52 protein-coding genes (2 of these 52 only partly in view) are annotated in these 55,534 nt (G+C 66.6%); 30 read left to right on the top strand and 22 right to left on the bottom strand.

The features are described 5' to 3' along the window. From QP609_RS18235 to hemC, 3 genes are all read left to right on the top strand, one after another. Positions 1 to 570, top strand: partial view of a sensor histidine kinase gene (locus QP609_RS18235; protein ID WP_197621152.1) — the 3' portion only. Its footprint begins 474 nt before the window's first position; 570 of the gene's 1,044 nt are visible here — the last part of the coding sequence; the start codon falls outside the window, past its left edge; its stop codon occupies positions 568 to 570. Positions 571 to 580: 10 nt separating this feature from the next. After that, the gene (locus tag QP609_RS18230) at positions 581 to 1,312 is read left to right on the top strand and encodes a LytTR family DNA-binding domain-containing protein (protein WP_014648511.1); all 732 of its coding nucleotides are present in this window, start codon (positions 581 to 583) and stop codon (positions 1,310 to 1,312) included. Between the two features lie 572 nt (positions 1,313 to 1,884). Further along, positions 1,885 to 2,796 (top strand): hydroxymethylbilane synthase, encoded by a 912-nt coding sequence (gene hemC, locus QP609_RS18225; protein ID WP_289213823.1) that lies wholly within the window; start codon positions 1,885 to 1,887, stop codon positions 2,794 to 2,796. Between the two features lie 117 nt (positions 2,797 to 2,913). Here the strand turns inward: hemC and QP609_RS18220 are convergent, their stop codons facing one another. Both QP609_RS18220 and QP609_RS18215 read right to left on the bottom strand, forming a co-directional pair. Beyond that, complete coding sequence (locus QP609_RS18220) at positions 2,914 to 3,690, bottom strand: DUF481 domain-containing protein (protein ID WP_032961276.1); 777 nt, start codon at positions 3,688 to 3,690, stop codon at positions 2,914 to 2,916. A 106-nt stretch (positions 3,691 to 3,796) separates the two neighbouring features. Continuing rightward, on the bottom strand, positions 3,797 to 4,399 hold the full coding sequence (locus QP609_RS18215; RefSeq protein WP_197621298.1) for a hypothetical protein: 603 nt from the start codon (positions 4,397 to 4,399) through the stop codon (positions 3,797 to 3,799). 81 nt (positions 4,400 to 4,480) lie between these two features. On the opposite strand from QP609_RS18215, the gene QP609_RS18210 reads away from it, so the two are divergent. Continuing rightward, entirely contained in the window at positions 4,481 to 5,452 is a 972-nt protein-coding gene (locus tag QP609_RS18210) for a YafY family protein (RefSeq protein ID WP_014648507.1), read from the top strand. A gap of 25 nt (positions 5,453 to 5,477) precedes the next feature. After that, the gene (locus QP609_RS18205) at positions 5,478 to 6,272 is read left to right on the top strand and encodes a MetQ/NlpA family ABC transporter substrate-binding protein (RefSeq protein WP_014648506.1); all 795 of its coding nucleotides are present in this window, start codon (positions 5,478 to 5,480) and stop codon (positions 6,270 to 6,272) included. A 136-nt stretch (positions 6,273 to 6,408) separates the two neighbouring features. Here QP609_RS18205 and glpK read toward each other — a convergent pair whose 3' ends face one another. From glpK to QP609_RS18190, 3 genes are all read right to left on the bottom strand, one after another. Further along, a complete protein-coding gene (glpK, locus tag QP609_RS18200) occupies positions 6,409 to 7,908 on the bottom strand; it encodes a glycerol kinase GlpK (protein WP_169411955.1) in 1,500 nt (499 codons plus the stop codon). A gap of 96 nt (positions 7,909 to 8,004) precedes the next feature. Next, positions 8,005 to 9,519: a glycerol-3-phosphate dehydrogenase gene (glpD, locus tag QP609_RS18195; RefSeq protein WP_197621299.1), complete on the bottom strand. Its 1,515-nt coding sequence runs from the start codon at positions 9,517 to 9,519 to the stop codon at positions 8,005 to 8,007. A 246-nt stretch (positions 9,520 to 9,765) separates the two neighbouring features. Continuing rightward, positions 9,766 to 10,401, bottom strand: coding sequence for an OmpW family outer membrane protein (locus tag QP609_RS18190; protein ID WP_014648503.1), 636 nt, complete (start codon positions 10,399 to 10,401; stop codon positions 9,766 to 9,768). A gap of 186 nt (positions 10,402 to 10,587) precedes the next feature. On the opposite strand from QP609_RS18190, the gene QP609_RS18185 reads away from it, so the two are divergent. From QP609_RS18185 to lpdA, 3 genes are all read left to right on the top strand, one after another. After that, positions 10,588 to 11,103, top strand: a complete 516-nt coding sequence (locus QP609_RS18185; protein WP_197621300.1) for a DNA-deoxyinosine glycosylase — start codon at positions 10,588 to 10,590, stop codon at positions 11,101 to 11,103. 167 nt (positions 11,104 to 11,270) lie between these two features. Further along, entirely contained in the window at positions 11,271 to 12,977 is a 1,707-nt protein-coding gene (aceF, locus tag QP609_RS18180) for a dihydrolipoyllysine-residue acetyltransferase (RefSeq protein ID WP_197621301.1), read from the top strand. 107 nt (positions 12,978 to 13,084) lie between these two features. Then, positions 13,085 to 14,887, top strand: a complete 1,803-nt coding sequence (lpdA, locus tag QP609_RS18175) for a dihydrolipoyl dehydrogenase (RefSeq protein WP_014648500.1) — start codon at positions 13,085 to 13,087, stop codon at positions 14,885 to 14,887. A gap of 638 nt (positions 14,888 to 15,525) precedes the next feature. Here the strand turns inward: lpdA and QP609_RS18170 are convergent. Further along, positions 15,526 to 16,344, bottom strand: a complete 819-nt coding sequence (locus QP609_RS18170) for a hypothetical protein (protein WP_046432636.1) — start codon at positions 16,342 to 16,344, stop codon at positions 15,526 to 15,528. A 458-nt stretch (positions 16,345 to 16,802) separates the two neighbouring features. Here QP609_RS18170 and QP609_RS18165 point away from each other — a divergent pair, with 458 nt between their 5' ends. From QP609_RS18165 to QP609_RS18120, 10 genes are all read left to right on the top strand, one after another. Further along, on the top strand, positions 16,803 to 17,168 hold the full coding sequence (locus tag QP609_RS18165) for a hypothetical protein (RefSeq protein WP_014648497.1): 366 nt from the start codon (positions 16,803 to 16,805) through the stop codon (positions 17,166 to 17,168). A 31-nt stretch (positions 17,169 to 17,199) separates the two neighbouring features. Beyond that, positions 17,200 to 18,000: a F0F1 ATP synthase subunit A gene (gene atpB / locus QP609_RS18160; protein WP_014038569.1), complete on the top strand. Its 801-nt coding sequence runs from the start codon at positions 17,200 to 17,202 to the stop codon at positions 17,998 to 18,000. A 73-nt stretch (positions 18,001 to 18,073) separates the two neighbouring features. Then, positions 18,074 to 18,379: a F0F1 ATP synthase subunit C gene (gene atpE / locus QP609_RS18155; RefSeq protein WP_005411133.1), complete on the top strand. Its 306-nt coding sequence runs from the start codon at positions 18,074 to 18,076 to the stop codon at positions 18,377 to 18,379. A gap of 106 nt (positions 18,380 to 18,485) precedes the next feature. Continuing rightward, positions 18,486 to 18,956 carry a F0F1 ATP synthase subunit B gene (locus QP609_RS18150; protein WP_005419512.1) on the top strand — a complete coding sequence of 157 codons (471 nt, stop codon included), beginning with the start codon at positions 18,486 to 18,488 and terminating at the stop codon, positions 18,954 to 18,956. 2 nt (positions 18,957 to 18,958) lie between these two features. After that, positions 18,959 to 19,486 (top strand): F0F1 ATP synthase subunit delta, encoded by a 528-nt coding sequence (locus QP609_RS18145; protein WP_014648495.1) that lies wholly within the window; start codon positions 18,959 to 18,961, stop codon positions 19,484 to 19,486. A 44-nt stretch (positions 19,487 to 19,530) separates the two neighbouring features. Then, positions 19,531 to 21,078, top strand: coding sequence for a F0F1 ATP synthase subunit alpha (gene atpA / locus QP609_RS18140; protein WP_005419511.1), 1,548 nt, complete (start codon positions 19,531 to 19,533; stop codon positions 21,076 to 21,078). Between the two features lie 97 nt (positions 21,079 to 21,175). Further along, a complete protein-coding gene (gene atpG, locus QP609_RS18135) occupies positions 21,176 to 22,039 on the top strand; it encodes a F0F1 ATP synthase subunit gamma (protein ID WP_014648494.1) in 864 nt (287 codons plus the stop codon). A gap of 37 nt (positions 22,040 to 22,076) precedes the next feature. Continuing rightward, positions 22,077 to 23,483: a F0F1 ATP synthase subunit beta gene (gene atpD, locus QP609_RS18130; protein ID WP_005419510.1), complete on the top strand. Its 1,407-nt coding sequence runs from the start codon at positions 22,077 to 22,079 to the stop codon at positions 23,481 to 23,483. 113 nt (positions 23,484 to 23,596) lie between these two features. After that, complete coding sequence (locus QP609_RS18125; protein WP_005419509.1) at positions 23,597 to 24,019, top strand: F0F1 ATP synthase subunit epsilon; 423 nt, start codon at positions 23,597 to 23,599, stop codon at positions 24,017 to 24,019. 72 nt (positions 24,020 to 24,091) lie between these two features. Next, the gene (locus QP609_RS18120; protein ID WP_197621302.1) at positions 24,092 to 26,305 is read left to right on the top strand and encodes a hypothetical protein; all 2,214 of its coding nucleotides are present in this window, start codon (positions 24,092 to 24,094) and stop codon (positions 26,303 to 26,305) included. A 20-nt stretch (positions 26,306 to 26,325) separates the two neighbouring features. On the opposite strand, the gene QP609_RS18115 is transcribed toward QP609_RS18120, so the two are convergent. Further along, entirely contained in the window at positions 26,326 to 26,709 is a 384-nt protein-coding gene (locus QP609_RS18115) for a GtrA family protein (protein WP_164077338.1), read from the bottom strand. Positions 26,710 to 26,792: 83 nt separating this feature from the next. Between QP609_RS18115 and glmU the strand changes: the two genes are divergently transcribed. After that, the gene (glmU, locus tag QP609_RS18110; RefSeq protein ID WP_014648491.1) at positions 26,793 to 28,160 is read left to right on the top strand and encodes a bifunctional UDP-N-acetylglucosamine diphosphorylase/glucosamine-1-phosphate N-acetyltransferase GlmU; all 1,368 of its coding nucleotides are present in this window, start codon (positions 26,793 to 26,795) and stop codon (positions 28,158 to 28,160) included. After that, positions 28,129 to 28,662, top strand: coding sequence for a GNAT family N-acetyltransferase (locus tag QP609_RS18105; RefSeq protein ID WP_046432626.1), 534 nt, complete (start codon positions 28,129 to 28,131; stop codon positions 28,660 to 28,662). The genes glmU and QP609_RS18105 overlap by 32 nt, the downstream gene beginning before the upstream one ends. 56 nt (positions 28,663 to 28,718) lie before the next feature. Here the strand turns inward: QP609_RS18105 and QP609_RS18100 are convergent, their stop codons facing one another. The 7 genes from QP609_RS18100 to QP609_RS18070 all read right to left on the bottom strand — a co-directional run bounded on the left by QP609_RS18100 (position 28,719) and on the right by QP609_RS18070 (position 36,503). Then, positions 28,719 to 30,071: a HAMP domain-containing sensor histidine kinase gene (locus tag QP609_RS18100; protein ID WP_014648489.1), complete on the bottom strand. Its 1,353-nt coding sequence runs from the start codon at positions 30,069 to 30,071 to the stop codon at positions 28,719 to 28,721. Continuing rightward, positions 30,068 to 31,414: a sigma-54 dependent transcriptional regulator gene (locus QP609_RS18095; protein WP_014648488.1), complete on the bottom strand. Its 1,347-nt coding sequence runs from the start codon at positions 31,412 to 31,414 to the stop codon at positions 30,068 to 30,070. The genes QP609_RS18100 and QP609_RS18095 overlap by 4 nt, the downstream gene beginning before the upstream one ends. Positions 31,415 to 31,535: 121 nt before the next feature. After that, positions 31,536 to 31,907: a PDZ domain-containing protein gene (locus tag QP609_RS18090; protein ID WP_197621305.1), complete on the bottom strand. Its 372-nt coding sequence runs from the start codon at positions 31,905 to 31,907 to the stop codon at positions 31,536 to 31,538. Between the two features lie 16 nt (positions 31,908 to 31,923). Further along, positions 31,924 to 33,138 carry an FtsX-like permease family protein gene (locus QP609_RS18085; RefSeq protein ID WP_014648486.1) on the bottom strand — a complete coding sequence of 405 codons (1,215 nt, stop codon included), beginning with the start codon at positions 33,136 to 33,138 and terminating at the stop codon, positions 31,924 to 31,926. Positions 33,139 to 33,159: 21 nt separating this feature from the next. Continuing rightward, positions 33,160 to 34,461, bottom strand: coding sequence for an ABC transporter permease (locus QP609_RS18080; protein ID WP_014648485.1), 1,302 nt, complete (start codon positions 34,459 to 34,461; stop codon positions 33,160 to 33,162). Between the two features lie 10 nt (positions 34,462 to 34,471). After that, positions 34,472 to 35,197: an ABC transporter ATP-binding protein gene (locus tag QP609_RS18075; protein WP_014648484.1), complete on the bottom strand. Its 726-nt coding sequence runs from the start codon at positions 35,195 to 35,197 to the stop codon at positions 34,472 to 34,474. Positions 35,198 to 35,225: 28 nt separating this feature from the next. Further along, entirely contained in the window at positions 35,226 to 36,503 is a 1,278-nt protein-coding gene (locus tag QP609_RS18070) for an efflux RND transporter periplasmic adaptor subunit (protein ID WP_014648483.1), read from the bottom strand. 203 nt (positions 36,504 to 36,706) lie between these two features. Between QP609_RS18070 and glmS the strand changes: the two genes are divergently transcribed. Next, entirely contained in the window at positions 36,707 to 38,545 is a 1,839-nt protein-coding gene (gene glmS / locus QP609_RS18065) for a glutamine--fructose-6-phosphate transaminase (isomerizing) (RefSeq protein ID WP_014648482.1), read from the top strand. Positions 38,546 to 38,990: 445 nt separating this feature from the next. Beyond that, on the top strand, positions 38,991 to 39,422 hold the full coding sequence (locus QP609_RS18060; protein WP_014648481.1) for a CBS domain-containing protein: 432 nt from the start codon (positions 38,991 to 38,993) through the stop codon (positions 39,420 to 39,422). Between the two features lie 67 nt (positions 39,423 to 39,489). Here QP609_RS18060 and QP609_RS18055 read toward each other — a convergent pair whose 3' ends face one another. Both QP609_RS18055 and gloA read right to left on the bottom strand, forming a co-directional pair. Further along, positions 39,490 to 39,918: a VOC family protein gene (locus QP609_RS18055; RefSeq protein WP_041863842.1), complete on the bottom strand. Its 429-nt coding sequence runs from the start codon at positions 39,916 to 39,918 to the stop codon at positions 39,490 to 39,492. 90 nt (positions 39,919 to 40,008) lie between these two features. Beyond that, on the bottom strand, positions 40,009 to 40,524 hold the full coding sequence (gene gloA, locus QP609_RS18050; RefSeq protein ID WP_014648479.1) for a lactoylglutathione lyase: 516 nt from the start codon (positions 40,522 to 40,524) through the stop codon (positions 40,009 to 40,011). Between the two features lie 125 nt (positions 40,525 to 40,649). Here gloA and QP609_RS18045 point away from each other — a divergent pair, with 125 nt between their 5' ends. Continuing rightward, the gene (locus QP609_RS18045; RefSeq protein ID WP_014038552.1) at positions 40,650 to 41,762 is read left to right on the top strand and encodes a PLP-dependent cysteine synthase family protein; all 1,113 of its coding nucleotides are present in this window, start codon (positions 40,650 to 40,652) and stop codon (positions 41,760 to 41,762) included. A gap of 138 nt (positions 41,763 to 41,900) precedes the next feature. Here QP609_RS18045 and QP609_RS18040 read toward each other — a convergent pair whose 3' ends face one another. Beyond that, entirely contained in the window at positions 41,901 to 42,305 is a 405-nt protein-coding gene (locus QP609_RS18040; RefSeq protein ID WP_014648478.1) for a hypothetical protein, read from the bottom strand. A 170-nt stretch (positions 42,306 to 42,475) separates the two neighbouring features. On the opposite strand from QP609_RS18040, the gene QP609_RS18035 reads away from it, so the two are divergent. Then, positions 42,476 to 44,506, top strand: a complete 2,031-nt coding sequence (locus tag QP609_RS18035) for a M3 family metallopeptidase (protein ID WP_049440000.1) — start codon at positions 42,476 to 42,478, stop codon at positions 44,504 to 44,506. A gap of 71 nt (positions 44,507 to 44,577) precedes the next feature. Here the strand turns inward: QP609_RS18035 and QP609_RS18030 are convergent, their stop codons facing one another. The 3 genes from QP609_RS18030 to QP609_RS18020 all read right to left on the bottom strand — a co-directional run bounded on the left by QP609_RS18030 (position 44,578) and on the right by QP609_RS18020 (position 46,528). Then, the gene (locus QP609_RS18030) at positions 44,578 to 45,381 is read right to left on the bottom strand and encodes an SDR family oxidoreductase (RefSeq protein WP_032961223.1); all 804 of its coding nucleotides are present in this window, start codon (positions 45,379 to 45,381) and stop codon (positions 44,578 to 44,580) included. Then, positions 45,378 to 45,944, bottom strand: a complete 567-nt coding sequence (locus tag QP609_RS18025) for a DUF1415 domain-containing protein (RefSeq protein ID WP_197621303.1) — start codon at positions 45,942 to 45,944, stop codon at positions 45,378 to 45,380. The genes QP609_RS18030 and QP609_RS18025 overlap by 4 nt, the downstream gene beginning before the upstream one ends. A 101-nt stretch (positions 45,945 to 46,045) precedes the next feature. Beyond that, a complete protein-coding gene (locus tag QP609_RS18020; protein ID WP_197621304.1) occupies positions 46,046 to 46,528 on the bottom strand; it encodes a YajQ family cyclic di-GMP-binding protein in 483 nt (160 codons plus the stop codon). A gap of 155 nt (positions 46,529 to 46,683) precedes the next feature. On the opposite strand from QP609_RS18020, the gene QP609_RS18015 reads away from it, so the two are divergent. The 3 genes from QP609_RS18015 (at position 46,684) to QP609_RS18005 (ending at position 49,484) form a co-directional block, all read left to right on the top strand. Continuing rightward, the gene (locus tag QP609_RS18015; protein WP_014648474.1) at positions 46,684 to 47,580 is read left to right on the top strand and encodes a DMT family transporter; all 897 of its coding nucleotides are present in this window, start codon (positions 46,684 to 46,686) and stop codon (positions 47,578 to 47,580) included. Positions 47,581 to 47,790: 210 nt separating this feature from the next. Next, positions 47,791 to 48,798 carry a methionine ABC transporter ATP-binding protein gene (locus tag QP609_RS18010; protein ID WP_014648473.1) on the top strand — a complete coding sequence of 336 codons (1,008 nt, stop codon included), beginning with the start codon at positions 47,791 to 47,793 and terminating at the stop codon, positions 48,796 to 48,798. Continuing rightward, positions 48,795 to 49,484 carry a methionine ABC transporter permease gene (locus QP609_RS18005; RefSeq protein ID WP_014648472.1) on the top strand — a complete coding sequence of 230 codons (690 nt, stop codon included), beginning with the start codon at positions 48,795 to 48,797 and terminating at the stop codon, positions 49,482 to 49,484. The genes QP609_RS18010 and QP609_RS18005 overlap by 4 nt, the downstream gene beginning before the upstream one ends. A 96-nt stretch (positions 49,485 to 49,580) precedes the next feature. Here the strand turns inward: QP609_RS18005 and QP609_RS18000 are convergent, their stop codons facing one another. Continuing rightward, a complete protein-coding gene (locus tag QP609_RS18000; RefSeq protein WP_014648471.1) occupies positions 49,581 to 50,183 on the bottom strand; it encodes a lipocalin family protein in 603 nt (200 codons plus the stop codon). Between the two features lie 128 nt (positions 50,184 to 50,311). On the opposite strand from QP609_RS18000, the gene QP609_RS17995 reads away from it, so the two are divergent. After that, a complete protein-coding gene (locus QP609_RS17995; RefSeq protein WP_032961212.1) occupies positions 50,312 to 50,635 on the top strand; it encodes a hypothetical protein in 324 nt (107 codons plus the stop codon). Positions 50,636 to 50,704: 69 nt separating this feature from the next. Beyond that, positions 50,705 to 52,801 (top strand): prolyl oligopeptidase family serine peptidase, encoded by a 2,097-nt coding sequence (locus tag QP609_RS17990; protein WP_014648469.1) that lies wholly within the window; start codon positions 50,705 to 50,707, stop codon positions 52,799 to 52,801. Between the two features lie 118 nt (positions 52,802 to 52,919). On the opposite strand, the gene QP609_RS17985 is transcribed toward QP609_RS17990, so the two are convergent. Beyond that, positions 52,920 to 54,113 (bottom strand): pyridoxal phosphate-dependent aminotransferase, encoded by a 1,194-nt coding sequence (locus tag QP609_RS17985; RefSeq protein ID WP_197621845.1) that lies wholly within the window; start codon positions 54,111 to 54,113, stop codon positions 52,920 to 52,922. Between the two features lie 143 nt (positions 54,114 to 54,256). On the opposite strand from QP609_RS17985, the gene QP609_RS17980 reads away from it, so the two are divergent. After that, positions 54,257 to 55,534: the 5' portion of a S9 family peptidase gene (locus tag QP609_RS17980; RefSeq protein ID WP_197621844.1), read on the top strand. Its footprint extends 834 nt past the window's final position; the window shows 1,278 of its 2,112 coding nt (coding positions 1-1,278); the start codon lies at positions 54,257 to 54,259; its stop codon lies beyond the right edge, outside the window.

Genomic DNA, 55,534 nt, shown 5'->3' with positions numbered 1-55,534 from the left:
GCGCTGCAGGCGCGCATCCGCCCGCATTTCCTGTTCAACAGCATGAACCTCATCGCCAGCCTGCTGCATCGGGACCCGGCGGTGGCCGAGCGTGCCGTGCTCGACCTGTCCGATCTGTTCCGTGCTGCGCTCGGTGCAGGCGAGGGCGATTCCACCCTGCGCGACGAATGCGAACTGGCCGAGCGCTACCTGTCGATCGAATCGCTGCGCCTGGGCGAACGCCTGCAGGTGCGCTGGCAGCGTGACGAGCCGCTGCCGTGGGACCTGCCATTGCCAAGGCTGGTACTGCAGCCGCTGGTGGAAAACGCCGTGCTGCATGGCATTTCACGCCTGCCCGAGGGCGGCACCATCGAGCTGCAGCTGCTGCGCGAGGGCAACGATCTGCAGATCCGCGTGCGCAATCCCGCGCCTGATCCGCAGGCGCCCGGGCTGGCCCTGGCGCGGGGGGCTGGCCATGCCCAGCACAGCATCGGCCATCGGCTGGCCTGGCGCTTTGGCAGTGCCGCGCGGATGACGGCTGGCTGGAGCGAGGGCTACTATGCCTGCCAGGTGACAGTGCCGATCCAGTGAGGGGACGATCGTGAGGGTAGTCATCGCCGATGACGAACCACTGGCGCGTGAGCGCCTGCGCAGCCTGTTGGCCGCACAGGACGGCGTGGACGTGGTGGCCGAGGCCGGCAACGGCGAGCAGGCCCTGCACGCGTGCGCGGAGCTGCAGCCGGACCTGGTCCTGCTGGACATCGCAATGCCTGGGCTGGACGGCCTGGAAGCAGCCCGCCACCTGGCCAGCTTCGAACCGCGGCCGGCGGTGGTGTTCTGCACTGCCTACGATGCGCATGCGCTGTCGGCCTTCGAAGCGGCAGCCATCGATTACCTGATGAAGCCGGTGCGCGCCGAACGCCTGGCAGCGGCGATTGCACGGGCACGCACGTTCCTGGCCGGTCGCGATGGCCAGCCGCAGGCGCACAGCGGGCAGCAGGCACGCAGCGTACTGTGCGCACGCCTGCGCGGCAGCCTGCGGCTGATTCCGCTGGACGACATCCACTACCTGCAGGCCGAAGAGAAGTACGTGGTGGTGCACCACGCGCGCGGCGAGGACCTGATCGAGGAATCGCTGAAGTCGCTGGAGGAAGAGTTCGCCAGCCGTTTCATCCGTATCCATCGCAACTGCCTGGTGGCGCGGCACGAGCTGGTGGAGCTGCGCCGCGGCTCCGGCGGGCAGGTGCAGGCGGTGCTGCGGCATGGCAGGCAGCCGCTGGAAGTCAGCCGCCGCTGTGTGGCGACGCTGAAGCAGGAACTGCGGCATCTGTGAGTGGTCCCGCGCGGCCTGCGGCCGCGACTGCTTACAGATCAACATCAACATCAAGATCAACAGCAGGTTGGCCGGCTCGTTGTTCTTACGTGCTGGGTCGGGCCGGGGTGGGGTGGCGGGACACGCCGTAGACCCATCCCTGGGGGCTCGATGGCGCCATCCATGGCGCCAACGGTCCCGCCACCCCACCCCGGCCCAACCCTCTCGTTTTTCCCGCGTCGGACGGCAAAGGCATTGTTGTTATCGGGTGGGGGAAGAGGGGTCAGATCCCTTTTCCTGCGGAAAAGGGATCTGACCCCGGAAGCCTTCGGCAGTTGCTTTTGCTTCTGCTCTTTTTTCTTTTCTTTTGATCTTCCGTGGCTGACGCACACGGAAACTGTCAGAGGCCGGGCGGGGTGGGTTCGCGGGGGTGTCCGCGGCATGGATGCCGCGGCCAAGCCTCCACGGACGGATTCACGGCGTCCCCCGCGAACCCACCCCGCCCGGCCAAGCGCGATAGATCCAGCCGATGCACCAGCCACGAGGGGCTCCGCCGTTGGCCGTATCCGCGCCGAAGGCGCGATAATGACCGGATGGAAACCGTCCGCATCGCCACCCGCAAGAGCCCGCTCGCCCTCTGGCAAAGCGAACACGTCGCCAACCGCCTGCGCCAGGCCCATCCCGGGCTGCATGTGGAACTGGTGCCGATGAGCACCCGCGGTGACGAGGTGCTCGACCGCTCGCTGGCCGCCATCGGTGGCAAGGGCCTGTTCCTGAAGGAGCTGGAGCTGGCCATGCTGCGCGGTGAGGCCGACTGCGCCGTGCACTCGCTGAAGGATGTGCCGATGGAACTGGACGAACCCTTCGCGCTGCCGGCGATGCTGACCCGCCACGATCCAGCCGATGGTTTCGTCTCCAACCTGTACGCCTCGCTGGACGCGCTGCCGATCGGTGCGCGGGTCGGCACCTCATCGCTGCGCCGCCAGGCCCAGCTGCGCGCGCTGCGCCCGGATCTGGAATTGCTGGACCTGCGCGGCAACGTCAACACCCGCCTGGCCAAGCTCGACAATGGTGGCTACGACGCCATCGTGCTGGCCGTGGCCGGCCTGGAGCGCCTGGGCCTGGGCGGGCGCATCGTCGCGCGCCTGCAGCCGCCGCAGTGGCTGCCGGCACCGGCGCAGGGCGCGGTGGCGGTGGAGTGCGACGGTGGCAATACGCGCCTGATGGCGCTGTTCGCCACGCTTGATGACGCCGCTACGCGCGCCTGCGTGGAAGCCGAGCGGGCGATGAACCGCGCGCTGCATGGCAGCTGCCACGTGCCGGTGGCGGCCATCGCGCAGTGGCAGGGTGGCGACCTGCACCTGCAGGGCCTGGTCGGCAGTGCCAGCGATGGTCGTGCGGTGCGCGCCGAGGCGGTGGGCCCGGCTCGGGATCCGGAGGCGCTGGGCCAGCGCGTGGCGAAGATGCTGCTGGAAGCCGGTGCCGGCGAACTGCTGAACGTCTGAGCTACCGCCGGTAGTGCCGGCCGCTGGCCGGCAACCGCGTGCCCCAGTTGAATGCAGTTGCCGGCCAGCGGCCGGCACTACCGGAAGAAGAACGGGCGCCCTGGGCGCCCGTTCTGCTTACTTGAACTTGTAGACCACGTTCATCGTGGTCAGCGTATCGGTCTTGCGCTTGTCCTCGGCCACGTCACTGTTGTAGCGCGCCTGCCAGCCGGCCTTCAGTGCCAGGTGCTCGTTCATGCTCACCGAGACACCGAAGTCGTTCTGGCCGAAGGTGTTGTACGAACCGGATTCGACCAGCAGCGTGTTGACCAGGTCGGTGTTGTCAGTCAGCGAATACTTCATGTCGAACAGGCCACGGCCGATCAGGCCGGTGCGGGTGCGGTCGTCCTCGGTGCTGTGGGTGCGGCGCACACCGGGGCCGATCTGCGCGTCGAACGAGAAGCGCTCGGTGTTCCACAGGCGGGTGCCGTAACCCAGACCGAACGAGCTCTGGCGGTCGTAGGTGGCGAAGTCGTCGCGTTCCGTACGCACCGTCGCGGTCAGCTGGCGGTGTTCGCCCAGCTGCAGCGCGCTGCCGGCACTGCCGGTGTAGCGGTTGGCGGTGGTGTTGTTGCGGCGGGTGGTGGTGCCGTCGTCGTTGGTTTCGGTCACCTTGGAGCTGGAGCGCAGGCCGAACAGGTCCATGCTGTGCACCCAGTCACCGTCGGTGTAGCGCAGGCGCAGACGGCCGTTGAAGCTCTCGGTGCTGCTGTTGCCGCGTGCCGAGGCAAACCCGAGCTCGCCGCCGCTGCCGCTCCACGGCGAGGACATCGCCGCCAGCTCGGAGGCATCCTGCGCGTATGCGAGTGGCGCACACAGCAGCAGGGGGATCAGCAGGGACACGCGCAGGGACATCGAGGCTTCTCCGGAACGGTTGACAGCCGGTGATGATACTGGAAGCGTGATGGCGGTCCGAATCGATCCAATGCGCGCTTCAGCGAACGTTGGCGCGGTCGCCTATTCAGGGCAGATCGACGCGCACCTCAGGGTCGTTGAAGCGCGAATAGCGCAGGCGCAGCTGGAAGCTGCGGCCATTGCTGCTGCCGCTGCGTACGATCTGGCGTGGCAGGCCCTGGGCATCCACCCAGTACTCCAGGCGTTCCCCGGGCTGGGTGCCGCGCAGCCGGTAGTGCCGGGTCTGCACCCCGTCCAGCGACTGGCTGCCGAGATCTCCGGCCTTCAGTTCGGCGGGCAGGCCATCGGCGGGCAGCGGGTTGCGCCATTGCTCGAGCAGGCCGGGCGGGGTCGGCACCTGGCGGATCGCGCCGTCGGCCTGCAGGAACATGGTGTCGCCGATGATGGTCTGCGGCCCCGCCGGCGTCTCCACCCGGAAACGATCGGGCGCGACGAAGTCCATGGCGCTGCGCACCGGCTGTGGTGCGCCCAGCACCTCCAGTTCGGCGTGGAAGCTGCGCAGGGCCGCGAAACGCTGGCTGGCGCCCAGCACCGCCTGCGTCGGATCGGCGACGGGTACCGGGGGCTCGGCGCCGGCCGGCGCCGGCGCGCGATCACAGGCGGCCAGCAGCAGGCAGGCCAGCAGGGACAGGGCAGGCAACCGGCGCATCGGGCATTCCATGGGGGTGGGGGCGACCACGATAGCCCAAACGTCCCACACAAGACCCGCGACTCGGACATAATCGGGGGTATGGACCGATACGAACGCATCACCGCCCTGCATCGTCTGCTCAAGTCCGCGCGCTATCCGGTGACGGTGGCGACCCTGCAGGACAAGCTCGGTTGTTCCCGCGCCACCGTCTACCGCGACCTGGCCTTCCTGCGCGATGCGCTGATGGCACCGATCGAGGGCGACGGCGAGGCGGGCTTCCGCTACCAGGCTGACGAGAGCGACCGTTTCGAGCTGCCCGGCCTGTGGCTCAGCTCGGAGGAGCTGCATGCCCTGCTGGCCTCGCAGCACCTGCTGGCGCGGACCGGCGGTGGTGTGCTGTCGTCGGTGCTGGCACCGCTGCAGCAACGCATCGAGAGCCTGCTGGCGGCCCAGGCCGGCGTGTCCAGCTGGCCGGTCGACCGCGTGCGGGTGATTCCGCACCGTGGCCGCAAGTTTGACGAAGGCAGCTTCCGCAGCGTCGCATCGGCCGTGCTGGAGCGCCGCCAGCTGGCGTTCGAGTACCGTGCCCGTTCCACCGACGAGCCGACCAAGCGCACCGTCTCGCCGCAGCGCCTGACCCACTATCGCGACAACTGGTACCTGGATGCCTGGGACCATGACCGCGACGCCCTGCGCAGTTTCGCGGTCGACCGCATCCACAAGGCGCGGGTGGTCGACAGCACCGCGCGCGACGTCGCCGACAGCGAGCTGGACGAGCAGCTCGGCGCCAGCTACGGCATCTTCTCTGGCGCGCCGAAGGGCTGGGCGACCATCCTGTTCAGCGCCAAGGCCGCGCGCTGGGTGGCCGACGAGCACTGGCATTCCAAGCAGCAGGGCCGCTTCCTGGCCGACGGCCGCTATGAGCTGAAGGTGCCGTACAGCGTCTCGCGCGAGCTGCTGATGGATGTGCTGCATTACGGCTCGGATGCCGAGATCGTCGAGCCCATGATGCTGCGCGAGCAGGCCAAGGCGTTGCTTGAGCTGGCCCTGAGCAACTACGAAAACTCCTGACACTCCCCCGAGAATTCAATCCCCCATGAAAAAGACCCTGTTGCTGCCCCTGCTCGCCGCTGCGCTGGCCCTGACCGCCTGCGGCAAGTCCGGCGAGCCCTCGCAGAAGCTGGTGGTGGCCGCCACGGCCGTGCCGCATGCCGAGATCCTCGAGGTGGTCAAGCCGATCCTCAAGCAGGAAGGCGTGGACCTGGACGTGCGGGTGTTCAATGACTACGTGCAGCCCAACGACCAGCTGGTGCAGAAGCAGGTGGATGCGAACTACTTCCAGACCGAGCCCTACCTGGATGCCTACAACCGCGACCGCAAGACCGACCTGGTGAAGGTGATCGGCGTGCACATCGAGCCGTTCGGTGCGTACTCGCGCAAGGTCAAGTCGCTGGCCGAGCTGCGCGAAGGCGCCGACGTGGTGATCCCGAACGACCCGAGCAACAACAGCCGCGCGCTGATCCTGCTGCACAAGGCCGGCGTGATCGAGCTGAAGGACCCGACCAACGCACTGGCGACCCAGCGCGACATCATCGCCAATCCGAAGAACCTGAAGTTCCGCGAGCTCGACTCGGCGATGCTGCCGCGCGTGCTGGACCAGGTCGACCTGGCCCTGATCAATACCAACTACGCACTGGACGCAGGCCTCAACCCGACCCAGGATGCGCTGGCGATCGAGAGCAAGGACTCGCCGTACGTGAATTTCCTGGTCGCGCGCCCGGACAACAAGGACGACGCCCGCGTGCAGAAGCTGGCCAAGGCCCTGACCAGCCCGCAGGTGAAGGCGTTCATCGAGACCAAGTACAAGGGCGCGGTGCTGCCGGCGTTCTGACGCCATCGCCCATTCGCCTGTAGAGCCGAGCCTATGCTCGGCTCTGCTTTTTGCGGTATCCCGCCAGCGGCAGCCGAGCATGGCTCGGCTCTACAGTGTCACTCCACGTGCCGCAGCAGGGCAGCGCATTGCCGTTTCAATCGACGTGGAAGGCGAGGGTGGCGGCCACCGCCTGCTGCCATCCTGCATACAGTTTCTCGCGCCGGGCCACCTCCATCCGTGGCTCGAAGCGCCGGTCCAGGCCCCATTGCGCGGCGATCTGTTCGCGGCTGTTCCAGAACCCCACTGCCAGGCCGGCCAGGTAGGCCGCACCCAGCGCGGTGGTCTCGGTCAGTCGCGGCCGCAGCAGCGGCACACCGAGAATGTCGGCCTGGAAACCGGCCAGGAAGTCGTTGCCGATCGCACCGCCATCAGCGCGCAGCTCGGTCAGCGCGATACCCGCATCGGACTGCATCGCATCGAGTACATCGCGGGTCTGGTAGGCCATCGCTTCCAGCGCGGCGCGCACGAAGTGCGCCTTGCGGGTGCCACGGGTCAGGCCGAACATCGCACCGCGCACATCACTGCGCCAATAGGGCGCGCCGAGGCCGACGAACGCCGGCACCAGGTAGGCGCCGCCACTGTCGGGCACCTGCGCAGCCAGCGCCTGGCTGTCGCTGGCGCGTTCGATCATGCGTAGTCCATCGCGCAGCCACTGCACCACCGAGCCGGCGATGAAGATCGAACCCTCCAGCGCGTACTCCACGCGCCCGTCCAGGCCCCAGGCAATGGTGGTCAGCAGGCCGTTGCGCGACCGCACCGCCTGCGCGCCGGTGTGCATCAACATGAAGCAACCGGTGCCATAGGTGTTCTTGACCATGCCCGGCTGGAAACAAGCCTGGCCGAACAGCGCCGCCTGCTGGTCACCGGCGATGCCGGCGATGGGGATCGGGTGGTCGAAGAAGAACTGCGGCCGGGTGTGTGCGTACACCGCGCTGGAGTCGCGCACCTGCGGCAGCATCGCGCGCGGAATGTCGAGCAGGGCCAGCAGGTCGTCATCCCAGTCCAGCGTGTGGATGTTGAACAGCAGCGTGCGCGCCGCATTGCTGTAGTCAGTCACATGTGCCTGGCCACCGCTGAGGTTCCACACCAGCCAGCTGTCGATGGTGCCGAACAGCAGCTCACCACGTTCGGCGCGCTGCTGCGCACCATCCACGTGGTCGAGGATCCAGCGCACCTTGGTCGCGGAGAAATAGGCGTCGATCAGCAGCCCGGTCCGCTCGCGGATCAGTGCTTCATGCCCGTCGGACTTCAGCCGCTCGCAGATGGCGTGGCTCTGCCGCGATTGCCAGACGATGGCGTTGTGGATCGGCTGGCCGGTGGCACGGTCCCAGACCACGGTGGTTTCGCGCTGGTTGGTGATGCCCAGCGCGGCGATATGGCGTGGGTCGATCTGCCCGCGGCTGAGCAGTTCGGTCAATGTGGCATAGACGCTGGTAAGGATCTCGCGCGGGTCATGCTCGACCCAGCCGGGGTGCGGGAAGATCTGCGCGAACTCGCGCTGCGCGCTGCCGACGATATCGCCGGCGCGGTCGAACAGGATCGCGCGCGAGCTGGTGGTGCCCTGGTCGATGGCCAGCACGTAGCGGGGCGTCATGCAGCGTCTCCAATGGCGATGGGGAAATCCTAATGCATCGATCGCGTCGCGCGCGGCTGCCCTGGTAGCTGCCAACCTGGGTTGGCATACGTGGCATCACGGGGGGCAGAGCCCTTTCCGTGGAAAAGGGATCCGACCCTCCATCCACGCCTGCAGCCGTGCCACCTGCGCAGCATCCAGCCGCAACCCCAGCTTGCTCCGGCGCCACAGGATATCGTCGGTGTCACACGCCCACTCGCGTTCGCGCAGGAAGTCCACTTCGCGTGCATGCAGGCCACCGCCGAAGTCCTCGCCCAGATCGTGCAGGCCCTGTACACCCTGCAGCAGTTCCGCGCTGCGACTGCCATAGGCCCCGGCCCAGCGTCGCGCGATACCTGCGGGCAACCACGGTGCCAGCGCCAGCAGGCGCGAGCACGCCTGTGCGGCGTCGCCCCAGTCGCTGCCCGGCAGCGGGTCTCCGCGCGCCGTCCAGGCCGGTCCCATCTGTGGCAGGGCAGGGCGCAGCAGGTCCAGTGCCTCCTCGGCCAGCACCCGGTAGGTGGTCAGCTTGCCGCCCAGTACATGCAGCGCCGGTGCCGGGTCCACCTGCACCTGCAGGCGGTAGTCGCGGCTCAGCTGCGCTGCGCGCGGATCCGGGTCGGCCAGCAATGGACGGACACCGGCGAACGCCCAGACCACCTCGTCCGGGGCGATGGGGTCACGCAGGTAGCGATTGGCCGCTTCGCACAGGTAGGTCACCTCGGAAGGCAGCACGCTGCAGCGCGCCGGGTCACCGCGATAGTCGGTATCGGTGGTGCCCACCAGCAGGTGGTCGTGGGCGAAAGGCAGCAGGAACACCACCCGTCCGTCGGGCTGCTGCAGCAGGCAGGCGCTGTCATCGGGCCAGGGCCTGCGCAGCACGATGTGGCTGCCCTGCACCAGGCGCAGCGCAGGGGCGCCGCTGCGCGTCTGCATCCGTTCCAGCAGGCCCCCGGCCCACGGGCCCGCCGCATTGACCACGGCGCGGGCATTCACGGGGTGCCGCTGGCCATCGGCGGATTCCAGAACGGCCCGCCACCGGCCCTGCACGGGGTGCAGGTCGATGCAGCGGCTGCGCACCTGCACCTGTGCGCCCCGCTGCGCGGCATCCAGGGCGTTGAGCAGTACCAGCCGCGCGTCATCGACCTGCGCATCGGCGTAGCTGAAGGCCTGCCGCAGCGCCGGGGAGAGCCACTGGCCGAGCGGATCGTGCTGCAGTTCCAGTGCGCGTGACGCGGGGAAGGCGGGGCTGCGCCGGCCCAGATGGTCGTACAGCCACAGCCCCGCGCGCAGCATCCAGCGCGGGCGCAGGTGCGGTTCCCACGGCAGGACGAAGCGCAGCGGATGGACCAGATGGGGCGCCTGCCGGCGCACCACCTCGCGTTCACCCAGCGCCTTGCGCACCAGCCCGAACTCGCCCTGCTCCAGGTAGCGCAGGCCGCCGTGGATCAGCTTGCTGCTGGCGCTGGAGGTGTGCGCGGCCAGATCATGCTGTTCGCACAGCAGCACGCGCAGGCCGCGACCGCTGGCGTCACGGGCGATGCCGGCGCCATTGATGCCGCCACCGATCACCAGCAGGTCGACGTCGTCCATCGTGTCTCCGCGTCCTGTGTCTGTAGAGCCGAGCCGCGCCACCCTTGACCGTGGGCGCCATTGAACGTAACGCATCGCAATGCGCGCGGAGCCCGCCGCTCGACTCGGGATAGGGGGCTTGGCTCGACTCTACAAAAAAGCAGCCGAGCATGGGCTCGGCTCTACACGCGGAACGCGGGTGACGGAAACGACGACGGGCCCCGAAGGGCCCGTCGCGTTGCATCAGTGAAGCAGGTGCTGCCTGGATCAGAAGCGGGCGCCGATGCCGAAGCCGACGGTCCACGGATCCATCTTGGCTTCGCCGATCTTCTCGCCGCCGACCTTGATGTCCGGGCGGGCGCGCATGTAGCGGGCGTCAGCGCGGGCGAACCAGGTGGAGTTGATGTTCATGTCGACGCCGACGGTGCCGATCACGCCCTTGGCATCCTTGAAGCGGATGTCGGTGTCAGCGCCGTTGCCCAGCTTCTCGTTGCTGAAGCTCGACTGGTAGTAGCCCACGCCCACGAACGGGCGGAACACGTTGTCAGCCTGGCCGAAGTGGTACTGGCCGCTCAGCGCGACCGGCTGCTGCTCGACCGAACCCAGGCGGGCGTTGTTCGGGCCCTTGAACTTGTTGTCGAACTTGTCGGCAGCGCCCCACAGCTCAACGGCCCAGTTGTCGTTGATGTAGTAGCTGAAGCTGACGGTCGGCGCCGGGCCACCGTCGGTCTTCTTCACGCCGGTGATCGGATCGTTCTTCGGCTCCAGCAGCGAGATGCCGCCAACAACGGCAAAATGCTTGCCCGAAGCGGTATCGGTGGTGCTGCTGTCCTGGGCGAAAGCGGCCGGCGCGAAGGCGGCGGAGGTCAGCAGGGCGAGACTCAGGATACGGATGGAGCGCATGGGGGTATCTCCTAATGTTTCTTGTTTTGGGCCCCCGGTTGCGGGGCGAGCACACCGTAGTCGCCCCAACATGAATCGAATCCGACGCACGTTAAAAAATAGTTTTCCTTGTTCAGCGACGGGTGCGGAATGCCTTTATTCGTGGCGTTTTCTGCTCTCGCCGACATTCATGCAGTTGGAGAAGATGTGAGCGCAGCAACGTTGTGCATTGGCCTGCCAGCGCAGGTGAACGTCGATTGCAGGGTGCTGCTGCTGGGCTCGATGCCAGGCGTGGCATCCCTGCAGGAGCAGCGCTACTACGCGCATCCTCGCAACCGCTTCTGGCCGCTGATGGCCGATATCTGCGGTTTCGACGCGGATCTGCCCAATGCGCAACGGCTGCAGGCGTTGAAGGCCGCAGGCATCGGCCTGTGGGATGTGATCGGGCGCTGCGAGCGGCGCGGCAGCCTGGATGCGGACATCGTGCGTGGCACGGAAGTGGCCAATGCACTGCCGGAACTGATCGCCACGTTGCCTGAGCTGACGCTGATCGGCTGCAATGGCGGCGCGTCATTGCAGGCATTCCAGCGCTGGGTGTTGCCGCGGCTGGAGGCCCCGCCGAAGGTGGTCGCGCTGCCGTCGACCAGCCCTGCCAATGCGGCGTGGTCGTTGCCGCGCCTGCGCCAGGCCTGGCAGCCGGTGGCCGACGCGCGGGCGACATGAAGCGGACATCGCCTGGACAATACGCTACCGACTGGTCGCGCACCCGACCCATGGGCAACAGCCTGTCCCGGCTGCGTGCGTACTGAAAACACCTGTAACGGTTGGCGCTGGACCCCGCTGGCCGCACAATAGACGTTTCCCTACACCAGATTGCCGGAGTTATCCCCATGGCCGAAATCAAGGAAGCACTTGTCCCCGATATCGGTGACTACAGCGATATCCCGGTAATCGAGGTGCTTGTCGCCGTCGGCGACACGGTCAAGAAGGACCAGGGCCTGGTGACGCTGGAAAGCGACAAGGCGACCATGGAAGTGCCGTCCTCGGTGGCGGGCGTGGTCAAGGAGCTCAAGGTCAAAGTGGGCGACAGCCTGTCCGAAGGCAAGGTCGTGGCCCTGATCGAAGTGGCCGAAGGCGAAGCCGCCAAGCCGGCCGCTGCCGCACCGGCACCGGCCAAGGCCGCTGCCCCGGCTGCCGCCACCCAGAGCGCGCCGGCCGCAGCTGCGCCGGCCGCTCCGGCTGCCAGCGGTGGTGCGGTTGAAGCCCTGGTGCCGGACATCGGCGACTACGCCGGCATTCCGGTCATCGAAGTGCTGGTCGCCGTGGGCGATACGGTCAAGAAGGACCAGGGCCTGGTCACGCTGGAAAGCGACAAGGCCACCATGGAAGTGCCGTCGTCTGTGCCCGGTGTGGTCAAGGAGATCAAGGTCAAGGTGGGCGACAATCTGTCGCAAGGCGACGTGGTTGCCATCATCGAAGCCGAGGGCGCTGCCGCGCCGGCGCCGACCAAGGCCGCTGCTGCTGCCGCTCCGGCTGCCGCAGAGACCGCCACCAAGGTCGAGCCGGTCGCTGTGCCGGCGCAGCCGGACAAGCTGGCGGCCCGCGAGATCGCCTCGGCCGGTACCCCGTCCAGCCCGCCGGTGCAGTTCAATGCCGATGGCGTGTTGCCGGCCAAGGTGCCGTACGCCACCCCGGCGGTGCGCGTGTTCGCCCGCGAGCTGGGCGTGGACCTGCTGCAGATCAACGGCACCGAGAAGGGTGGCCGCATCACCAAGGGTGACGTACAGAAGTTCGTCAAGGCCGCGCTCAGCGGTGGCGTGCCGGCCGCTGCCGGTGGCGCCGTCGCCGCTGGTGGTGGCCTGAACCTGCTGCCGTGGCCGAAGGTCGACTTCAGCAAGTTCGGCGAGACCGAAGTCCAGCCGCTGTCGCGCATCAAGAAGATCTCCGGTGCGAACCTGGCCCGCAACTGGGCCATGATCCCGCACGTCACCCAGTTCGAGCAGGCCGACATCACCGACCTGGAAGGCCTGCGCGTGGCGTTGAACAAGGAGAACGAGAAGGCCGGCATCAAGCTGACCATGCTCGCCTTCCTGATCAAGGCCAGCGCCGCAGCGCTGAAGAAGTTCCCGGAATTCAACGCCTCGCTCGATGCCAGCGGTGAAAACCTGACCCTGAAGAAGTACTTCCACATCGGTTTCGCCGCCGACACGCCGAACGGCCTGGTCGTGCCGGTCATCCGCGACGTGGACAAGAAGGGTGTGGTGCAGATCGCGCAGGAAACCGGCGAACTGGCCAAGAAGGCACGCGACGGCAAGCTGGGCCCGGCGGACATGAGCGGCGGCTGCTTCTCGATCAGCTCGTTGGGCGGCATCGGCGGCACCGCGTTCACCCCGATCGTCAACGCACCGGAAGTGGCCATCCTCGGCGTCTCCAAGTCGTCCATCCAGCCGGTCTGGAACGGCAAGGAATTCGCACCGAAGCTGATGCTGCCGCTGTCGCTGAGCTACGACCACCGCGTCATCGACGGCGCACTGGCCGCACGCTTCACCACGTACCTGTCGCAGGTACTGGCCGACATGCGCCGCGTGCTGCTGTAAGGCACCGCTTCGCCCCCACCGTGCGGCCGCAGCCCCTGGCGCGGCCGCGTGAACAGATGCAGTGACAGCCCGCCGGCGCCGCCGGGCGGGCACGAGGAAAACCCACCATGGCCACGATTGAAGTCAAGGTTCCCGACATCGGCGATTACAGCGATGTGCCGGTGATCGAAGTGTTGGTCGCCGTCGGCGACACGGTGAAGAAGGACCAGGGTCTGGTAACCCTGGAGTCGGACAAGGCCACCCTGGAAGTGCCGTCCTCGGCCGCCGGCGTGGTCAAGGAAATCAAGGTCAAGCTGGGCGATACCCTGTCCGAAGGCGCCGTGGTCGTGGTGCTGGACGCTGAAGGCGCCGCCGAAGCCCCGGCCAAGGCCGCCGCGCCGGCTCCGGCCGCCCCGGCCAGCAAGCCGCCGGTGACCCCGTCGCACCGCGCCCCGGCCGAACCGGCTGCGCCGAAGCCGGCGCTGTCCAGCGGCAAGCCGGCCGACATCGAATGCGAGATGGTCGTGCTGGGCTCCGGCCCGGGCGGCTACACCGCAGCCTTCCGCGCCGCCGACGTCGGCCTGGATACGGTGCTGGTCGAACGTTACGCCAGCCTCGGCGGCGTCTGCCTCAATGTCGGCTGCATCCCGTCCAAGGCGCTGCTGCACGCCGCAGCGGTCATCGACGAGGTTGCCCACGCCGGTGATTTCGGCGTCGAGTTCGGCAAGCCGACCATCACCCTGGACAAGCTGCGCGCGTACAAGGAAAAGGTCGTCAACCAGCTGACCAAGGGCCTGGCCGGCATGGCCAAGCAACGCAAGGTCCGCAACGTGCAGGGCGTCGGCAGGTTTGTTTCGGCCAACGAGCTGGAAATCACCGCGGCTGACGGCAGCACCCAGCTGCTGCGCTTCCAGAAGTGCATCATCGCCGCCGGTTCGCAGGCGGTGAAGCTGCCGAACTTCCCGTGGGACGACAAGCGCGTGATGGATTCCACCGATGCGCTGGAGCTGGCCGAAGTGCCGGGCTCGCTGCTGGTCGTCGGCGGCGGCATCATCGGCCTGGAAATGGCCACCGTGTACAGCGCGCTGGGCAGCAAGGTCACCGTGGTCGAGTTCATGGACCAGCTGATGCCCGGCGCCGACAAGGACCTGGTCAAGCCGCTGGCCGACCGCCTGAAGAAGCAGGGCATCGACGTGCACCTGAAGACCAAGGCCTCGGGCGTCACCGCCGATGCCAAGGGCATCACCGTGACCTTCGAAGCCGCCGAGGAAGGCCAGGCGCCTGCGCTGGCGCAGGGCACCTTCGACCGCGTGCTGGTGGCCGTGGGCCGCTCGCCGAACGGCAAGAAGATCGATGCCGAGAAGGCCGGCGTGCAGGTCACCGACCGCGGCTTCATCCCGGTCGATCGGCAGATGCGTACCAACGTGCCGCACATCTTTGCCATCGGCGACATCGTCGGCAACCCGATGCTGGCCCACAAGGCCACGCACGAGGGCAAGCTGGCCGCTGAAGTGGCAGCCGGCCACAAGAAGGAGTGGGTCGCCCGCGTGATTCCGTCGGTGGCCTACACCAACCCGGAAATCGCCTGGGTCGGCGTGACCGAGACCGAAGCCAAGGCCAAGGGCCTGAAGGTCGGCGTGGCCAAGTTCCCGTGGGCCGCCAGTGGCCGCGCGATCGGCATCGGTCGCACCGAGGGCTTCACCAAGCTGATCTTCGACGAAGAGACCCACCGCATCATCGGTGGCGCGATCGTCGGCGTGCATGCCGGCGACCTGCTGGCCGAGATCGGCCTGGCCATTGAGATGGGGGCGGAAGCGGAAGACATCGGCCACACCATCCATGCGCATCCGACGCTGAGCGAGTCGGTGGCGATGGCCTCGGAAATCTACGACGGCACGATCACCGATCTGTACATGCCGAAGAAGAAGTAAGGCGTCCGCGCCGTTCCGAACGAAAAGCCCTGGCATCTGCCGGGGCTTTTTTTCTTCGATCAGTGCTGCAGCAAAGGGTGGGGCCACTGCACGGGTGGCAGGCATTTCGACAAATGTCCCCCGTCGTCCGCCTGCGGCGGTCGCCTCCTCCTTTACTTTGTCGAAATGCCCGCCACCCGCGCAGCGGCTCGGCTAGCGGATAGTCGAGAGCCACAGCCTGGCCCGCTTGGATGCCTGACACGCGGGGGAAGAGGGGCTTGTGTGCGAAGTAAAGGAGGAGGTGACGGTCGTAGGCCGGCGCCGGGGGACATTCGCACGCAAGCCCCTCTTCCCCCAGCGCTCGACCACGCATGCGTCTACGGCAATTGCCACCCGCGCAGCGGCTCGGCTTGCGGATAGTCAAGAGCCACAGCCTGGCCCGCCTGGATGCCTGACACGCGGGGGAAGAGGGGCTTGTGTGCGAAGTAAAGGAGAAGGTGACGGCCGTAGGCCGGCGCCGGGGGACATTCGCACGCAAGCCCCTCTTCCCCCAGCGCTCGACCAGCCTGCTTTTCTGCTCGACGATGCAAAGAAAAAACGCGGCCCCGATGTTCCGGAGGCCGCGCCAGGAGAGAAGATGCCGTGGAAGGGGCAGGGGATCAGAACACGAAGCTGATACCGGCCACCGGGCCCTTGAATTCCTGCTTCAGGCCGACCGTGCCGTCGCTGCCCTTCTTGTCCACGTCCAGCTTGAACCAGTCGTAGCCGGCGAACACACCGAAGTTCTTGGTGAAGCGGTAATCGACGATCGCATTGGCGCGGCTCAGGTCGCCCTTGTAGTCATCGAAACTGCCCCAGCGCGTGTTCAGGTACTGGCCCTGCAGCGTGATCATCCAGCGCTCGGACGGGGTGAAGGTCATGCGCGCACCCACCACCGGTGCCACGCCATCGGCCTTCTCGTTGAGGAACTGGCCTTCATACACCGTGCCCAGGTCCGCGTAGCCCTTGGTGCTGACCTTGGCGTACTCGCCACCGATCTGCAGGCCCAGGTCGAAGGTGTCGGTATCGACGACCGAGTAGTCATAGACCAGGCTGGCCACCTGGTACTTCAGCTCGCCCTTCACGAAGCTGCCGGCCGGCACGCTCTCACCGCCGAAGGAAATGCCTTGGTCAAGCGTCTCGCGACGGTCCTTGTCGTACTTGAAGTAGTTGAACAGCAGGCGCTGACGGTTGCTGATGCGGAACATGCCGTCGATGCGCGGCTCCCATTCCTTGCCACCCAGCTTGAAGTCCTGGTCCAGGGAGATGTCCTGGCCGGCCACGGTGGTGCTGCCACGCAGCGTGTTGTCCGAATCGATGTTCATCGCACCCAGACGGATGGCGAAGCGGTCGTCGCCTTCGGCGGCGTGGGCGGCATTGGCGAACGAGGCGCCGGCAGCGAGCAGGGAAAGGGCGAGCAGGGTGGGTACGGGGCGCATCGAAGAGTCCTTGCAGTGGTTCATCAGAATGAAGACCACTGTGCCGGACGCCGCCGTCCACCATCCGTGAACGTATGGTCCACGGAGTGTGCACGGTTCAGCCCTGTCGCGACGACGCAAAAAGATGGCCCCGGAGACGGGCTTCGGGGCCATCGTGGGACCTGCGGGGCGGAGCGTCGACGAGGTTGCTGCAGGCAGGTCGAAAGATCGGACCGGCGCATCCAGCGAAAGTTCCGCGCCTGCGACCAAAGTTCAATACTGCGGTGCAGCATCACGCGGACGTCATTGTCCCCCGGGTGGCACGCAAAAATGTAACCGTTACCGCAACTTGCGGCTTCCAGGGATGAACAGGCAGCGGTTGTCTCGCAAATTGTCCCATTGCTATAATTTGGCGGCTCGATGAGGCCCCCCTGCTGTAGCCGCCTCAGCCCTCCACTTGCAACCACGCGGGACGTCCTGTGCTGAACTCCGTTGATGCGGGTCGGCGACTGATGCTGCGCGCCGCGGTCTACCCGCTGGCCGCGGTGGCTGTCCTGGCCCTGGCCTTCCTGCTGGTAGGTCCGAAGTATGCCCTCGGCGCGCTGGCGTCCGGTGTGGCCATTTCGGCCGGCGGCTGGGTTGCGGCACGGATGGCTCTGGGCGGTGGTGCGGTGGCCGCAGGATCGGCGATGGCTCGCCTGATCATTGCGATCGTGGCCAAGTGGGTCGTGGTTTTCGGCGTCCTGCTGGTGGGGTTCCTGGTCTTCAAGCTGCCTGCATTGGCGCTGTTGGCCGGTATCGCCGTCGGCTTGATGTTCCAGGTCCTGGCCATGGCCAGGCGTTGACAGAATTCAATTAACTGAAGGTTCCGGACACATGGCGGGCGAGGCTCTAACCCCTACCAGCTACATCCAGCATCACCTGCACAACCTGACCGCACCGGTCGGCAAGGGTGAGGGTATGTTCTGGCATATCCACGTCGATACCTTCCTCACCGCCGTCCTGATGGGCCTGGTGATCGTTGTCGCGTTCTGGCTGGGGACCCGCAAGGCCACCGCCGGCGTGCCGGGCAAGTGGCAGGCCTTCGTCGAGATCTGCCTGGAGTTCGTCGACCGCCAGGCCAAGGACACCTACCACGGCAAGAGCAAGCTGGTCACGCCGATCGCCATCACGATCTTCTTCTGGATCCTGTTGATGAATCTGCTGAAGATGATCCCGGCCGATTTCATCGCCAAGCCGCTGGAATGGGTGGGCGTGCACTACTGGAAGCCGGTGCCGACCGCTGACGTCAATGCCACCCTCGGCATGGCCATCAGCGTGTTCTTCCTGATGCTGTTCTTCGCGCTCAAGTCCAAGGGCCTGGTCGGCTTCGTCAAGGAATTCCTGACGGCGCCGTTCGGCAAGTGGATGATGCCGTTCAACCTGATCCTCAACATCGTCGAGTGGCTGAGCAAGCCGATCTCGCTGGCGATGCGACTGTTCGGCAACATGTTCGGCGGCGAAATCGTGTTCCTGCTGATCTGGGTGCTGGGTGGTGCCGGTTTCTTCGGTGCCATCGCGGGTGGTGTGTTCGGCCTCGGCTGGATGCTGTTCCACCTGCTGGTGATCCCGCTGCAGGCCTTCATCTTCATGATGCTGTCGATCGTGTACCTGAGCCTGTCGGAAGACGCTCACTGAGTTTCAAGCTTCAACGCGTTTCAACCTTCATCCGTTTCATCACCCTTAGCAACTTAAGTTCCTGGAGATAACCATGTACTTCGCCGTCCTGACCAACTTCGCGCAGATTCAGAGCTCCACCGCCCTTGCCGTCGGCATCATGATCGGCCTGGCCGCGCTGGGCGCCGGTCTGGGTCTGGCCATCATGGCTGGTAAGTTCCTGGAGTCGGCCGCGCGCCAGCCGGAACTGATCCCGGTCCTGCAGGTCCGCATGTTCATCACCGCCGGCCTGATCGACGCCGCGTTCATCATCTCGGTCGCCGTTGGCCTGCTGCTGGCCTTCGCCAACCCGCTGTCGGCTGCCTTTGCTGGCGCCGTCACCAAGGCTCTGGCCGGCTGATACAGCGGTTTGAGACGACCGGGTGCTGATGCACCCGGTTTCGGATGAAGGCCGGATGTGCCGCTTCGGCGGCACGTCCACCCCGAAACCAGCGATCGAGCTAACCATGAATATCAATTTCACCCTTCTTGCGCAGGCGCTGGCCTTCGCTGGTCTGATCTGGATCATCGCGACCAAGATCTGGCCGCCGCTGATGAACGCGATCGAAGAGCGCCAGCAGAAGATTGCTGAAGGCCTCGCTGCTGCCGACCGCAGCCAGAAAGATCTGGCCCAGGCGCAGGAGAAGGTCAACGAAGCGCTGAAGGAAGCCCGCACCAAGGCCAACGAGATCATCGATCAGGCCCACGCGCGTGCCAACCAGATCGTTGATGCAGCCCGTAACGAAGCGATCACCGAAGCCACCCGTCAGAAGGAACTGGCCCAGGCTGAAATCGACGCCGCCGCCAACCGTGCCCGTGAAGATCTGCGCAAGCAGGTGTCCGCGCTGGCCGTGACCGGTGCCGAAAAGCTGCTCAAGCGCGAAATCGACGCCAACGCCCACAAGGCGCTGCTCGACGAGCTGGCCTCGGAGATCTAAGGATGAGCCAGGCCCTCACGCTTGCCCGCCCGTACGCCCGCGCCGCGTTCGCGACCGCGCGCGACGAAGGTGCGTTCGCGCCGTGGTCGGACGCCCTGGCGTTCTCCGCCCACGTCGCCGCCGACCCGCGCGTGGCGGCCCTGCTCGCCAACCCGGAGCTGGGTCGTGACGACGCCGTCGCCCTGCTGGCGCCGGTCTCGCACGGCGAGACCTACTCGCGCTTCCTGGCCATCCTGGCCGAATCGCATCGTCTGCCGCTGCTGCCGGAAATCTCCGGCATGTTCGACGCCCTGCGCGCCGAAGCCGAGCACGTGGTCAAGGCCACGGTGACCTCGGCTTCCGAGCTGTCGGCCGGCGAGCTGGACGCGATCAAGGCTGCGCTGCGCAAGCGCTTCAACCGCGAGGTCGACGTGACCACCGCGGTCGATGCTTCGCTGATCGGCGGCGCCGTGATCGACGCCGGCGACGTGGTCATCGATGGTTCGCTGAAGGGCAAGCTGGCCCGTCTGCAGACCGCGCTCGCTAACTGAATTCATTTAACGTCCGGCCCCGCTGCCGGCACTAGGACTTGACGATGGCAACCACGCTCAACCCCTCCGAAATCAGCGAACTGATCAAGAACCGCATCGAGAAGGTCAAGCTGGCCGCGGAATCGCGCAACGAAGGCACCGTGACCAGCGTGTCCGACGGCATCGTGCGCATCTTCGGTCTGGCCGACGTGATGCAGGGCGAAATGATCGAACTGCCGAACAACACCTTCGCCCTGGCCCTGAACCTGGAGCGCGACTCGGTCGGCGCCGTGGTCCTGGGTGACTACGAGCACCTGCGCGAAGGCGACGTCGCCAAGACCACCGGCCGCATCCTGGAAGTGCCGGTCGGCCCGGAACTGCTGGGCCGCGTCGTGAACGCGCTGGGCGAGCCGATCGACGGCAAGGGCCCGCTGGGCACCGACCTGACCGCTCCGGTGGAGCGTGTTGCGCCGGGCGTGATCTGGCGCAAGTCGGTCGACCAGCCGGTGCAGACCGGTTACAAGTCGGTCGACTCGATGATCCCGATCGGCCGTGGCCAGCGCGAGCTGATCATCGGTGACCGCCAGACCGGCAAGACCGCCATGGCGATCGATGCGGTGATCAACCAGAAGGGCACCGGCATCAAGTGCGTGTACGTTGCGATCGGCCAGAAGGCGTCGACCATCGCCAACATCGTGCGCAAGCTGGAAGAGAACGGCGCGCTGGCCCACACCATCGTGGTGGCCGCGACCGCTTCCGAATCGGCTGCCATGCAGTACATCAGCGCCTACTCGGGCTGCACCATGGGTGAGTACTTCATGGACCGCGGCGAAGACGCGCTGATCGTGTACGACGATCTGTCCAAGCAGGCCGTTGCCTACCGCCAGATCTCGCTGCTGCTGAAGCGTCCGCCGGGCCGTGAAGCCTACCCGGGTGACGTGTTCTACCTGCACTCCCGTCTGCTCGAGCGCGCTGCCCGCGTGTCCGAGGAATACGTCGAGAAGTTCACCGAAGGCAAGGTCACCGGCAAGACCGGTTCGCTGACCGCGCTGCCGATCATCGAGACCCAGGCCGGCGACGTGTCCGCCTTCGTTCCGACCAACGTGATCTCGATCACCGACGGCCAGATCTTCCTGGAAACCGACCTGTTCAACGCCGGCATCCGCCCGGCCGTGAACGCCGGTATCTCGGTGTCGCGCGTCGGTGGCTCGGCCCAGACCAAGATCATCAAGAAGCTGTCGGGCGGCATCCGTATCTCGCTGGCCCAGTACCGCGAGCTGGCTGCGTTCGCGCAGTTCGCCTCGGACCTGGACGAAGCGACCCGCAAGCAGCTGGAGCGTGGCCAGCGCGTCACCGAGCTGATGAAGCAGAAGCAGTACGCGCCGATGTCGATTGCCAACCAGGCGCTGTCGATCTACGCCGTCAACGAGGGTTACCTCGACGACGTGCCGGTCAACAAGCTGCTGGCGTTCGAAGAAGGCCTGCACGCCCACTTCGCCAACACCCAGGGCGAGCTGATCAGCAAGGTCAACGCCACCGGCGGTTGGGACAACGACATCGAAGGTGCCTTCAAGAAGGGCATCGCCGAGTTCAAGACCACCGGCAGCTGGTAATCGCGGTCCTGTAGAGCGGAGCCGCTGGCTCCGCTGGACCAGATGACAAACGGTTGAACAACGCGGGGCATCAGCCCCGCGCCACGGGAAACAAGAGATGGCAAGCGGACGCGAAATCAAAACCAAGATCAAGAGCGTGCAGAACACCCGCAAGGTGACGCGCGCCCTGGAAATGGTCTCGGCCTCCAAGATCCGCAAGGCGCAGGATCGGATGAAGACCTCGCGTCCGTACGCGCAGGCGATGAAGCAGGTGATCGGTCATCTGGCCCAGGCCAGCACCGACTACCAGCATCCGTTCCTGGTCGAGCGCGAGCAGGTCAAGCGGGTCGGTTTCATCGTGATCTCCTCCGATCGCGGCCTGGCCGGCGGCCTGAACAACAACCTGTTCCGCAAGATGCTGGGCGAAGCCAAGGCATGGCAGGACAAGGGTGCCGAAGTGGACCTGGTGACCATCGGCCAGAAGGCTTCGACCTTCTTCCGCCGCGTGAAGGTCAACATGGTCGGCAGCGTGACCCACATCGGCGACGTACCGAAGCTGGAATCGCTGATCGGTGTGATCAAGGTCATGCTCGACGCCTTCACCGAAGGCAGGATCGACCGCGTGTACCTGGTCTACAACCGCTTCGTGAACACCATGGTGCAGAAGGCCAGCTTCGATCAGCTGCTGCCGCTGCCGCCGGCTGAGAAGCAGGTCGCTCACCACGACTGGGATTACCTGTACGAACCCGATGCCGCGACCGTGCTCGAGCACGTGATGACGCGTTACATCGAGTCGCTGGTGTACCAGGCACTGCTGGAAAACGTCGCCTCCGAGCATGCGGCACGCATGGTTGCGATGAAGGCGGCGAGCGACAACGCCAACAAGCTGATCGGCACCCTGCAGCTCGTCTACAACAAGGCGCGCCAGGCAGCGATCACCCAGGAAATCTCCGAAATCGTCGGCGGCGCGGCAGCAGTCTGACCGCGTTCGTTCAAAGCACACATTAGAGGATGCAGCAATGAGTCAGGGCAAGATCGTTCAGATCATCGGCGCGGTCGTCGACGTCGAATTCCCGCGTGAATCGGTGCCGAAGGTGTACGACGCACTGAAGGTGGAAAACACCGAGATCACCCTCGAAGTCCAGCAGCAGCTGGGCGACGGCGTGGTGCGTACCATCGCGCTCGGTTCCACCGACGGCCTGAAGCGCAACCTGGTTGCCGTCAACACCGGCCGTGGCATCTCGGTGCCGGTCGGCGCCGGCACCCTGGGCCGCATCATGGACGTGCTTGGCCGTCCGATCGACGAAGCCGGCCCGGTCGCTGCCAGCGACAACTGGGAAATCCACCGCGCTGCGCCGTCGTATGAAGACCAGTCCCCGGCCACCGAGCTGCTGGAAACCGGCATCAAGGTCATCGACCTGATGTGCCCGTTCGCCAAGGGCGGCAAGGTCGGCCTGTTCGGCGGCGCCGGCGTCGGCAAGACCGTCAACATGATGGAACTGATCAACAACATCGCCAAGGCGCACAGCGGTCTGTCCGTGTTCGCCGGCGTGGGTGAGCGTACCCGTGAGGGCAACGACTTCTACCACGAAATGAAGGACTCCAACGTCCTGGACAAGGTGGCGATGGTGTACGGCCAGATGAACGAGCCGCCGGGCAACCGTCTGCGCGTCGCCTTGACCGGCCTGACCATGGCCGAGTACTTCCGCGACGAGAAGGACGAAAACGGCAAGGGTAAGGACGTCCTGCTGTTCGTCGACAACATCTACCGTTACACCCTGGCCGGTACCGAAGTGTCGGCACTGCTGGGCCGCATGCCGTCCGCCGTGGGTTACCAGCCGACCCTGGCCGAGGAAATGGGCGTCCTGCAGGAGCGCATCACCTCGACCAAGAACGGTTCGATCACCTCGATCCAGGCCGTCTACGTTCCCGCGGACGACCTGACCGACCCGTCGCCGGCGACCACCTTCGCCCACCTGGACTCGACCGTGACCCTGTCGCGTTCGATCGCCTCGCTGGGTATCTACCCGGCCGTCGATCCGCTGGACTCCACCAGCCGCCAGATGGATCCGCTGGTCATCGGCCACGAGCACTACGACACCGCCCAGCGCGTCCAGCAGACCCTGCAGAAGTACAAGGAACTGAAGGACATCATCGCCATCCTGGGCATGGACGAACTGTCCGAAGAAGACAAGCAGGCCGTGTCGCGCGCCCGCAAGATCGAGCGCTTCTTCAGCCAGCCGTTCCACGTGGCCGAAGTGTTCACCGGTTCGCCGGGCAAGTACGTGCCGCTGAAGGACACCATCCGTGGCTTCAAGGCCATCGTCGATGGCGAGTACGACCACCTGCCGGAGCAGGCGTTCTACATGGTCGGCGGCATCGAAGAAGCGGTCGAGAAGGCCAAGAAGATGGCCGAGAAGGCCTGATCCGGGACGGGCGGGAGCGATCCTGCCCGACCTGACGCCGGCGCCGGGCAACCGCCCGCGCCGGTGGACCCCCACGGCGGCATTGCGCCGCCGCGAACAGCGAAGAGATTTGCATGAGCACGATCCGTTGCGACATCGTCAGCGCCGAGCAGGAAATCTTCCGTGGCGAAGCGACCCTGGTCGTGGCCACCGGTGAGCTGGGCGAACTGGGCATCGCGCCCAAGCACGCGCCGCTGATCACCCGCCTGAAGCCGGGCAAGGTGGTGGTGACCACGCCGAACGGCGAGCAGCTGGATTTCGCCATTTCCGGCGGCATCCTGGAAGTGCAGCCGCAGGTGGTGACCGTGCTGGCCGACACCGCGATCCGCGCGCAGGACATCGACGAAGCCTCGGTCCGCAAGGCCAAGGAAGAAGCCGAGCGCATCCTGGCCAACCGCGGCGAAGCGATGGAAGTGGCTGAAGCCCAGCAGAAGCTGGCCGAAGCCGTCGTCCAGCTGCAGGCGCTGGAGCGCCTGCGCAAGAATCTCAAGCACTGAGGTTCGCGCGTCATCAAGCACAAGCGCCGGCTAGCTGCCGGCGTTTTTGTTTGTTCGCCACAGGAGCAGGGAATGCAGCACTACTCGACAGCGATTGAAGGCGGCAGCTGGCAGCGGCCGTGGCGCACACCGGCAGGCGTGTTCCTGATTGCGTGGATCGTTCTGTGCCTGCCATGGCTCAGTGGCATCAAGACCATTCCCTTTGATGCCGTGCAGCAGTTCTTCCCGGCGGTCAGTTTCAGTGCCGAGCAGTTGCGTCACCTGCAGGCCCCCTGGTGGAATCCGTATCTCTACGGTGGCTACCCGCAGGTGGCCGATCCGCAGATGATGACGCTGCAGCCGACGATGCTGCTGCCGATGCTGCTGGCGCCGGGCTCCCTGCACCTGTTCACGGTGGTGGTGCTGCTGCATGTGCTGGCAGGCGGCCTGGGTGCACTGCGGTTGAGCCGCGTGCAGGGCATGCCGCCGCCGGCGCAGCTGCTGTTCGCACTCACGCTGATGTTTGGTGGCGTGGCCGCGTCGCGCCTGCAGCACACGCCGATGATCATCAGCTACTGCCTGCTGCCCTGGCTGTGGCTGGGCCTGGAGCAGGTCCGCCGGCGGGGACGGATGCGCGACATCCTGCTGGCCGGTGTGGCCGGCGGGATGTGTGCGCTTCAACTGACCCAGGTCACCTATTTCATCATCCTCGCGTGCGTGATCTACGCCGTGGCTGCTGTCGTGCTGGCACAGGGGCAGCGCATGCGCCTGCTGTGGCAGCTGGGCGTGGTGGCCATTCTCGCCGGTGGTGTCAGTGCGCCGCAGTGGCTGTCCACGCTGGCCTGGCTGGACCAGACCAATCGCAATGGCCTGACGCTGGAAGCCGCGCTGCCGGGTGCCATCCACTGGCAGACACTGGTGACACTGCTGTCGGGCAACGTGTTCTCGCAGGGGCGCGGCGACAGCTGGGCCTTCGGTGATATCAGCGCCGATTACCTCTATGTGGGGGCAGTGCCGCTGGCGCTGTGGCTGCTCTGGGGCGGTGAGGTGCTGCGGCGCAAGCCGGCGGCGACGCGCGTCGCGCTGTGTGCGCTGACGCTGGCGATCATGGTCGCGGTGGGTGGCGCCACGCCGCTGTTCCCCTGGTTGTTCGGCTGGCTTCCGGGGCTGGACCTGTTCCGGCGCCCGTCCGATGCGCTGTTCCTTACCGTGCCTGCGGCGGCGTGGCTGGGTGCCAGTGCCCTGCAGGTTGCCCTGCAGCGGCAGCCATTGCGATTGCATCGGGTGTCCGTGGCGGTCGTCGCAGTGCTGGGCGCGTGCGCTGCGTGGCTGGCGATCGATCATGGTCATCCGCTCGCTTTCGCCTGGCTTGCGGTCAGCGCCGCGCTGGGCGTAGCCGCGGTGTGGGTGCTGCGCCGCCACCAGTCACCTGCGCGCTGGGTGCTGGCGCTGGTGCTGTTGGACCTGCTGCTGTTCAACGTCGGCACCAGGTTCAACGCGGGCAGCGGCACAAAGTCGGTGCTCACCGCCGATCGTGCGGGTCCTGCGCAGCGCGCCTATGCGCTGCTGGCGGCAGAGCGGCATATCGGCATACCCGAGCGCGCGGTGGTCTTCGGCATCGGCGGACTCACCAACGGCGCGGCGGTGCATGCCATTGCGCTGGCAAACGGCTACAACCCGCTGCTGGCAAGCGACTATCTGCAGATGACCGGGATGCCGGGCGAGCCGGTGGATACCTTCCAGCAGAAGGTCCCCACTGCCTGGATGCCAGACACCGCTGCTCCCCTGTACGACCTGCTGGGCGTGCGTTGGCTGCTGGCCCAGGAGCCGTTCCCGGGCTCCAGCGCGCAGGGCGACCAGGTGGAACTTGCGCGGCGTGACAGCGTGCTGCCACGGGTGCTGAATCCGCGGCAGGTGCGCCGCCATGAGGAGCGTCTACCGCCTGCGCCGCTGTTCAACCAGACCGATTTCAACCGGCAGCTATGGCTGCCGGCAGCCGCCAGCAGCCACTGTGCCGAACAGGATGCCGGCGAGGCCACGGTACAGGTGCTGCACTACCAGCCTGGACGCATCGAGCTGACGGTGGTGGCCGACCATGCAGCATGGGTGGTGATCAACGAAACCACCGGTCGTGGCTGGCAGGCGCAGCTCGAGGATGGCCAGGTACTGCCGCTGCTGCGCGGCAATGGCCTCTTCCATGCGTTGTGCGTGCCGGCCGGGCAGCATCAGGTGCGGTTGCGCTACAGCGCGCTGCAGCTGTGGCGTGAGGGACTGGGAGCGCGCCTGCGCCGTGACGGTGATCGCTGACCGCTGACCGCTGACCGCGATCAGCGGTACACCACGTGGCGCATCAACAGGAACGACACGCACGCCAGCCCGCCTTCCACCAGTGGCTTGGCCAGCCAGGTGTACTGCAGGCCCAGCGCGTGGTCGACCAGGCTCACCAGCAACGTGCTTGCCGCGGTCAGCAGCAGCCACAGCGCGAAAAAGCGTGCGAAACGCCTCCAGCCCAGCTTGTGGGTGCCGGCCTCGGCAAAGGTATAGCGGCCGTTGAGCCAGAAGCCCAGCAGCATGCCGGCCAGGCGCCCGGCGACGTTGGCCGGTGCGACCGGCATGCCAAGCGCGGTGGCGACCACGAACACCAGCCAATCGATCAGCAGCTGCACGAGCCCGATCACGAGGTAGGCGCTTCCCTGGCGGACAAGGTTCATCGGCATGGTGAAGGAGGAGGGATGCCCATGTTAACGGCGCACGCTCTAGAATCGTCGGCAACGAACCACGGACTGCCGTTCCCATGACCCAAGCCCTGCACGTCATCATCCTCGCCGCCGGCGCCGGCAAGCGCATGAGGTCGGTGCTGCCGAAGGTGCTGCAGCCGATCGCCGGCCAACCGATGCTGGCGCACGTGATCGATGCGGCCCGCGAACTGCAACCGGCGGCCATCCATGTGGTCTACGGCCATGGCGGTGAGGCGGTGCGGCAACAGTTCGCCGACCAGCCCGACCTGCAGTGGGCTGAACAGGCGCAGCAGCTGGGTACGGGCCACGCGGTGGCGCAGGCGATGCCGCAGGTGCCGGATGCCGTGCAGGTGCTGGTGCTGTACGGCGATGTACCGCTGATCCGTGCGCAGACCCTGCGCGATCTGCTGGCGCAGCCGGGGCGGTTGGCGGTGCTGGTCGCCGAGGTTGATGACCCGACCGGTTACGGCCGCGTGCTGCGCGATGCCGAAGGCAAGGTGGGAGCGATCGTCGAGCAGAAGGACGCGACCGACGACCAGCTGCGCGTGCGCACGATCAACACCGGCATCATCGCCGCGGAGTCGACCGCGCTGCGCCGCTGGCTGTCGCAGCTGTCCAACCGCAATGCACAGGGCGAGTACTACCTGACCGATGTGTTCGCGTTTGCCGCGCATGAGTACACCCCGGCCGAAATGGCACTGGTGGCCGACGCGCAGGAAGCCGAGGGGGCAAACGATCCCTGGCAGCTGTCTCAGCTGGAGCGTGCCTGGCAGCATCGCGCCGTGCGTGCGCTGTGCGCACAGGGTGCACGCGTGCGCGACCCGGCCCGACTCGACATCCGTGGCACCGTCACCGTGGGCAGTGACGTGCTGATCGATGTCGATGTCGTTCTCGAAGGCAACATCGTGCTCGGCGACGGCGTTACCATCGGTCCGTTCAACCGCCTGAAGGACGTTACTCTCGGCCCCGGTACCGAAGTACGCGCGCACTGTGATCTGGAGGGTGTGGTCACCGAAGGCGCGGCGCTGGTCGGTCCGTTCGCGCGCCTCCGCCCAGGTACCGTGCTGGCCGATGGCGTGCACGTCGGCAACTTCGTCGAAACCAAGAAGGTCACCCTCGGCGTCGGCAGCAAGGCCAACCACCTCACCTATCTGGGTGATGCGGTGATCGGCAGCAAGGTGAACATCGGTGCCGGCACCATCACCTGCAACTACGACGGCGTGAACAAGTCGACCACCACCATCGGCGACAACGCGTTCATCGGTTCCAACAGTTCGCTGGTGGCGCCGCTGACGATCGGCGAGGGCGCGACCATCGCTGCCGGTTCGGTCATCACCCGCACCGCCCCGGACGGCAAGCTGACACTGGCCCGCGCACGACAGGAAACCATCGATGGCTGGAAGCGCCCGGTCAAGAAGTCCTGAGCCACGTATTCCGCATGCCGACGAGCTCGGCGTGCTGCCGGCAATTGAACAGCGTGCCGGCGAACTGCTGAAGGATCACGAAGCCCATCCGGTATTTGCCGGCCACGGCCTGGATCTGCCGACGCTGCAGGACGGCCTTCAGCGGGGCCAGCTGTGGGTTGTGGATGGCCCCGGCGGCGACATTGCCGGCTACCTGCTGGGCGGCGAGCTGTGTGGCGAGTTCCATGTCCTGCAGATGGATGTGGACCCGGCGCACGCGCGTCGTGGCCATGGCCGCGCATTGCTGCGGCACGCCTTGGCGCAGGCCAGGGCCACCGGCTTTGCTGCAGCGGTGCTGACCACCTTGAGCGATGTGCCATGGAATGCAGCCTTCTATGCCAGCGAAGGGTTCGACGTAGTGCCTGAGGCTGAGTGGAACGACGGCCTGCGCGCCGTCATGGCCGAAGAGGCTGCGCTCGGGTTTCCGATGCACCTGCGGGTGGCGATGCGGCGGACCTGGTAGGTGCCGGCCCTGGTCGGCACATCCGCGCATGGCGTGGAGCTACCCGATCGGCCCGCTCAACCCACCGGCAACAGGATCGACACGCACAACCCGCCATCGCCGCGGTTCTGCAGCGACACGCGGCCACCGTGCGCTTCCACGATCTCGCGCGTCAGTGCCAACCCCAGGCCGGTGCCGTTGCGCTTGGTCGAATAGAACGGCATCAAGGCGTTCTGCAGCACCTGCTCGTTCATGCCCTTGCCGCGATCCAGTACGTCCAGGCGCAGCCATTGCGGCAGCCGCGTGAGTTGCACCTGTACGTCATCGTTGGGCGGATCGGCCTCGGCGCAGGCTTCATGCGCGTTCTTCAGAAGATTCAGCAATGCCTGCCCGAACTGCGCGATGTCGATGCGGCTGCTGAGGTCCTCGTCCGGCTCGCGTTCCATGGTGAACGGGATCTGCTGGCGCAGGCTGGACAGGAACGGCGCCCAGTGCACGGTCTGCAGTTGCGGCTGCGGCAGCTTTGCGAAGCGTGCATAGCCACGGATGAAGCCTTCCAGGTGGCGTGCGCGGTCCTCGATGGTGGTGAAGATCTCCGGCAACCGGTCGAAGCGTTCGCGCTGCACCAGCACGCCACCGGAGTGGGCCAGCGAGGCGATCGGTGCCAGTGAGTTGTTGAGCTCGTGGCTGATCACCCGGATCACCTTCTTCCACGTCTGCACTTCCTGGCGGCGCAGTTCGGCGGTGAGCAGGCGTACCAGCAGCAGGTCGTGCGGACGGCCGTTGAGCTGGAAGGCGCGGCGCGACAGGTGGTAGACCTGCTCGTCATCCTCGTCGCCGTCCTCGCCCTCGGCATGCACCGCGAACAGGCTGTCGCCGCCACGGGCAATGGCATCGCGCAGCTCCACCGGCACCTGTTCCAGCACCTCTTCCAGACGCTGGCCTTCCAGCTTCCAGCCGCCATGCAGCAGCTTGCGCGCAGCCAGGTTGGAGAACACCACGCGGGCGATGCCATCGCCGCCGGAGGCAATCAGCAGCATGGCCACCGGCGTGTTCTGCACCATGGTGTCCAGCAGCAGTTCGCGCTGCACCAGGCCCTGCCGCTGTTCGCGCAGCACATCGCCCAGCTCGCGGTGCGCCTGCACCAGGTCGCCCAGTTCGTCGTTGCCCGGCCAGTACACGCCGAAGTTGTACTCGCCGTCGCGGTAGCTGCTGGTGGTGCCGGACAGTGCACGCATCAGCGAGCGCACCGGTGCGGTGGCACGGCGCAGGGTCCACCACATCAACGCCAGCAGGATCACGGCCGACGCCGTGGTCACCACCCAGCCATGGTTCATCCAGTACGCCAGCAGCCACGGCAGCGCAGCGGCCAGCGCCAGCACCGGCAGCAGGCGCAGGAACAGGCGGAAGGTGAACGAGCGCCGTTTCATTCGCGTGGGATGCCGTGGCGGTCCATGCGCCGGTACAGGGCCTGGCGGCTCAGGCCGAGTTCGGCAGCCGCCTGGGCGATGACGCCGTGGTTGCGTGCCAGCACGTCCTCGATGCGCTCGCGGTCGGGATCGTTGCCAGCGCTCGGTGCGGGGCGTGGCGCCGGTGCGGTGCGCGGCAGGTTCAGGTCGGCCACCTCGATGCGGTTGCCGGTCGCCAGCAGTTCGGCACGCTGGATCACGTTGCGCAGTTCGCGCACGTTGCCCGGCCACGGGTGCCGTTGCAGGGCGGCACTGGCGGCACTGGACAGCGGCTTGCCGGCCGTCAGGAAACGCTCGGCCAGTGGAACGATGTCGCCCGCGCGCTCGGCCAACGGCGGTAGTACCAGTTCCACTGTATTGAGGCGGTAATAGAGATCTTCGCGGAACGTGCCGTCGCGGATCATCGCCGGCAGGTCGGCATTGGTCGCGCTGACCACGCGGACTTTGACCTGGCGTTCGCGATTGGAACCCAGGCGCTCGAAGCGGCCGGTTTCCAGCACGCGCAACAGCTTCATCTGCCCGCCCAGCGACAGGTTGCCGATCTCATCCAGGAACAGCGTGCCTCCGTCGGCGGCTTCGAACTTGCCCTCGCGTGCCTTGTTGGCGCCGGTGTAGGCGCCGGCCTCGGCACCGAACAGTTCGGCCTCGATCAGCTCCGACGGCAACGCGCCGCAGTTGACCGTGATGAACGGGCCCTTGGCCACCAGTGAATTGGCCTGGATGATCTGCGCGATCTTCTCCTTGCCGGCACCATTGGGACCGGTGATCAGCACCGGCAGCTCGGAGCGCGCGACCTGGCAGGCCAGGGCGATGACGCGCTCGCTGGCCGGATCGGCGAAGACCGCACCGCACAGGTCGTACTTTTCTTCCAGCGCATTGCGCTGGCGCAGCTCACGGCTGCGGCGGCGGTCCAGTTCGCGCCGCGCCTCGGACAGCTCCAGCAGGTTGTTGACCGTGGTCAGCAGCTTGCGGTCGTCCCAGGGCTTGGCCAGGTAGTCGGCGGCGCCGGCCTTGACCAGGTCCACCGCGCTGCTCAGGTGGGTCCAGGCCGTCAGCAGGATCACCGGCAGGTCCGGGTGGCGTGCGCGGATCTGTGCGAACAGCGCTTCGCCCTCCTCGCCGGAGGTGGTGTCCTCGCTGAAGTTCATGTCCTGGATCACCAGGTCGACCGGCTGCGACTCGAGCAGGGCCAGCCCCTCGGCCGGGCTCTGCGCCTGCAGGGTGTCGATGTCGTGCAGGGAGAACAGCACGTCCAGTGCAGTGCCCACACTGGCGTTGTCGTCGATGATCAGGATCGAAGGCATCAAGCGGTTCTGCAGAAAGGGATGGGCGGCGCCGATGGAGCCGTGTTCGTGTCCATACGCCGGGAGAGCCCGGCGCCACCCATCAAGCATAGCCAAACCCGTAGCCGTCGGGGCGGCGGGCTCAGCGTCGGGGCGGCGGCGGTGGCGGTGCTGGCGGAGGCGGAGCGACCAGCACCCTGCGCCAGGCAGCGGCGTCCACCGCGACCGTCAGTTCCTGCCTGTCGCGCTGCAGCAGGAGATAGGCCCTGGCGGCGCTTGAACGCCGCAGGGCCTCGGCAAGATGCTCGATCCTGCGTACGGTGGTGTCATCCACCCGCAGGATGCGATCGCCGCTGCGCACGCCGAAGCGGGCTTCCGGGCCGGCGGCTTCCACGCGCACCTGGCCTTCGCTCGAACGCAATGCCAGGCGCGCATCGTCCTGGCGCCACTCCAGTGTCTGCGAGCTGCCACCGCCGGCCAGTGCCGGCAGTGGCAGGAGCATCATCATCAGCATCCAGCGGATACGCATCTCATGCGCCCCGCGTGGCAACCGCAGGCGGTACCGCTGCCGCGCGCCGGGCCGGCCCGAACACCGCGATCTGGCCAAGCACCCACAGCAGCAGTGCGCCCAGCGGCAGGTAGTGCAGCGGCATGCGCGGCAGCTCGTACATGTTCATCAGTGCCAGGTTGATCGCATAGGCGGCCAGCATGCCCAGCACGATGCCCAGCGTGGCCAGCAGGAAGTTCTCGGTCTGGAAGTAGCGCAGGATCTGCCCACGCGTCGCGCCGAGCGCGCGACGGATACCAATCTGCTTGCTGCGCTGCTGCACCCAGAAGCTGGCCAGGCCGATGATGCCCAGTGCGGTGACCACCAGCAGCGAGATGCACACCGTGATCAGCAGCCCGACCATGGCCCTGTCGTTCTTGAAGTAGTCATTGCGCTGCGCCTCATAGGTCAGCTTCTCGCGCACCAGCCGGTTGGGGTCGTTGCGTTCAAGCGCGGCGATCGCGCCCTTGAGTACTTCCTCGCGCCGTTCCGGAGCGGTGCGCAGGACGTACGGGCCCTGGGTGAAATCGGTCCGCACAGGCAGCACCATCGACAGCGTGGTGTTGTTGTTGTAATCGGTGGGCGTGGCCAATGACGCGACAATACCCACCACGTGCAGTGGCTGCTTGCCCATGTAGAACGTCTTGCCCAGTGCGTTCTCGCCGGGGTACAGCCTGTCGGCGAGCGTGCGGCTGATGATCACCGAGGAGGCGGTATTGGTGGAGGCGTTCTTCTGTGCATCCTCGACGTTGCTGTATTCACTGGGCTGGAAGTCGCGGCCGGCGGTCAGCTGCAGTCCAAGCGTGGACAGTCCACCTTCGCCGAACATGTACATGGTGACGAAGGCGGTCGGACGTTCCTGTTCCTGCTTCAGCGAAACGCTGGTATTGGAGGAGTTCGGGCGGAACGGCAGCTGGTTGACCTTCGCGGCGGCGGTGACCCCGGGAACGGCGCGCAGGGCGGACAGGTCCTCCTGGGTGCGGGCCTGGCCATTGGTCTGCTTGCCGATGCCGCTGACCCGGACGAACACCAGCTCGTTCTCGGCCAGGCCGCTGGTCTGGCTGATCCGTTCAACGCGCTGGGTGACCAGGAACAGGGCATTGCAGACGATGGCGCAGGTCAGGGCGACTTCCAGCACGATCAGGGCGGCGGCTGTCTTGTGCCGGCGCAGGGTGCTGAGGATGGGGCGGATATCCATGGGAGGTCCTCGTACTCGTGCTTACTGCGACTTGAGCTGGATGGCCGGGGTAACCTGCATCGCGCGCCAGGCGGGCAGGAAACCAGCGGCGAGGCTGGCGAACAGGGTCAGGCCAATGGCCAGCAGCAGCATGCTGCCGTCCAGGTGGGCCAGGCTCGCGTAGTCCACGGGTTGCTGGCGCACCGCATACAGGCCGAGCAGGGCCAGGCCGATGCCGAGCACGCCGCCGGCAACGCCGATCGCACCGGCTTCAACCAGGCATTGCAGGAAGATCTGCCCACGGCTGGCACCGAGGGCGCGGCGCACGCCGATCTCGCCGCTGCGGCGCAGGAACTTCGCCAGCAGCAGGCCCACCGTGTTGACCAGGCAGACGCCGAGAAAGCCCAGTGCCAGCCACATCTGCAGGCGCACGTCGCTGGGCACGGCATTCTTGAACGTCAACCACTCCATCACCGGGCGCAGGCGCACGTTGGTAGGGCGCTCGAAACGGCCCGCTGCGCGCTGCTGGTCCGAGTAGTTGGCCAGGTAGCTGCGGTAGTCCTCGACCTTGGCCGGATCCAGCTCCACCCAGTACTGGATCCAGCTGCAGGGCGCGTTGATCGAGTTGCTGCTGCCATCCGGATTCTCGCCGAAGCAGTTCATGTTGCCGTTGCTGCCGAACTCCAGGTCCATCGCAGTGGAAAACGGCACCAGCAGGTCTTCATCCTTGCCGTAGTTGCCGGTGGTCAGATCGAAGAAGTGGGGTTCGGGATTCCACTTCTTCATCACGCCGATCACCCGCAGTGAATGGCCACTCAGGCGGATCTCGCGACCGGTGCTGTCGGCACCCTGGAACAGCTTGTCGTTGATCGCTTTCGACAGCACCACCACCCGGCTGCGATTGTCATCATCGCTGCTGTTCCAGGCACGCCCGTACTGCATCGGCACGTCGAACATCGGGAAGAAATCGGCCGACGTCCAGCGCGTATCCACCGAGAACGGCTTGAGCGTGCTGAGCTCCGGTTCCACCGTGCCGCCGCCCGCGCTCATCATCGCCTGGCGGATGCCGCGCTTCTCGCGCAGCAGGGTCTCGGCGTCGCGCCGTGTCATCTGTTCCTCAGGCTCCTCACCCGGGGTATAGCCGCCGCGCGGGCGCGGATCGACCTGCACGTAGAACAGCTGGTCGCTCTTGCCGGGAATCGGGTCGCCGGACAGCACGTGGAACACCGTCAGCGTGGTCATCGAGGCACCGATGCCGAGCGCGATGGCGACCACCATCAGTGCGGTCAGGATCTTGTTGCGGCGGAAGCTGCGTACCGCCAATCGGGTGTAGTAGGCGAACATGGGAGTGCCCTCACTCGTTGACGGCAACGATGTGGCGCGGCGGGGTAGCCAGCACCGGTTCGCGCACCAGGTCGGTCACCTGGCCATCGACGATGTGCACGTTGCGCTGCGCGCGCGCGGCCAGTTCCGGGTCGTGGGTGACCATCACGATGGTGGTGCCGGCGGCATTGATCTCCTCCAGCAGTTCCATCACGCCGCGGGCCATCTGCGTATCCAGGTTGCCGGTCGGTTCGTCGGCCAGCAGCAGGCGCGGGCTGCCGGCCAGCGCACGCGCGATCGCCGCACGCTGCTGCTGGCCGCCGGACAGTTCGTTCGGGTAATGCTTCATGCGTGAGCCCAGGCCGACCTGGGTGAGCGCCTTCTCGATGCGTTCGCGGCGCTCGTTGGCACTCATCTTCCGGTAGCGCAGCGGCACGTCGACGTTGTCGAACAGGTTCAGGTCGGGAATCAGGTTGAAGCCCTGGAAGATGAAGCCGATCTTCTGGTTGCGCAGGCGGCTGCGGGCGTCATCGCCCAGCGTGCTCACGTCCTGGCCGTCAAGCAGGTAGGTGCCGCTGGTGAAGGTTTCCAGCAGGCCGGCGATGTTGAGGAAGGTGGTCTTGCCGGAGCCGGACGGGCCGGTGACCGCGACGAACTCGCCTTCCTTGACCTGCAGTTCCAGCGAGCGCAACGCGTGGGTTTCCACCTGTTCGGTGCGGAAGACCTTGGCGACCGAACGCATTTCGAGCATGTACATGGGGTGTCCTCTCTCCAGGATTCAGGTATCAGTTGACGGAGACGCGTTCGGCGTCCTTGAACAGGTCGCTGCCGGAGACCACGATGCGGTCGCCCGGCTGCACACCCGACTTGATTTCCACTTCGCCCAGGCTGCTGACGCCCAGTTCCACCGGACGCCGCACCGCGGTGCGGCCATCCATCACGTAGGCCACGCCATTGCCCTGTTCGACGAACGGGCCGCGCTCGACCTTCAGCACGTCCTTGCGGGTATCGAGCAGCACGCGCACCGACATCCGCTGGCTCTGGCGCAGGCCTTCCGGCTGCGCGCTGGCGAAGCGCACGCGGGCGTTGACCTCGCCGTTGACCACTTCCGGCGACACCGCGCTGATCTCGCCCGGGAACGGCTTGCCATTGCCGCCGGTCAGCTGCGCCGGCATGCCGATCGCCAGGTCGCGGGCGAAGCTCTCCGGCACCTTGATCTCGACCTCGAACTTGGACAGGTCGACCACGCCCAGCACCGGCGCGTTGGCAGCCAGGTTGGTGGACTGGACCGCCTGCACCTGGCCGACCTGGCCGTCAAACGGTGCGCGCAGGGTCAGTGCGTCGACCTGGCGCTGCACTTCGGCCACCACGGCCTTCTGGCGGTCGGCCAGCAGGCGCTTGTTGCGGGCATCCAGGTCGGCGCCCTGGCTCTGCAGGCGCGCATCGGTGGTGGCGTTGGCCAGGGTGATGTCGGCCTTCTTCAGCGAGTCCTTGGCCTTGGCCAGGTCGATCTGTGGCACCGCACCGCCGTCGTAGCCGCGCTGGAAGCGCTGCAGGTCGCGGTCGGCGGCCTGGCGCTCGATGGTGGCCTGGTCGGTTTCCTTGCGCGACTTGGCGCGGGCCAGGGTGGCGTCCAGCGCGGCACGGCTGGCCTCGGCTTCCAGGCCGGCCAGGGTGGCCTGTTCCTGGGCCAGCTTGCTGCGCAGTTCCGGGCTGTCGATGACCGCCAGTTCCTGGCCCTTCTTGACCACGTCACCGGCGACCACTTTCAGGTCCACGGTGCCGGCCGAGATGGCGTACAGGATCGGGCTGTTGGCGGCGATCACCCGGCCGTCGGCGGCGATGTCGCGGACCAGGTCGCCGCGCTTCACTTCGGCGATGCGCACCCGGCTGCTGTCGAAGGAGCGGCTGGCATTGGACCAGGCATGCACGGCCCAGCCGATGCCGGCCAGCAGCACGATGGCGCCCAGCGCCGGCCAGCGGTAGCGCTGCCAGTTGGCGCGGGTGGCGCCGGCGGGGGCGGAGGAAACGATCTGGTCCTGTGCGGAAGTGTCGCGGATCATCGGGTGCGTGCCTGACGGTGGTAGCCAGTACCAAGCACGTAGCGTGCCAACTTTATTTCCTTTCAGTTCAACAGGTTGGGCGGGCCGCTGGAGTGTCCGGGTGTCCGCGGACACCTTTCCGGACACTTTCATTAAGCGGACAGGAGGGGGAAGCCGGACACGCGGGCTAGAATGCGCCGATCGTCTTGAAGGAAACGCGTGACATGTGTGGAATCGTGGGTGCAATCGCCGATCGCGACGTGGTGCCGGTGCTGATCGAAGGCCTGAAGCGGCTTGAGTACCGTGGTTACGACTCCTCGGGCATCGCGGTGATCGATCACGCCGAGCGCCCCGAAGTACGTCGTGTCCGCCGCACCGGTCGCGTGTCGGAAATGGCCACGGCGGCCGAGGCCGAAGGGTTCAATGCGGTGCTGGGTATCGGCCACACCCGCTGGGCCACCCACGGCGGCGTCACCGAGGCCAACGCGCATCCGCACATCAGCCACGGCGTGGCGCTGGTGCACAACGGCATCATCGAGAACCACGAAGAGCAGCGCGAGAAGCTGCGCGCGCTGGGCTACACCTTCGAGTCGCAGACCGACACCGAAGTCATCGCGCACCTGATCCATCATCACCTGAAGGGCGGCGATGACCTGCTGGTGGCGCTGCAGCACACGGTGAAGGAGCTGACCGGCGCCTACGCGCTGGCCGTGGTCAGCCGCGCCGAGCCGGAGCGCTTCGTCTGCGCGCGCATGGGCTGCCCGCTGCTGGTGGGCCTGGGCGAGGGCGAGAACTTCGTCGCCTCCGACGTCTCGGCGGTGATCTCGGCCACCCGCAAGGTGATCTTCCTGGAAGAGGGCGACACCGCCGAGATCCGTCGCGATGGCGTGCGCATCTTCGATGAGCATGACCGGCCGGTCGAGCGCGATGTGCACCTGTCCGACGTGTCGCTGGCATCGCTGGAGCTTGGCCCGTACCGCCACTTCATGCAGAAGGAAATCCACGAGCAGCCGCGCGCGCTGGGCGACACCATCGAGGCGGCGATCGACGCCGGTGGTTTCCCGGCCGAGCTGTTCGGCAAGAATGCCGAAGCGGTGCTGTCGGGCATCGAGGGCGTGCAGATCATTGCCTGCGGCACCAGCTACTACGCCGGCCTGACCGCGCGCTACTGGATCGAGGCCATCGCCGGCCTGCCGTGCAGCGTGGAGATTGCCAGCGAGTACCGCTACCGCGCCGCGTATGCCAACCCGAAGCACCTGATCGTCACCATCTCCCAGTCCGGCGAAACGCTGGATACGATGGAGGCGCTGAAGTACGCCAAGGCGCTTGGCCACAAGCACACGCTGTCGATCTGCAACGTGCCGGAAAGCGCGATTCCGCGCGCCAGCGAGCTGGTCTGCTACACCCGCGCGGGCGCGGAGATCGGCGTGGCTTCGACCAAGGCCTTCACCACCCAGCTGGCCGCGCTGTTCCAGTTGACCGTGGTGCTGGGCAAGCTGCATGGCCGCATCGACGCGGCGCAGGAAGCGGATTACCTGGAGCAGCTGCGCTTCCTGCCGGGCAGCGTGCAGCACGCACTGAACCTGGAGCCGCAGATCGCGGCGTGGGCCGAGCGCTTCGCGCGCAAGTCCAATGCGCTGTTCCTGGGCCGTGGCCTGCATTACCCGATCGCGCTGGAAGGCTCGCTCAAGCTCAAGGAGATTTCCTACATCCACGCCGAGGCCTACCCGGCGGGCGAGCTGAAGCACGGCCCGCTGGCGCTGGTGGACGAGGACATGCCGGTGGTGGTGATTGCCCCCAATGACAGCCTGCTGGAGAAGGTGAAGTCGAACATGCAGGAAGTGCGCGCCCGTGGTGGCGAGCTGTTCGTGTTCGCCGACCAGGACAGCAACTTCAATGAGTCCGAAGGCGTGCACGTGATCCGCACGCCGCGCCATGCCGGCGTGCTCAGCCCGATCGTGCACACCATTCCGGTGCAGCTGCTGGCCTACCACACCGCGCTGGCACGCGGCACCGACGTGGACAAGCCGCGCAACCTGGCCAAGAGCGTGACGGTGGAGTAACACTCCCGGATCCGTTGAATGCTGCATGCGAAAGGGGCCCGCGTGGCCCCTTTCGTTTGCGTGGTTGGCCATGCCAAGTGGGACAGCCGCCGGGTGTTCTGTCCGCCGTCGGCAGCAGGCAATCATTCTTTAATGCGTGGCATTGGCTGTATTCAGCGGCGGTTTCAGCCGCGGTGCCATTCTCTGGATCGTCGGTTGGTTCCCACGACGAACTGTCCTATCGATGCCGGTAGTGACCGATGGTCGCAGTCGTAGAATCGATTTGACCGAGGTCCGGGTTGAGCGGTTGAGCCCACCTCGTTCGCGTTGCAGCACATCGCCTGCCGATCCATTCCACGCGGCGGCCGGGTGCGCCAGACGTGCGCTGAAAGGTCTGTTCCCGGGGAGGGGGCGTATCGGAAGAGCACACTTTTTTGACTTCAGTGACCTGCACCAGGAAACAAGAATGAACGTCCGCGAACTCCTGCAATCCAAGAAAGAAGCTGTCATCACCATCGACGCCGAAGACACCATCGGTGCCGCCGCCCACAAGATGAGCGCGAACAGGATCGCTGCGCTGGTGGTGATGAAGGACGATGCCCCGGTCGGCATCATTTCCGAGAAGGACATCGTGCGTACCCTGGCCGACGACGGCCCGCAGGCCGGCCGCCGGGTGATCTCCAGCCTGCCGTCCACCGGCCTGGAAGGCATTGCGCCGGACGCGACGCTGAAGCAGGCCATGTCGTTGATGACGTACTCGCGGCGCCGTCATCTGATGGTGACCGACGGCAACCAGCTGGTCGGCATCCTCAGCCTGGGCGATATCGTGAAGAACCTGCTGGGCGAGCTGGAACTGGAAAAGGCCGTGCTTCAGGACATCTACATGGCCGCCCACTGAGGGCTGCAGCGCTGGAAGCAGGGAAGCCGGGCATTGCCCGGCTTCTTCGTTCACGGCTTCGGTGATATCAGAACGTGACCTTTACCGAGTCGGCGCTGTAGTTCGCCGGACCGTGATAGACCACTTCGATGTTGTTGCCGTCCGGGTCGAGCACGAAGGCGCCGTAGTAGCCCGGGTGGTAGGGGCGTTCGCCCGGCGCGCCGTTATCGGTGCCGCCGGCGGCGATCGCGGCGGTATGGAAGGCATCGACGGTGGCGCTGTCGCGGGCCTGGAAGGCCAGATGGTGCCGGCCGGTCAGCTGGCCGGCGGCGGCCTCGCTGCTGGCGCTGGAAATGAACAGCTCATCGGCCCAGAAGTAATCATCGCCTTCGCCGGCGATCGGGATGCCGATGGTGTCGAACACCGCCTGGTAGAAGCGGCGGCTGGCCACCAGGTCACGCACCACCAGCTGGATGTGGTCGATCAGGCGGCCGCGGTGCAGTTCCATCGTTTCCATACGAACCTCGCAAAAAAGGGGACGGAGGGGATTAAGTCGCTTCCGGCCAATAGTGCCAGAAACGACTTAATCCCCTCCGTCCCCTTTTTGTCAGTTGGCGATGATTTCGACCCAGTAGCCGTCCGGGTCCTTGATGAAGGCCAGATTCTTCATGCGGCCGTCGGTCAGGCGTTTCTGGAAGGTCACGCCGAGGTCCTCGAAGCGCTGGCAGGCGGCCTCGATGTCCGGCACCGACACGCAGATGTGGCCGAAGCCGCGCGGGTCGCTGTTGCCGTCGTGGTACACCGCACCGGCCTGGGTTTCGGTACCGTGGTTGTGGGTCAGTTCCAGCACGCCCGGCAGGCCGGCCATCCACAGGCGGCGCTGGCTGTCGTCTTCCGGCACCACTGCGCCGGCCGGCACGTAGGCCAGGAAGTACAGGCTGAACTGGGCGTCCGGGAAGTCGCGCTTGTCGATCAGCTGGTAACCCAGCACGCGGGTGTAGAAGTCCAGCGAGGCGGTGATGTCCTTCACCCGCAGCATGGTGTGGTTGAACACGAAGCCGCTGGTTTCGGCCGGGGCCTGGGCGGCGACGCCGGGGACATCGCGCAGGGCGGGAATGGTCATGGGGGAGGTCCTTCAGACGGGGCCGTTGCCGGCCGGATGGCGCCATTCTACCGGCCCGCACCTGACGGCACCGCGACGTACAATGGCCGGATCGCACCGTTCCGTCCTGATAACGATTGCCCGCCATGTCGCAGCGTGAATGGGTGGCCGCCGCCATCCGCAAGATCGAAGCCGATTTCAACCGTTCCGCCGATACCCATCTGATCCCGCTGGCGCTGCCCGGGTTCGAGGGCATCGACCTGTACCTGAAGGACGAGTCGAGCCATCCCACCGGCAGCCTCAAGCACCGGCTGGCGCGCTCGCTGTTCCTGTACGCGCTGGCCAACGGTTGGTTGCGCGAGGGCCGGCCAGTGATCGAGGCCTCCAGTGGCTCGACCGCCGTGTCCGAAGCCTATTTCGCGCGCCTGCTGGGCCTGCCGTTCATTGCGGTGATCCCGGCCACCACCTCGCCGGAAAAGATCGCGGCGATCGAGTTCCATGGGGGCCGCTGCCACCTGGTCGAGCGCGCCTGCGACCTCAACTGTGATTCGGAAAAGCTGGCCCGCGAAACCGGCGGCCACTTCATGGACCAGTTCACCTATGCCGAGCGGGCGACCGACTGGCGTGCCAACAACAACATCGCCGAATCCATCTTCAAGCAGATGGCCGAAGAGCCCAGCCCGGTTCCGGAATGGATCGTGTGCAGCCCGGGTACCGGCGGTACCGCCGCCACGCTGGGCCGTTATGTCAGCTACCGCCGGCATGACACCCGCATCCTGTGCGCGGACCCGGAAGTGTCGGTGTTCTTCGACGGCTACAAGGCTGCCGTGGCCGGTGAACAGGACTGGCGTGGACTGACCTGTAGCGGTGGCTCGCGCGTGGAAGGCATCGGCCGGCCACGGGTGGAGCCGAGTTTCATCCCGACCAGTGTCGATGCGATGGTGAAGGTGCCCGATGCGCTGAGCCTGGCCGCGATGCGCCATGTCAGCCGCCAGCTCGGCCGCCGTGTCGGTGGCTCCACCGGCACCAACTTCATCGGCGTGCTGCAGGCCGCGCAATGGATGCGTGAGGCGGGCCACCAGGGCAGCATCGTCAGCATCCTGTGCGACAGTGGCGAGCGCTATGCGCAGAGCTATTACGACCCGGCGTGGTATGGGCGGCAGGGGATCGATGTCGACGGCGCCGATGCGCAGCTGGCGGCGGCGGTGGCCGGGCAGGGGTTGCCCGAACTGCCGTGGTGCAGCCTGGAAGCGTTGTAACGCGGCAACGCACGCCCGGCTGTGCATCGGCTGGGTAGCGTCTACTGTTGGTCGACCGCTCCACGTTCAGGTCGCCAGAATCCCGCGCTGCGCGCGAAAGTCGACCCACAGTCGACTCCACCCGGTCGCCGGGGCGTCTCAATACCCCGCTGCGGTGAACGCATCCAGCACCGCATCGCGCAGCGCATCAGGCAACGCCTCGATGTCCATCGCGCGGTCATCCAGGTGCAGGCTGGGGTCCAGGATGCTGGCGCGTCCCTGGGCCAATGCCTGCAGCCACAGCAGCACGCAGATCACGAACTCGCGCTCGTGGCCCAGCTGCAACTGGCTGGCGCCGCGCTCGATCACCTCGAACGGGTACCACTCCTGGGCATCGTTGAACGTGCCGCCCTGCTGCAATACCGCCTGCAGCTGCTCCAAATGGCGGGGGGCGTCGTCGCCGGCATCGCACAGCGCGGCGATCCAGGCCAGTTCTGCCGGGCTGGCGGACAGCGCCAGCGAGCGCGCCGGTGAGATGGATGCCACTGCAGCCAGACCTTCCATGTAGGGCCTCGTTCGGTAAGTACCGCTGCGGACTCCCCCGCAGCCAGAGCTTCGGTGCGCGGCCGTCAGGCCGACGTGAACGCCGGCGCATGCCCCCTTGTCAGCCGCGCCTGTCAGCGCCATATCTGGGAAGCTGCCCGCCCGCCGGGCCCGTTCCCTGGAGATCTGCCGTGACCGTTGCCAACCCCCTGCTCGACTTTTCCGGACTGCCGCGCTTTGACGCGATCCGCCCCGAGCACGTCGCGCCGGCGCTGGATGTGCTGCTGGCCGAGGCCGAAGCTGCCGTCAGCGCAGCCGAGCGGGTGCAGCCGGTGCGTTGGGACACCTTCGTCACCCCGCTGGATGACGCCACCGAGCGCCTGTGGCGTGCCTGGGGCCTGGTCGGCCACCTGCAGGGGGTGGTCAACACCCCGGAACTGCGTGAGGCCTACAACGGCAACCTGCCGCGGGTGACCCGTTTCGCCAGCGCGCTGGGCCAGAACCTGGCGCTGTATCGCCAGTACCAGGCACTGGCCGCCAGCCCGGAGGCCGCGCATTTCAATGAAGCCCAGCGCAAGGTGCTGGACAACACGCTGCGTGACTTCCGCCTGGGCGGTGCCGAGCTGGCACCTGAGGCGCAGCAGCGCTTTGCGGCGATCAAGGAGGAACTGTCGGCGCTGTCGGCCAAGTTCTCGCAGAACGTGCTCGACGCCACCGATGCATGGTCGCTGTACATCGAGGACGAAGCGCGACTGCTGGGCCTGCCGGAAGACGTGAAGGCTGCCGCGCGCGCTGCGGCAGAGAAGGACGGCAGGACCGGCTGGAAACTGACCCTGCAGATGCCGTGCTACCTGCCGGTGCAGACCTGGGCTGAAGACCGCGACCTGCGCGAGATCCTGTACCGTGCCAGCGCGCAGCGTGCATCGGAGTTCGGCGATGACGCGCTGGACAACAGTGGCAACATCGACCGTATCCTTGCCCTGCGCGCCGAACTGGCCGCGTTGCTCGGCTTCGATTCGTACGGCCATTACTCGGTGGCGACCAAGATGGCGCAGGACCCGGCCGAAGTACTGGGTTTCCTGCGTGACCTTGCCGCGCGAGCCAAGCCGTTCGCGGCCAAGGACCGCGCCGAGCTGGAGCAGTTCGCACGCGAGCAGCTGGGCATCGATGCCCTGCAGGCCTGGGACCTGGCGTTCGCCGCCGACCGCCTGAAGCAGGCGCGTTACAGCTATTCCGAGCAGGAAGTGAAGCAGTATTTCACCGAACCGAAGGTACTGGGCGGCCTGTTCTCGGTGATCGAGCAGCTGTATGGCCTGCATGTGCAGGAAGACAGCGCACCGGTGTGGCACGAAGACGTGCGCTTCTTCCGCCTGGTCGATGCGCAGGGCGCGCTGGTCGGCCAGTTCTACCTGGACCTGTACGCACGCGAGGGCAAGCGCGGCGGTGCGTGGATGGACGATTGCCGCAACCGTCGCGTGCGTGGCGACGGCAGCGTGCAGACGCCACTGGTCTACCTGGTGTGCAACTTTGGCCGGGGCGCCAACGGCAGGCCGGCGACCTTCAGCCACAATGAAGTGACCACGCTGTTCCATGAGATGGGCCACGGCCTGCACCAGCTGCTGACCCGCATCGGCGAACTGGGCGTGGCCGGCATCAACGGCGTGGAATGGGACGCGGTGGAGCTGCCCAGCCAGTTCATGGAGAACTTCTGCTGGGAATGGGACCACCTGCAGGGCATGACCGCGCACGTGGACAGTGGCGAGCCGCTGCCGCGCGCGCTGTACGAGCGCATGCTGGCGGCGCGCAATTTCCATAGCGGCATGGCCACGGTGCGCCAGCTGGAGTTCGGCCTGTTCGACATGCTGCTGCACAGCCAGTTCGAACCGGCGCAGGACAGCGTGCTGGCACTGCTGGACCGAGTGCGCGCGGAAGTGGCCGTGAACCACCCGCCGGTCTGGAACCGCTTCCCGCACCAGTTCAGCCACATCTTCGCCGGTGGTTACGCCGCGGGTTACTACAGCTACAAGTGGGCCGAAGTGCTCAGCGCCGATGCCTACGCCGCGTTCGAGGAAGCGCCGCAGGCACTGGCTGAAACCGGTGCACGCTTCCGCGATGAGATCCTGTCGCGTGGTGGCAGCCGCCCGGCGGCGGAGAACTTCAAGGCCTTCCGCGGCCGCGCGCCGCAGATCGACGCGCTGCTGCGGCACTCGGGCATGGCGTAAGCGAAAAAAAGGGGACGGAGGGGATTAAGTCGTTTGTGCACAAACGACTTAATCCCCTCCGTCCCCTTTTTCTATTCGGCGTAGATCATCTTCCGGGTCATGCCGCCGTCGACGATGAAGTCCTGGCCGGTGCTGAAGCCGGACAGCGACGACAGCAGGTACACCGCCAGCGCGCCGATGTCCTCGGGGCGGCCGACCCGGCCGACCGGGTGCTGTGCCTGGTCGATGGCCGAGTACTCCGGTGCGTGTCGCCGCGAGGGGGCCTGCCAGGCCGTGGTGCCGATCCAGCCCGGACTGATGCTGTTGACCCGCACCGTTGGGCCGGCACTGATCGCCAGCGCATGGGTGAACGCCACCAGCCCGCCTTTGGCCGCAGCATAGGCCTCGCTGTGCGCTTCGGATTGCCAGGCGCGGGTCGAGGCGATGTTGATGATTGCGCCGGCGGCGCTGGCCGTCAGCGCCGGTAGTGCGTGCTTGCTGCACAGGAAGGCGCCGTGCAGCGAGGACAGGCGGCGCTGCCACTCGTCCCAGTCCATGTCCTGCAGCTGCGTGCCATGCGGTCCGGCGATGCCCGCGTTGTTGACCAGCCCGTCGATACGGCTGAAACGCCGCAGGGCCACGGCGATGAAGTCGCGCACGCTGGCTTCGTCGGTGATGTCCAGGCGCTGGAATGCGGCCTCGCCACTACGCTGCCATTCCGCCAGGCACGCCTCGCCGGCCTCCACGTCCAGGTCGCCGATCAGCACGCGTCCGCCGGCACCGAGCACGGCCTGTGCGATGCCACGGCCGATGCCGTTGGCGCCGCCGGTGACCAGCACCACCTTGCCCGACAGCGGCGCGGCCGGCCATGCGGCAATCGGCGGCACCGTGCTCACGTCAGGTCTTCGCCACGCAGGCGGCGATGCCAGCCGTCCACGCCGATGCGGTCCAGGGTCTGGATGTTGCGCTCGACGATCACGTCCGGGTCCGGATAGACATCCACTGCGCGCGCCACGCTGTCTTCGCGCAGCAGGTGCAGGGTGGGGAAGGGCGCGCGATTGGTGTAGTTGCTGGCGTCGTCCGCTGCCACGCCGTCGAACTGGTAGTCCGGGTGGAAGCTGGCCACCTGCAGGATGCCCTGCAGGTCCAGTGCCTCGATCGCGGCGTCGGCGTTGTCGAGGAAATCGTTGTAGTCGAGGAAGTCCGTCAGCACCTGCGGATGCACGATCAGCGTGGTATCGATCTGCTCGGCCGGCGTATCGCGCAACAGCACCAGTTCCTCGGCCAGCTGCTCAACCAGCGCTTCCGGCGTGGTCGCATCACTGAGCACGATGCGGACCTGGTCCTTCACATACACCGCCTTGGCGAACGGGCACAGATTCAGGCCGATGACGATGCGCTCCAGCCACAGGCGGGTGGCAGCGATCAGGTCATCGGTGGGCAGGGGGGAATCGGTCATGGCGGGCACGTCGGCTGGCGGGGCCGCCATTGTAGGCGCGTCGCTGGCAACGCGCCGTCGTGCCTGCCGCTGGCAGCGCCGGGGCATGCCCGGCGGATGCCTCAGTCGCGGAAGTTGTTGAACTGCAGCGGCAGCTCGAACTTGCCGGCCTTGAGCACGGCGATGGCGTCCTGCAGGTCGTCGCGCTTCTTGCCCTGCACGCGCAGCTTGTCGCCGTTGATCTGGCTTTCCACCTTCAGCTTGGCATCCTTCAGCGCCGCCGCGATCTTCTTGGCGATCTTCTGCTCGATGCCCTGCTTGACGGTGATCTTCTGCCGGGCCTGGGCCAGGTTGGTCTCGATGTCGCCGAACTCCAGGCTGAGCACGTCGATGCCGCGTGCGGCCAGGCGAGCACGCAGGATGTCGTTCATCTGCTTGAGCTGGAATTCGGTCGGCGCGGTCTGATTGATGACATCGCCGTCGCGCTCGAACTTTGCGTCCATGCCCTTGAAGTCGAAGCGGGTGGCCAGTTCGCGGTTGGCCTGGTCGATGGCGTTGGTCAGCTCGTGGGTGTCGACTTCGGACACGACGTCGAAGGAAGGCATGGGCGGTGCTCCGCAGGTTTCAGTGGCGATCATTCTATCGCGAGGGCCCGCATGCCCGCCCTTTGTAGCGCCGAGCCCACGCTCGGCGGCTTTGTGAAGGGCAGCCGAGCGTGGGCTCGGCTCTACAGAAAGCGACGACCGGGCGATAATGGGCCATGAACGTGCAACGCTCCCCTTCGCGTGCGGTGGCCTGGATGGTCGCTGCGGTCGCCTGTTTCTCGCTGATGGACGCTGGCATGAAGCAGCTGTCGGCCAGCTATCCGACCCTGGAAGTGACCTTCCTGCGCGGCGCGGCCTCGTTGCCGTTCGTGCTGGTCTGGGTGTTGGCCAGCGCCGGCCCGCGCTCGCTGGTGCCGCGTCGCTGGGGCCTGCACCTGCTGCGTGGCGCGCTGGGCATGGCGATGATCGGCTGCTTCGTGTTCGCCCTGCGCGACCTGCCGCTGTCCACCGCCTACACCATCTATTTCGTCGCCCCGCTGCTGATCGCCGCCTTGTCGGTACCGCTGCTGGGCGAGCGGGTCGGGCCACGGCGCTGGGTCGCCATCGGCATCGGCCTGGTCGGCGTGCTGGTGGTGCTGCGGCCGGGCGTGGACGGTTTCATCTCGGTGCCCGGCCTGATGGTGCTGGCTGCGGCCACCGCCTATGCCGTGGCGGCGATCACGGTCAGCCTGCTGACCCGCACCGATACCTCGCAGTCGATGGTGGTCTGGTTCCTGGTGATCATGGCCATCGGTGCCGGCCTGCTGTCCCTTCCCGGCTGGGTGCCGCTGCAGCTGGCGCATGCGCCGCTGATCGCCGGCATGGGCCTGGCCGGGGCGCTGGGCCAGATCGCCCTGACCAAGGCGTTCCAGCTGGGCGAGGCCTCGATGATCGCGCCCTTGGAATACAGTGGCCTGGTCTGGGTGATCGGTTGGGATCTGGCCTTCTGGGGCCAGCTGCCTGATGGCTATACCTGGGTGGGCGCCGCGATCATCGTGGCTTCGGGGCTGTACCTGCTGCATCGTGAGCGCCTGAACCGGGTGCAGCCACCTAAGCCGCTGGACCATCCCTGAGCCGGTTGGGCCTGGGAATGGGGTCAGAGCCCCTGCGGGGATCCGACCCCGGGGTCGGATCCCCGCAGGGGCTCTGACCCCAGCCAACACGTCGGCGCGGGCGGCTTAGAACCAAAAGGAATAACATTCTGGCCCATGGCGCGGGCGCGCGACCGCCTGCGCTGGTAGGCTGCACGCCCCCTTCCGTCACCCAGCCGGTGAGCCACGCCCGTGATCGAGTTCCAGCGCCTGCACAAATCCTATGCCGTTGCCGGCCGCGAAGTCAGCGCGCTGCAACCGCTGGACCTGACCATCGAGGCCGGTGAGGTATTCGGCATCATCGGCCATTCCGGCGCGGGCAAGTCGACCCTGATCCGCATGATCAACCGCCTGGAAGAACCCAGCGGTGGCCGGTTGCTGATCGGTGGCGAGGATGTCACCGCACTGGATGCGGACGGCCTGCGCACGCTGCGCCGGCGCATCGGCATGATCTTCCAGCACTTCAACCTGCTGTCGTCGCGCACGGTGGCTGGCAATGTCGCCTTCCCGCTGGAGCTGGCCGGCACGCCGCAGGCGGAGATCGACGCGCGCGTGGCCGAGCTGCTGCAGACCGTGGGCCTGGAAGCGCATGCGCAGAAGTATCCGGCGCAGCTGTCCGGCGGCCAGAAGCAGCGTGTCGGCATCGCCCGTGCGCTGGCGACCCGCCCGCAGATCCTGCTGTGCGACGAGGCCACCAGCGCGCTGGATCCGCAGACCACCGCCTCGGTGCTGTCGCTGTTGTCGAAGATCAACCGCGAGCTGGGCCTGACCATCGTGCTGATCACCCACGAGATGGACGTGATCCGCCGTGTCTGCGACCGCGTGGCCGTGCTCGATGCTGGCCAGATGGTCGAGACCGGTCCGGTTACCCGGGTGTTCCTGCATCCGCAGCACCCGACCACGCGGCGGTTCGTCAGCGAATCGGAGCACGTGGACGAAGGGGCGTTGCACCGCGATTTCGACGTGGTGGGCGGGCGCATCGTGCGCCTGACCTTCCTCGGCGGCGACACCTACGAACCCCTGCTGGGCAGCGTCGCGCGCCAGACAGGGGTCGACTACAACATCCTGTCCGGCCGTATCGACCGGATCAAGGACACCCCCTATGGCCAGCTGGTGGTCGCCCTGGTGGGCGGTGACCAGTCCGCCGCGCAGGCTGCCTTCGTGGCTGCCGGCGTGCATGTCGAGGAGCTGCGTCGATGATCATCGCCACTGCCGGCGGTTTCTTCCGTCACCTGGATGCGGGCAAGTGGGCCGACATCGGCCAGGCCACCTTCGACACCCTGCTGATGCTGCTCGGTTCGCTGCCGCTGACCCTGGCCATTGGCCTGCCGCTGGGCGTGCTGCTGTACCTGTTCGGGGCGCCGCAGATGAAGCGCCGGCCGTTTGCCTATGGCGTGCTGGCTCTGGTGGTGAACCTGCTGCGTTCGGTGCCTTTCATCATCCTGATGATCGTGCTGATCCCGGTCACGCTGTTCCTGATGGGTACCTCGCTGGGCGTGCGCGGCGCGATCGTGCCGCTGGTGATCGGCGCGGCGCCGTTCTACGCGCGCCTTGTCGAGACCGCGCTGCGCGAAGTGGATCGTGGCGTGATCGAGGCGACCCAGGCGATGGGCGCCACCACCTGGCAGCTGGTCACCCGGGTGCTGCTGCCGGAAGCACGACCGGGGCTGATCGCCGGGGCGACGGTCACCACCGTGGCCCTGATCGGCTTCACCGCGATGGGCGGTGCGATCGGTTCCGGTGGCCTCGGCGACCTGGCGTTCCGCGATGGTTACCAGCGTTCGCACACCGACGTGGCGCTGGTCACCGTGGTCCTGTTGCTGGTCCTGGTGCAGCTGCTGCAGATGCTCGGCGACCGCCTGGTCGCGCATTACAGCCGCAAGTAACAGAATGCCGGGCGGCAGCCGGCCAGCGGCCGGCTCTACCCGATTGCCGGGAAAAAAACGGTAGTGCCGGCCGCTGGCCGGCAATTCCACGTGCGGTCAACGCGCGTTCGGTACTTCGTAGCCCAGCTTGCCGACCTGTTCCGGATGCTGAGGCACGCGCTTGAGCTTGTCGGTGTTCACGCCGTACTCGTCGCGCAGGCGCTCGGCCAGCTCCTTGTACAGGGCTTTGTCCATGTCCGGCTTGCGCGCGAAGATCCAGGCCATTTCGCGGCCCGGATAACCGATCAGTGCCCATGAATAGTCCGGGGCCACTTCCAGTACCCGCGAATGGGTCGGCACCACGCGATAGAACCAGGTTCGCCAGCCATGGTTGCCGCTGTCCGGATCGACGCTGGCACGTGCGCGAATTTCCTGCAGTGGTTCGCCGAAGCCATCACGGTAGCGGTAGGTGATGGCGACCTTGTGCTCGTCGCGCAGCTCGTACTCGTTGACGCTGGCGACATGCCCGCGTTCGATGAAGTTCGGCACGCGGCCGATCACATACCAGGTGCCCATGAAGCGCTTCAGGTCGATCGGCGCCCCCGGGTCGGCCGCGTCGGTGGCGCTGGCGCGGGGCGACGGCGGCTCACTGGCGGCCATGGCAGGACCTGCCAGGGACAGAGCCAGCAGCACGGCGCAGAACGGGCGGATCGAAGTCATGCGGGAGCGGGCTCCAGTGGGCTTGCACGCGCATGGTCGACTGTGTGCACGCGATCCGTCAATGGTGTCGCATCCTGTGAGAAGGGGCTTGCCCAAGCTGTGTTGCATTGTCTACCGGAGAAGCCCCCATGAACGCTCGTTCCGTCCGTCGCCCTGCAACTGAACGCGTCATCGAACGCGCCGACCCACGCCTGCTGCGCGGCGTGCGGCAACTGGCGCTGGCCGGACTGGCGCTGATCCTGGTCTGGCCGGCGGCACGCGGCAGCAGCGCGTGGCTGGGCTGGCTGCCGATGTGGCTGGTGGGCATGCCGCTCGCCGCCTGGTGGGCGCTGCTGCGCTTTCCGCTGCCGCACCCGTCATGGCGATGGCGGGCGCGGCGTACCGGTGGACAGGCGCGCCGTCGGCCGGCTTCCGCCGCACGCGGCCGGCGCGGTCCGGCGGCCACGGCCTGACCTTCGACACGGGGGAGGCCGCGACATTCCGTGCTAGCGTTCCCCGGCTTATGACTGCCTGGAGCTGCAATGTCACGACTCGCTTCCGCCTGCCTGCTGGCCGGCATGATGACCGCTGCCTCGGTGGGGACCGCCGTGGCCGCTGAAGACACCGATCGCTACGCCTGGCTGGAGGACGTCACCGGCGACAAGCCACTGTCCTGGGTCAAGGAACAGAATGCCAGGTCCGAGGCGCGCCTGGCGCAGACCCCGGCCTTCAAGCAGATGGAGACCAGCATCCGCGAGGTGCTCGACTCCGACGCCAAGATTCCCGGCGTGCAGAAGATCGGTGACTACTACTACAACTTCTGGAAGGACCAGCAGCACGAGCGCGGCCTGTGGCGCCGCACCACCCTGGCCGAGTACCGCAAGGCCTCGCCGCAGTGGGAGACCGTGCTCGACCTGGATGCACTGAACAAGGCCGAGGGCGAGAACTGGGTCTGGCACGGCGCCGACTGCCTGCGCCCGGATTACAGCCGCTGCCTGATCGCGCTGTCGCGCGGCGGCGCCGACGCCGACGTCACCCGTGAGTTCGACCTGGCCAACAAGACCTGGATCAAGGACGGCTTCTTCCGTCCGGAGTCGAAGGGCGGCCTCAACTGGGTCGATCGCGACACCGTGTTCGTCTACACCGACTTCGGTGCCGGCTCGATGACCACCTCCGGCTACCCGCGCGTGGCCAAGCTGTGGAAGCGCGGCACGCCGATGGCCTCGGCCACCGTGGTGTACGAAGGCAAGCCGGAGGACATGTACATCGCGGCGATGCACGATGACACCCCGGGCTTCGAACGCAACCTGGTCAGCCGCACCCTGGCGTTCTACAACAACGAGCTCTACCTGCGTGGCGATGACGGCACGCTGACCAAGATCGACGCGCCGAACTCGGCCGAGAAGGGGTTGCACAAGCAGTGGCTGACCCTGGAACTGCGCGATCCGTGGACCGTGGGCGGCAAGACCTACGCGTCCGGTTCGCTGCTGGCGACGAAGCTGGACGACTTCCTGGCCGGCAAGCGCGACTTCGACGTGCTGTTCACCCCGACCGCGACCACCTCGCTGGCCAGTGCCAGCTGGACCAAGAGCCATCTGGTGCTGAATGTGCTGGACGACGTCAAGAACCGCCTGTCGGTGCTGACCCCGGGCGCCGACGGCTGGCAGACCAGCCGCTTCGTCGGCGCCCCGGCCTTCGGCACGCTGGGCGTGGCTGCGGTGGACAGCAATGACAGCGACGCGGTGTGGCTGACCGCCACCGATTACCTGACGCCGACCACGCTGGCCCTGGCCGAGATCGGCCAGGCACCGGAAACGCTGAAGACCATGCCGGCCTTCTTCGATGCCAAGGGCAAGGTGATCGAGCAGCACTTCGCCACCAGCAAGGACGGCACCCGCGTGCCGTATTTCGTGGTGCACGACAGGGCGATGAAGCTCGATGGCTCCAACCCGACCCTGCTGTATGGCTACGGTGGTTTCGAGATCTCGCTGACCCCGAGCTATTCCGGTGGCATGGGCCGCGCCTGGCTGGAGAAGGGCGGCGTGTACGTGGTCGCCAACATCCGCGGCGGCGGCGAGTACGGCCCGCGCTGGCACCAGGCGGCGCTGAAGCAGAACCGTCACAAGGCCTATGAAGACATGGCCGCGGTGGCGCGGGACCTGGTCAAGCGCAAGATCACCAGCGCCAAGCACCTGGGCGTGCAGGGCGGCAGCAACGGTGGCCTGCTGACCGGCAACATGCTGACCCAGTACCCGGAGCTGTTCGGTGCGGTGGTGGTGCAGGTGCCGCTGCTGGACATGAAGCGCTACAGCCACCTGTTGGCCGGCGCCTCGTGGATGGCCGAGTACGGCAACCCGGATACCAGCGACTGGGAATTCATCAAGACCTTCTCGCCGTACCACCTGTTCAACGCGAAGAAGAACTACCCGCCGGTGCTGTTCACGACCTCCACCCGCGATGACCGCGTGCACCCGGGCCACGCCCGCAAGATGGCGGCGAAGATGATCGACGCCGGCAAGGACGTGACCTACTACGAGAACATCGAAGGGGGCCACGGCGGCGCAGCCAACAATGCACAGGCCGCGCATATGTCCGCGCTGGCCTACAGCTTCCTGTGGGAGCGGTTGGGCGGCAAGTAAGCAGAACGGAAAACGCCGCCCCAGGGCGGCGTTTTTCTTTACCGGTAGTGCCGGCCGCTGGCCGGCAACCGCATCATTCAGGCATTCCCGGGTTGCCGGCCAGCGGCCGGCACAACCCTCAACGTGATCCCTGCCAACGCTTCAACCCGCGTGCGATCCGCGCCACCGCCTCCTGCAAACGCGGTACCTGCTGGGTATACGCCAGCCGCACATGCTGGTTGGCGCGATGGAAGCCGAAATCCAGGCCCGGGGTGAACGCCACGTGCTCGGTTTCCAGGAAGTGCGCGCAGAACGCCTGCGCGTCGTCGGTGAACGCGCTGACATCGGCGTACAGGTAGAACGCGCCCTGCGGTTCGACTTCAATGCGGAAGCCGAGCTCACGCAACGCGGGCAGCAGGAAGTCGCGGCGTTGGCGGAACGCTTCACGGCGCTGTTCGAAGATCGCCATTGATTCCTCGCTGAAGCAGGCGAGCGCGGCGTGCTGGGCGATGCTGGAGGCGCTGATGTACAGGTTCTGCGCCAGCTTTTCCAGGTCCGGTACCGCTGCAGGCGGTGCCACCAGCCAGCCCAGCCGCCAGCCGGTCATGCCGAAGTACTTGGAAAAACTGTTCAGCACGAACGCGCTGTCGTCCACCTGCAGCACGCTGGGCGCATCCAGGCCGTAGGTCAGGCCGTGGTAGATCTCGTCCACCACCAGGTGGCCGCCCCGCGCGTGCAGGGCCTGCGACAGTGCCGCCAGTTCGTCGGCGGACAGCACGGTGCCGGTCGGATTGGCCGGTGAGGCGACCAGCGCGCCGACGCTGTCGTCATTCCAGTGCTGTTCCACCAGCGAAGGGGTCAGCTGGTAGGCGGTGTCCGGGCCGACCGACACCAGCTGCGCGCCGCCCTCGACGAGGCGCAGGAAGTGGCGGTTGCAGGGGTAGCCGGGGTCGGCCAGCAGCCAGTGGCGGCCGGGATCGACCAGCAGGCTGCTGGCCAGCAGCAGCGCACCGGACCCACCCGGGGTGACCAGGATGCGTTCGGGATCGACATCCAGCCCATAGTGGCTGCGGTAGAAACCGCTGATCGCCTGGCGCAGCGCCGGCAGGCCGCGCGCGGCGGTGTAGCGGGTGTGGCCGGCGGCCAGTGCGGCCTGGCCGGCACGCACGACGGGTTCGGCGGTAGTGAAGTCCGGTTCGCCGATTTCCAGGTGGATCACATCGTGGCCTGCCTGTTCCAGCGCCTGCGCGCGGGCCAGCAGGGACATCACGTGGAACGGAGCGATTTCATGGCTGCGCCGGCTGTAGCCCGGCGTGTGGGGCGGGGTGCTCATGTGCCCATGGTACGCCGGCCGGCGCAACCCATGACGTTCCGCAGGGTTGCCGCATTGCCGAGATTGGGGTCAGATCCCTTTTCGGGAAAAGGGATCTGACCCCGTCGAAGACCATTGCATTGATGCGCCAGGAGCCTTATCTCATGAAGTCCACCCTCTGCCTGTTGCTCGCCAGCCTGATGACCACGACTGCTACCGCCGCCACGCCGCCCGTTCCGCCGGATGCCGCCAAGCATCCGCATGTGGTCAAGGCGCCGTTCGGCGCGACCCGCAACGATGACTATTACTGGCTGCGCGACGACAAGCGCGAGAACAAGGACATGCTGGCCTACCTGCAGGCAGAGAATGCCTACGCCGACCAGCTGCTGGCACCGCTGAAGCCACTGGAAGACACCCTGTACAAGGAGATCGTCGGCCGCATCAAGCAGGACGATTCCAGCGTGCCGGCGCGCGAGCGCGGCTACTGGTACTACAGCCGCTTCGAGACCGGCCAGGATTACCCCATCCACGCGCGCCGCAAGGGCAGCATGGAGGCGGCCGAGGAAGTCCTGCTGGACGTCAACGCGATGGCCGCCGGCAAGGGCTACTTCAGCGTCGGTTCGATGGAAGTCAGCCAGGACAACCAGCTGCTGGCCTGGGCCGACGATGACGTCGGCCGCCGCCAGTACACGATCCGCTTCAAGGACCTGGCCACCGGCACGGTGCTGCCCGATGTGATCACCGGCAGCTCCGGCGACCTGGTCTGGGCCGACGACAACCGCACCGTGCTGTATGTCGAGAACGATCCGGAAACGCTGCTGACCGTGCGCGTGAAGAAGCACGTGCTGGGCACCCCGGCCAGCGCCGACACCGTCGTCTACGAAGAGAAGGACGACAGTTTCTACATGGGCATCGGCCGCACCCGCGACGATCGCTTCATCACCATCGGCGTGCACAGCACCGTGTCCTCGGAAGAGCGCTACGCGCCGGCCAGCGACCCGACCACCTTCACCGTGCTGGCCCCGCGCCAGCGCGATGTCGAGTACGACGCCGACCACCATGACGGCCGCTGGGTGATCCGCACCAACGACGGTGCGAAGAACTTCAAGCTGGTCACCGCGCCGACCGATGCCACCTCGCGCGCGCAATGGAAGGATTGGATCGCGCACGACGATGCGGTGTTCATCGAAGGCTTCGAACTGTTCGACACGTACACCGCCATCGCCGAACGTTCCGAGGGCCTGGAGCGCATCCGCCTGCTGTTCAAGGACGGGCGCAGCGACTACGTGAAGGCCGACGAGCCGGCCTATTCGATGGGCCTGGGCGATAACACCGAGGCCGATACGCCGTGGCTGCGCTACGTCTACACCTCGATGACCACCCCGACCACCGTGTTCGAGCTGAACACCGCCACCGGCGAGCGTCGCCAGCTGAAGGTGCAG

This window comes from Stenotrophomonas sp. 8(2023) (assembly GCF_030345295.1).
GTDB classification, from domain to species: Bacteria; Pseudomonadota; Gammaproteobacteria; order Xanthomonadales; family Xanthomonadaceae; genus Stenotrophomonas; species Stenotrophomonas muris.
Note: the sequence above shows the minus strand (reverse complement) of the source record. Positions and strands in the feature narration are given on the sequence as shown.

Excerpts from the sequence above, each read along its gene's own strand:
- QP609_RS18070 (WP_014648483.1), bottom strand. The coding sequence starts at position 36,503 with ATGATCCGCGACACTTCCGCACAGGACCAGATCGTTTCCTCCGCCCCC.
- glpD (WP_197621299.1), bottom strand. The coding sequence starts at position 9,519 with ATGGACGACGTCGACCTGCTGGTGATCGGTGGCGGCATCAATGGCGCC.
- QP609_RS18170 (WP_046432636.1), bottom strand. The coding sequence starts at position 16,344 with ATGCGCCCCGTACCCACCCTGCTCGCCCTTTCCCTGCTCGCTGCCGGC.
- aceF (WP_197621301.1), top strand. The coding sequence starts at position 11,271 with ATGGCCGAAATCAAGGAAGCACTTGTCCCCGATATCGGTGACTACAGC.
- QP609_RS18055 (WP_041863842.1), bottom strand. The coding sequence starts at position 39,918 with ATGGAAACGATGGAACTGCACCGCGGCCGCCTGATCGACCACATCCAG.
- QP609_RS18145 (WP_014648495.1), top strand. The coding sequence starts at position 18,959 with ATGAGCCAGGCCCTCACGCTTGCCCGCCCGTACGCCCGCGCCGCGTTC.
- QP609_RS17995 (WP_032961212.1), top strand. The coding sequence starts at position 50,312 with ATGAACGCTCGTTCCGTCCGTCGCCCTGCAACTGAACGCGTCATCGAA.
- atpD (WP_005419510.1), top strand. The coding sequence starts at position 22,077 with ATGAGTCAGGGCAAGATCGTTCAGATCATCGGCGCGGTCGTCGACGTC.
- QP609_RS17985 (WP_197621845.1), bottom strand. The coding sequence starts at position 54,113 with ATGAGCACCCCGCCCCACACGCCGGGCTACAGCCGGCGCAGCCATGAA.
- lpdA (WP_014648500.1), top strand. The coding sequence starts at position 13,085 with ATGGCCACGATTGAAGTCAAGGTTCCCGACATCGGCGATTACAGCGAT.
- glpK (WP_169411955.1), bottom strand. The coding sequence starts at position 7,908 with ATGACGCCCCGCTACGTGCTGGCCATCGACCAGGGCACCACCAGCTCG.
- glmS (WP_014648482.1), top strand. The coding sequence starts at position 36,707 with ATGTGTGGAATCGTGGGTGCAATCGCCGATCGCGACGTGGTGCCGGTG.
- QP609_RS18205 (WP_014648506.1), top strand. The coding sequence starts at position 5,478 with ATGAAAAAGACCCTGTTGCTGCCCCTGCTCGCCGCTGCGCTGGCCCTG.
- QP609_RS18085 (WP_014648486.1), bottom strand. The coding sequence starts at position 33,138 with ATGGATATCCGCCCCATCCTCAGCACCCTGCGCCGGCACAAGACAGCC.
- glmU (WP_014648491.1), top strand. The coding sequence starts at position 26,793 with ATGACCCAAGCCCTGCACGTCATCATCCTCGCCGCCGGCGCCGGCAAG.
- QP609_RS18080 (WP_014648485.1), bottom strand. The coding sequence starts at position 34,461 with ATGTTCGCCTACTACACCCGATTGGCGGTACGCAGCTTCCGCCGCAAC.
- QP609_RS18000 (WP_014648471.1), bottom strand. The coding sequence starts at position 50,183 with ATGACTTCGATCCGCCCGTTCTGCGCCGTGCTGCTGGCTCTGTCCCTG.
- QP609_RS18100 (WP_014648489.1), bottom strand. The coding sequence starts at position 30,071 with ATGAAACGGCGCTCGTTCACCTTCCGCCTGTTCCTGCGCCTGCTGCCG.
- QP609_RS18060 (WP_014648481.1), top strand. The coding sequence starts at position 38,991 with ATGAACGTCCGCGAACTCCTGCAATCCAAGAAAGAAGCTGTCATCACC.
- QP609_RS18150 (WP_005419512.1), top strand. The coding sequence starts at position 18,486 with ATGAATATCAATTTCACCCTTCTTGCGCAGGCGCTGGCCTTCGCTGGT.
- atpA (WP_005419511.1), top strand. The coding sequence starts at position 19,531 with ATGGCAACCACGCTCAACCCCTCCGAAATCAGCGAACTGATCAAGAAC.
- QP609_RS18045 (WP_014038552.1), top strand. The coding sequence starts at position 40,650 with ATGTCGCAGCGTGAATGGGTGGCCGCCGCCATCCGCAAGATCGAAGCC.
- QP609_RS18120 (WP_197621302.1), top strand. The coding sequence starts at position 24,092 with ATGCAGCACTACTCGACAGCGATTGAAGGCGGCAGCTGGCAGCGGCCG.
- QP609_RS18090 (WP_197621305.1), bottom strand. The coding sequence starts at position 31,907 with ATGCTGATGATGATGCTCCTGCCACTGCCGGCACTGGCCGGCGGTGGC.
- QP609_RS18040 (WP_014648478.1), bottom strand. The coding sequence starts at position 42,305 with ATGGAAGGTCTGGCTGCAGTGGCATCCATCTCACCGGCGCGCTCGCTG.
- QP609_RS18095 (WP_014648488.1), bottom strand. The coding sequence starts at position 31,414 with ATGCCTTCGATCCTGATCATCGACGACAACGCCAGTGTGGGCACTGCA.
- QP609_RS18115 (WP_164077338.1), bottom strand. The coding sequence starts at position 26,709 with ATGAACCTTGTCCGCCAGGGAAGCGCCTACCTCGTGATCGGGCTCGTG.
- atpB (WP_014038569.1), top strand. The coding sequence starts at position 17,200 with ATGGCGGGCGAGGCTCTAACCCCTACCAGCTACATCCAGCATCACCTG.
- hemC (WP_289213823.1), top strand. The coding sequence starts at position 1,885 with ATGGAAACCGTCCGCATCGCCACCCGCAAGAGCCCGCTCGCCCTCTGG.
- QP609_RS18190 (WP_014648503.1), bottom strand. The coding sequence starts at position 10,401 with ATGCGCTCCATCCGTATCCTGAGTCTCGCCCTGCTGACCTCCGCCGCC.
- QP609_RS18025 (WP_197621303.1), bottom strand. The coding sequence starts at position 45,944 with ATGACCGATTCCCCCCTGCCCACCGATGACCTGATCGCTGCCACCCGC.
- atpG (WP_014648494.1), top strand. The coding sequence starts at position 21,176 with ATGGCAAGCGGACGCGAAATCAAAACCAAGATCAAGAGCGTGCAGAAC.
- QP609_RS18005 (WP_014648472.1), top strand. The coding sequence starts at position 48,795 with ATGATCATCGCCACTGCCGGCGGTTTCTTCCGTCACCTGGATGCGGGC.
- atpE (WP_005411133.1), top strand. The coding sequence starts at position 18,074 with ATGTACTTCGCCGTCCTGACCAACTTCGCGCAGATTCAGAGCTCCACC.
- QP609_RS18020 (WP_197621304.1), bottom strand. The coding sequence starts at position 46,528 with ATGCCTTCCTTCGACGTCGTGTCCGAAGTCGACACCCACGAGCTGACC.
- QP609_RS18075 (WP_014648484.1), bottom strand. The coding sequence starts at position 35,197 with ATGTACATGCTCGAAATGCGTTCGGTCGCCAAGGTCTTCCGCACCGAA.
- QP609_RS18125 (WP_005419509.1), top strand. The coding sequence starts at position 23,597 with ATGAGCACGATCCGTTGCGACATCGTCAGCGCCGAGCAGGAAATCTTC.
- QP609_RS17990 (WP_014648469.1), top strand. The coding sequence starts at position 50,705 with ATGTCACGACTCGCTTCCGCCTGCCTGCTGGCCGGCATGATGACCGCT.
- QP609_RS18220 (WP_032961276.1), bottom strand. The coding sequence starts at position 3,690 with ATGTCCCTGCGCGTGTCCCTGCTGATCCCCCTGCTGCTGTGTGCGCCA.
- gloA (WP_014648479.1), bottom strand. The coding sequence starts at position 40,524 with ATGACCATTCCCGCCCTGCGCGATGTCCCCGGCGTCGCCGCCCAGGCC.
- QP609_RS18210 (WP_014648507.1), top strand. The coding sequence starts at position 4,481 with ATGGACCGATACGAACGCATCACCGCCCTGCATCGTCTGCTCAAGTCC.
- QP609_RS18215 (WP_197621298.1), bottom strand. The coding sequence starts at position 4,399 with ATGCGCCGGTTGCCTGCCCTGTCCCTGCTGGCCTGCCTGCTGCTGGCC.
- QP609_RS18015 (WP_014648474.1), top strand. The coding sequence starts at position 46,684 with ATGAACGTGCAACGCTCCCCTTCGCGTGCGGTGGCCTGGATGGTCGCT.
- QP609_RS18105 (WP_046432626.1), top strand. The coding sequence starts at position 28,129 with ATGGCTGGAAGCGCCCGGTCAAGAAGTCCTGAGCCACGTATTCCGCAT.